At 72.0% G+C, this 55,195-nt stretch carries 56 protein-coding genes and 1 riboswitch (1 of these 57 only partly in view); of the genes, 46 read left to right on the forward strand and 10 right to left on the reverse strand.

Going from position 1 to position 55,195, the window contains the following annotated elements:
- Positions 1-516: the 3' portion of a TetR/AcrR family transcriptional regulator gene (locus tag ABH941_RS26030; RefSeq protein WP_370131926.1), read on the forward strand. It extends 159 nt beyond the left edge of the window; the window shows 516 of its 675 coding nt (coding positions 160-675); its start codon lies off the left edge, out of view; it ends in the stop codon at positions 514-516.
- 57 nt (positions 517-573) lie between these two features.
- Positions 574-1,287 carry a class I SAM-dependent methyltransferase gene (locus ABH941_RS26035; protein WP_370131927.1) on the forward strand — a complete coding sequence of 238 codons (714 nt, stop codon included), beginning with the start codon at positions 574-576 and terminating at the stop codon, positions 1,285-1,287.
- 47 nt (positions 1,288-1,334) lie between these two features.
- Here ABH941_RS26035 and ABH941_RS26040 read toward each other — a convergent pair whose 3' ends face one another.
- A complete protein-coding gene (locus ABH941_RS26040; RefSeq protein WP_370131928.1) occupies positions 1,335-2,153 on the reverse strand; it encodes a DUF1684 domain-containing protein in 819 nt (272 codons plus the stop codon).
- A 238-nt stretch (positions 2,154-2,391) separates the two neighbouring features.
- Here ABH941_RS26040 and ABH941_RS26045 point away from each other — a divergent pair, with 238 nt between their 5' ends.
- From ABH941_RS26045 to ABH941_RS26080, 8 genes are all read left to right on the forward strand, one after another.
- The gene (locus tag ABH941_RS26045; protein ID WP_370131929.1) at positions 2,392-2,919 is read left to right on the forward strand and encodes a CrcB family protein; all 528 of its coding nucleotides are present in this window, start codon (positions 2,392-2,394) and stop codon (positions 2,917-2,919) included.
- The gene (locus ABH941_RS26050; RefSeq protein ID WP_370131930.1) at positions 2,916-3,329 is read left to right on the forward strand and encodes a DUF190 domain-containing protein; all 414 of its coding nucleotides are present in this window, start codon (positions 2,916-2,918) and stop codon (positions 3,327-3,329) included. The genes ABH941_RS26045 and ABH941_RS26050 overlap by 4 nt, the downstream gene beginning before the upstream one ends.
- Positions 3,329-3,697, forward strand: a complete 369-nt coding sequence (gene crcB / locus ABH941_RS26055) for a fluoride efflux transporter CrcB (RefSeq protein WP_370131931.1) — start codon at positions 3,329-3,331, stop codon at positions 3,695-3,697. The genes ABH941_RS26050 and crcB overlap by 1 nt, the downstream gene beginning before the upstream one ends.
- Before the next feature lie 76 nt (positions 3,698-3,773).
- Positions 3,774-3,887: riboswitch (SAM riboswitch) on the forward strand.
- 25 nt (positions 3,888-3,912) lie between these two features.
- On the forward strand, positions 3,913-4,647 hold the full coding sequence (locus ABH941_RS26060; RefSeq protein WP_370131932.1) for a GNAT family N-acetyltransferase: 735 nt from the start codon (positions 3,913-3,915) through the stop codon (positions 4,645-4,647).
- A 166-nt stretch (positions 4,648-4,813) separates the two neighbouring features.
- A complete protein-coding gene (locus tag ABH941_RS26065) occupies positions 4,814-6,631 on the forward strand; it encodes an AMP-binding protein (RefSeq protein WP_370131933.1) in 1,818 nt (605 codons plus the stop codon).
- Positions 6,628-7,989 (forward strand): condensation domain-containing protein, encoded by a 1,362-nt coding sequence (locus ABH941_RS26070; protein WP_370131934.1) that lies wholly within the window; start codon positions 6,628-6,630, stop codon positions 7,987-7,989. The genes ABH941_RS26065 and ABH941_RS26070 overlap by 4 nt, the downstream gene beginning before the upstream one ends.
- Before the next feature lie 6 nt (positions 7,990-7,995).
- Positions 7,996-9,357, forward strand: coding sequence for a condensation domain-containing protein (locus ABH941_RS26075; protein WP_370131935.1), 1,362 nt, complete (start codon positions 7,996-7,998; stop codon positions 9,355-9,357).
- A gap of 6 nt (positions 9,358-9,363) precedes the next feature.
- A complete protein-coding gene (locus tag ABH941_RS26080) occupies positions 9,364-10,611 on the forward strand; it encodes an MFS transporter (RefSeq protein ID WP_370131936.1) in 1,248 nt (415 codons plus the stop codon).
- 12 nt (positions 10,612-10,623) lie between these two features.
- Here the strand turns inward: ABH941_RS26080 and ABH941_RS26085 are convergent, their stop codons facing one another.
- Complete coding sequence (locus ABH941_RS26085; RefSeq protein WP_370131937.1) at positions 10,624-12,570, reverse strand: CocE/NonD family hydrolase; 1,947 nt, start codon at positions 12,568-12,570, stop codon at positions 10,624-10,626.
- 186 nt (positions 12,571-12,756) lie between these two features.
- Between ABH941_RS26085 and ABH941_RS26090 the strand changes: the two genes are divergently transcribed.
- The 6 genes from ABH941_RS26090 to ABH941_RS26115 all read left to right on the forward strand — a co-directional run bounded on the left by ABH941_RS26090 (position 12,757) and on the right by ABH941_RS26115 (position 21,287).
- Positions 12,757-14,331: an ABC transporter substrate-binding protein gene (locus ABH941_RS26090; protein ID WP_370131938.1), complete on the forward strand. Its 1,575-nt coding sequence runs from the start codon at positions 12,757-12,759 to the stop codon at positions 14,329-14,331.
- A gap of 50 nt (positions 14,332-14,381) precedes the next feature.
- A complete protein-coding gene (locus ABH941_RS26095; RefSeq protein WP_370131939.1) occupies positions 14,382-15,332 on the forward strand; it encodes an ABC transporter permease in 951 nt (316 codons plus the stop codon).
- Positions 15,329-17,281 carry a dipeptide/oligopeptide/nickel ABC transporter permease/ATP-binding protein gene (locus tag ABH941_RS26100; protein ID WP_370131940.1) on the forward strand — a complete coding sequence of 651 codons (1,953 nt, stop codon included), beginning with the start codon at positions 15,329-15,331 and terminating at the stop codon, positions 17,279-17,281. The genes ABH941_RS26095 and ABH941_RS26100 overlap by 4 nt, the downstream gene beginning before the upstream one ends.
- Positions 17,278-18,279: an oligopeptide/dipeptide ABC transporter ATP-binding protein gene (locus ABH941_RS26105; protein WP_370131941.1), complete on the forward strand. Its 1,002-nt coding sequence runs from the start codon at positions 17,278-17,280 to the stop codon at positions 18,277-18,279. Before ABH941_RS26100 ends, ABH941_RS26105 begins: the two co-directional genes overlap by 4 nt.
- A 63-nt stretch (positions 18,280-18,342) precedes the next feature.
- Positions 18,343-19,332 carry a LacI family DNA-binding transcriptional regulator gene (locus tag ABH941_RS26110; protein ID WP_370131942.1) on the forward strand — a complete coding sequence of 330 codons (990 nt, stop codon included), beginning with the start codon at positions 18,343-18,345 and terminating at the stop codon, positions 19,330-19,332.
- Between the two features lie 17 nt (positions 19,333-19,349).
- The gene (locus ABH941_RS26115) at positions 19,350-21,287 is read left to right on the forward strand and encodes a CocE/NonD family hydrolase (protein WP_370131943.1); all 1,938 of its coding nucleotides are present in this window, start codon (positions 19,350-19,352) and stop codon (positions 21,285-21,287) included.
- On the opposite strand, the gene ABH941_RS26120 is transcribed toward ABH941_RS26115, so the two are convergent.
- Positions 21,281-22,282: a LacI family DNA-binding transcriptional regulator gene (locus tag ABH941_RS26120; protein WP_370131944.1), complete on the reverse strand. Its 1,002-nt coding sequence runs from the start codon at positions 22,280-22,282 to the stop codon at positions 21,281-21,283. The genes ABH941_RS26115 and ABH941_RS26120 overlap by 7 nt on opposite strands.
- 139 nt (positions 22,283-22,421) lie before the next feature.
- On the opposite strand from ABH941_RS26120, the gene ABH941_RS26125 reads away from it, so the two are divergent.
- The 9 genes from ABH941_RS26125 (at position 22,422) to ABH941_RS26165 (ending at position 30,841) form a co-directional block, all read left to right on the forward strand.
- Positions 22,422-23,219 carry an ATP-binding cassette domain-containing protein gene (locus ABH941_RS26125; protein WP_370131945.1) on the forward strand — a complete coding sequence of 266 codons (798 nt, stop codon included), beginning with the start codon at positions 22,422-22,424 and terminating at the stop codon, positions 23,217-23,219.
- Positions 23,216-24,214, forward strand: coding sequence for an ABC transporter permease (locus ABH941_RS26130; RefSeq protein WP_370131946.1), 999 nt, complete (start codon positions 23,216-23,218; stop codon positions 24,212-24,214). The genes ABH941_RS26125 and ABH941_RS26130 overlap by 4 nt, the downstream gene beginning before the upstream one ends.
- Before the next feature lie 58 nt (positions 24,215-24,272).
- Positions 24,273-25,262 (forward strand): ABC transporter substrate-binding protein, encoded by a 990-nt coding sequence (locus ABH941_RS26135; protein ID WP_370131947.1) that lies wholly within the window; start codon positions 24,273-24,275, stop codon positions 25,260-25,262.
- Positions 25,263-25,317: 55 nt separating this feature from the next.
- A complete protein-coding gene (locus ABH941_RS26140; RefSeq protein ID WP_370131948.1) occupies positions 25,318-26,331 on the forward strand; it encodes a LacI family DNA-binding transcriptional regulator in 1,014 nt (337 codons plus the stop codon).
- A gap of 94 nt (positions 26,332-26,425) precedes the next feature.
- The gene (locus ABH941_RS26145) at positions 26,426-27,748 is read left to right on the forward strand and encodes a hypothetical protein (RefSeq protein WP_370131949.1); all 1,323 of its coding nucleotides are present in this window, start codon (positions 26,426-26,428) and stop codon (positions 27,746-27,748) included.
- Positions 27,749-27,807: 59 nt separating this feature from the next.
- Positions 27,808-28,398, forward strand: a complete 591-nt coding sequence (locus ABH941_RS26150; RefSeq protein WP_370131950.1) for a DinB family protein — start codon at positions 27,808-27,810, stop codon at positions 28,396-28,398.
- Positions 28,399-28,500: 102 nt separating this feature from the next.
- Entirely contained in the window at positions 28,501-28,827 is a 327-nt protein-coding gene (locus ABH941_RS26155; protein ID WP_370131951.1) for an STAS domain-containing protein, read from the forward strand.
- Positions 28,828-28,950: 123 nt separating this feature from the next.
- Positions 28,951-29,811 carry an SAM-dependent methyltransferase gene (locus tag ABH941_RS26160; RefSeq protein ID WP_370131952.1) on the forward strand — a complete coding sequence of 287 codons (861 nt, stop codon included), beginning with the start codon at positions 28,951-28,953 and terminating at the stop codon, positions 29,809-29,811.
- 433 nt (positions 29,812-30,244) lie between these two features.
- On the forward strand, positions 30,245-30,841 hold the full coding sequence (locus tag ABH941_RS26165; protein WP_370131953.1) for a hypothetical protein: 597 nt from the start codon (positions 30,245-30,247) through the stop codon (positions 30,839-30,841).
- 10 nt (positions 30,842-30,851) lie between these two features.
- On the opposite strand, the gene ABH941_RS26170 is transcribed toward ABH941_RS26165, so the two are convergent.
- Entirely contained in the window at positions 30,852-31,274 is a 423-nt protein-coding gene (locus ABH941_RS26170) for a DUF3052 domain-containing protein (RefSeq protein ID WP_370131954.1), read from the reverse strand.
- A gap of 83 nt (positions 31,275-31,357) precedes the next feature.
- On the opposite strand from ABH941_RS26170, the gene ABH941_RS26175 reads away from it, so the two are divergent.
- From ABH941_RS26175 to ABH941_RS26185, 3 genes are all read left to right on the forward strand, one after another.
- The gene (locus ABH941_RS26175) at positions 31,358-32,443 is read left to right on the forward strand and encodes an enoyl-CoA hydratase/isomerase family protein (RefSeq protein ID WP_370131955.1); all 1,086 of its coding nucleotides are present in this window, start codon (positions 31,358-31,360) and stop codon (positions 32,441-32,443) included.
- 121 nt (positions 32,444-32,564) lie between these two features.
- The gene (locus ABH941_RS26180) at positions 32,565-33,149 is read left to right on the forward strand and encodes a DoxX family protein (RefSeq protein ID WP_370131956.1); all 585 of its coding nucleotides are present in this window, start codon (positions 32,565-32,567) and stop codon (positions 33,147-33,149) included.
- The gene (locus ABH941_RS26185; protein ID WP_370131957.1) at positions 33,146-33,910 is read left to right on the forward strand and encodes a tyrosine-protein phosphatase; all 765 of its coding nucleotides are present in this window, start codon (positions 33,146-33,148) and stop codon (positions 33,908-33,910) included. The genes ABH941_RS26180 and ABH941_RS26185 overlap by 4 nt, the downstream gene beginning before the upstream one ends.
- An 18-nt stretch (positions 33,911-33,928) precedes the next feature.
- On the opposite strand, the gene ABH941_RS26190 is transcribed toward ABH941_RS26185, so the two are convergent.
- Positions 33,929-34,774 carry an SAM-dependent methyltransferase gene (locus ABH941_RS26190; RefSeq protein ID WP_370131958.1) on the reverse strand — a complete coding sequence of 282 codons (846 nt, stop codon included), beginning with the start codon at positions 34,772-34,774 and terminating at the stop codon, positions 33,929-33,931.
- Between the two features lie 439 nt (positions 34,775-35,213).
- Here ABH941_RS26190 and ABH941_RS26195 point away from each other — a divergent pair, with 439 nt between their 5' ends.
- From ABH941_RS26195 to ABH941_RS26205, 3 genes are all read left to right on the forward strand, one after another.
- The gene (locus tag ABH941_RS26195; protein WP_370131959.1) at positions 35,214-36,662 is read left to right on the forward strand and encodes an arabinofuranosidase catalytic domain-containing protein; all 1,449 of its coding nucleotides are present in this window, start codon (positions 35,214-35,216) and stop codon (positions 36,660-36,662) included.
- A gap of 145 nt (positions 36,663-36,807) precedes the next feature.
- The gene (locus tag ABH941_RS26200; RefSeq protein ID WP_370131960.1) at positions 36,808-37,050 is read left to right on the forward strand and encodes a hypothetical protein; all 243 of its coding nucleotides are present in this window, start codon (positions 36,808-36,810) and stop codon (positions 37,048-37,050) included.
- Positions 37,051-37,055: 5 nt separating this feature from the next.
- A complete protein-coding gene (locus ABH941_RS26205; RefSeq protein WP_370131961.1) occupies positions 37,056-37,892 on the forward strand; it encodes a DedA family protein in 837 nt (278 codons plus the stop codon).
- A 28-nt stretch (positions 37,893-37,920) separates the two neighbouring features.
- Here ABH941_RS26205 and ABH941_RS26210 read toward each other — a convergent pair whose 3' ends face one another.
- On the reverse strand, positions 37,921-38,928 hold the full coding sequence (locus ABH941_RS26210; protein ID WP_134008623.1) for a LacI family DNA-binding transcriptional regulator: 1,008 nt from the start codon (positions 38,926-38,928) through the stop codon (positions 37,921-37,923).
- Positions 38,929-39,072: 144 nt separating this feature from the next.
- On the opposite strand from ABH941_RS26210, the gene ABH941_RS26215 reads away from it, so the two are divergent.
- Genes ABH941_RS26215 through ABH941_RS26255 form a run of 9 tightly spaced genes read left to right on the forward strand, consistent with a single transcriptional unit; the run spans position 39,073 to position 48,036 of the window.
- Positions 39,073-40,350: an amino acid ABC transporter substrate-binding protein gene (locus tag ABH941_RS26215; RefSeq protein ID WP_370131962.1), complete on the forward strand. Its 1,278-nt coding sequence runs from the start codon at positions 39,073-39,075 to the stop codon at positions 40,348-40,350.
- 7 nt (positions 40,351-40,357) lie between these two features.
- Positions 40,358-41,236, forward strand: a complete 879-nt coding sequence (locus ABH941_RS26220; RefSeq protein WP_370131963.1) for a branched-chain amino acid ABC transporter permease — start codon at positions 40,358-40,360, stop codon at positions 41,234-41,236.
- Entirely contained in the window at positions 41,233-42,285 is a 1,053-nt protein-coding gene (locus ABH941_RS26225; RefSeq protein ID WP_370131964.1) for a branched-chain amino acid ABC transporter permease, read from the forward strand. The genes ABH941_RS26220 and ABH941_RS26225 overlap by 4 nt, the downstream gene beginning before the upstream one ends.
- Complete coding sequence (locus ABH941_RS26230) at positions 42,282-43,016, forward strand: ABC transporter ATP-binding protein (RefSeq protein WP_370131965.1); 735 nt, start codon at positions 42,282-42,284, stop codon at positions 43,014-43,016. The genes ABH941_RS26225 and ABH941_RS26230 overlap by 4 nt, the downstream gene beginning before the upstream one ends.
- Before the next feature lie 4 nt (positions 43,017-43,020).
- Positions 43,021-43,785 (forward strand): ABC transporter ATP-binding protein, encoded by a 765-nt coding sequence (locus tag ABH941_RS26235; protein WP_370131966.1) that lies wholly within the window; start codon positions 43,021-43,023, stop codon positions 43,783-43,785.
- Positions 43,782-44,762, forward strand: coding sequence for an NAD(P)-dependent oxidoreductase (locus ABH941_RS26240; protein WP_370131967.1), 981 nt, complete (start codon positions 43,782-43,784; stop codon positions 44,760-44,762). The genes ABH941_RS26235 and ABH941_RS26240 overlap by 4 nt, the downstream gene beginning before the upstream one ends.
- Before the next feature lie 32 nt (positions 44,763-44,794).
- Complete coding sequence (locus ABH941_RS26245) at positions 44,795-46,042, forward strand: M24 family metallopeptidase (protein ID WP_370131968.1); 1,248 nt, start codon at positions 44,795-44,797, stop codon at positions 46,040-46,042.
- A gap of 24 nt (positions 46,043-46,066) precedes the next feature.
- Complete coding sequence (locus tag ABH941_RS26250; protein ID WP_370131970.1) at positions 46,067-47,074, forward strand: thiamine pyrophosphate-dependent dehydrogenase E1 component subunit alpha; 1,008 nt, start codon at positions 46,067-46,069, stop codon at positions 47,072-47,074.
- Positions 47,062-48,036, forward strand: coding sequence for an alpha-ketoacid dehydrogenase subunit beta (locus tag ABH941_RS26255; RefSeq protein WP_370131972.1), 975 nt, complete (start codon positions 47,062-47,064; stop codon positions 48,034-48,036). The genes ABH941_RS26250 and ABH941_RS26255 overlap by 13 nt, the downstream gene beginning before the upstream one ends.
- Before the next feature lie 40 nt (positions 48,037-48,076).
- Here the strand turns inward: ABH941_RS26255 and ABH941_RS26260 are convergent, their stop codons facing one another.
- The 3 genes from ABH941_RS26260 to ABH941_RS26270 all read right to left on the reverse strand — a co-directional run bounded on the left by ABH941_RS26260 (position 48,077) and on the right by ABH941_RS26270 (position 50,098).
- On the reverse strand, positions 48,077-48,406 hold the full coding sequence (locus tag ABH941_RS26260) for a hypothetical protein (protein WP_370131973.1): 330 nt from the start codon (positions 48,404-48,406) through the stop codon (positions 48,077-48,079).
- A gap of 62 nt (positions 48,407-48,468) precedes the next feature.
- On the reverse strand, positions 48,469-49,050 hold the full coding sequence (locus tag ABH941_RS26265) for a GNAT family N-acetyltransferase (protein WP_370131974.1): 582 nt from the start codon (positions 49,048-49,050) through the stop codon (positions 48,469-48,471).
- A gap of 130 nt (positions 49,051-49,180) precedes the next feature.
- Positions 49,181-50,098, reverse strand: coding sequence for a LysR family transcriptional regulator (locus tag ABH941_RS26270; RefSeq protein WP_370131975.1), 918 nt, complete (start codon positions 50,096-50,098; stop codon positions 49,181-49,183).
- Positions 50,099-50,191: 93 nt separating this feature from the next.
- On the opposite strand from ABH941_RS26270, the gene ABH941_RS26275 reads away from it, so the two are divergent.
- The 6 genes from ABH941_RS26275 to ABH941_RS26300 all read left to right on the forward strand — a co-directional run bounded on the left by ABH941_RS26275 (position 50,192) and on the right by ABH941_RS26300 (position 54,749).
- A complete protein-coding gene (locus tag ABH941_RS26275; protein WP_370131976.1) occupies positions 50,192-50,947 on the forward strand; it encodes an amino acid ABC transporter ATP-binding protein in 756 nt (251 codons plus the stop codon).
- Positions 50,948-50,984: 37 nt separating this feature from the next.
- Positions 50,985-51,947, forward strand: a complete 963-nt coding sequence (locus ABH941_RS26280; protein WP_370131977.1) for a glutamate ABC transporter substrate-binding protein — start codon at positions 50,985-50,987, stop codon at positions 51,945-51,947.
- Positions 51,948-51,965: 18 nt separating this feature from the next.
- Complete coding sequence (locus ABH941_RS26285) at positions 51,966-52,595, forward strand: amino acid ABC transporter permease (RefSeq protein WP_370131978.1); 630 nt, start codon at positions 51,966-51,968, stop codon at positions 52,593-52,595.
- Positions 52,592-53,401, forward strand: coding sequence for an amino acid ABC transporter permease (locus tag ABH941_RS26290; RefSeq protein WP_370131979.1), 810 nt, complete (start codon positions 52,592-52,594; stop codon positions 53,399-53,401). Before ABH941_RS26285 ends, ABH941_RS26290 begins: the two co-directional genes overlap by 4 nt.
- Before the next feature lie 75 nt (positions 53,402-53,476).
- On the forward strand, positions 53,477-54,232 hold the full coding sequence (locus tag ABH941_RS26295; RefSeq protein WP_370131980.1) for a class II glutamine amidotransferase: 756 nt from the start codon (positions 53,477-53,479) through the stop codon (positions 54,230-54,232).
- Between the two features lie 94 nt (positions 54,233-54,326).
- Positions 54,327-54,749 carry a hypothetical protein gene (locus ABH941_RS26300; RefSeq protein WP_370131981.1) on the forward strand — a complete coding sequence of 141 codons (423 nt, stop codon included), beginning with the start codon at positions 54,327-54,329 and terminating at the stop codon, positions 54,747-54,749.
- A 59-nt stretch (positions 54,750-54,808) separates the two neighbouring features.
- Here ABH941_RS26300 and ABH941_RS26305 read toward each other — a convergent pair whose 3' ends face one another.
- Positions 54,809-55,189 (reverse strand): VOC family protein, encoded by a 381-nt coding sequence (locus ABH941_RS26305; protein WP_370132063.1) that lies wholly within the window; start codon positions 55,187-55,189, stop codon positions 54,809-54,811.
- Positions 55,190-55,195: the final 6 nt, after the last annotated feature.

Here is a 55,195-nt window from a genome sequence, read left to right on the forward strand (position 1 = left end):
GCGGTCGTCGACGTCTCGCAGCGCACCTTCTTCCGCTACTTCGCCAACAAGGAGCAGGTGGCGCTCGCCCTGATGGCGGACGGCGCGGACGATTTCATCGACTACCTGCGGGCCCGGCCGAGCGACGAGAACCCGCTCCAGGCGATGCGCGCCGCGACCCGGGAGACCTGGGAGCGCGCCATCCCCGAGCAGGAGGGCGCCTACGCCAATGCCGCGCTGGAGATCTTCCAGCTGGTCGAGTGCACCCCGTCGCTGATGGCCGCCTACCTGCACCGGCTCGCCGAGCAGCAGCAGCTGATCGCCGAGGTGCTCGCCGAGCGCGAAGGGGTCGACCCGGCTGTCGACCTGCGGCCCAGGCTGCTGGCCGCGGTGTTCAGCGCGGTCGGAAGGACCGCCCAGCACCAGTGGGCCGCCGGTGCCGACGCCACCGTCGGCACGGGGCCGGAGGACTTCCTCCAGGTGCTGGAACGCCATCTCGACCAGCTCGGCCCCGCCCTCATCGCCGGCTGGCACTGACCCTTCTGGACCCTCCTGGACCCTCCGGCCGGCCGGGCCGCGCGCTACGCTGCCGGGGTGTTCTCTCCCCAGGGCCCGACGCTCCGCGAGCTCACCGTGCAGGCGCTCTCCTCCATCGAGCACGGGTACGACCTGCTGGCGCCGAGGTTCGACCGGACGCCCTTCCGTACCCCCGAGCGGGTGCTCGACGCGGTGGCCGAGGCCCTGGAGCCGCTCGGGCCGTTCGGCAGCGGGGTCGACCTCTGCTGCGGCACCGGCGCGGGCTCGGGAGTGCTGCGGGAGCTGTGCGAGAAGCGGGTGGTCGGGGTGGACTTCAGCGCCGGCATGCTGCAGGTCGCGCGGGCGGCCGAGCCGAGCGTGGACTGGGTCCGGGCGGATGTCCGCCGGCTGCCCTTCACGCCGGAGTTCGACCTAGCGGTGAGCTTCGGCGCCTTCGGCCACTTCCTGCCCCGGGAGCGCCCGGTGCTCTTCGCGCAGGTGCACGGGGCGCTCCGGCCCGGCGGGCTGTTCGCCTTCCCGATCGCCGCTCCCGCGCCGGTAGGCTCGCCGCTGTACTGGGCGATGTGGGGCTTCGACGCGGCGATGCGGGTCCGCAACGCGCTGCTGCGCCCGACCTTCGTGATGTACTACCGGACCTTCCAACTCGCGGTCGTACGAGCCGAGCTGGAGCAGGCCGGCTTCGCCGTCTCGACGGTGCCGCTGACCGCGCTCGGTGAGCTGCCCGGCGGCGGGCCGCGCTGCCGGATGGTGCTGGCCCGCCGTCCGGCCTGAGCCGGGGGCTGCTGAGCCCGGGGCTGCTGAGTCAGGGGGCTGCGCGCTCAGCCGCCCAGGCGCTCGAAGGGGATCTTCTCGCCGGCCTCGATCGGCACCGGCAGCCGGTTCTCGGTCGGCGGCAGCGGGCAGGTCGCCAGATCGGTGTAGGCGCAGGGCAGGTTGGTCGCGCGGTTGAAGTCGATCAGTACCGCGCCCTCGGCGTCCGGCGCCGGCACCGAGAGCGAGCGGTTGGCCGCGTAGGTGGTCACGCCCGAGGTGGCGTCGGTGAACAGGATGTGGAGGCTGCCGGGCTCCCGTCCGTTGAACGCGGTCAGCCGGTGCGTCGTCCATTCGAGCTCGAACTCGACCTGTCCCGGGGCGTCGTACACATGCTGGAGGCCCTCGACCGCTGCGCCCACGGTCACCGGACGCGGCTGCTCGAACGGCAGGTAGCGGCCGGTCAGCACCCAGCGCGGGTCCGGCTGGTACGCGGGAGTGATGGTGTAGCCGACCCTGAGCGCGTTCTCGGGGTGGCGGGGGCGCAGGATGTCGTGCCCGCCGCGCCTGGCGACCTCGATCACCGCGTCACCGGTCCCGAGGTAGAGGCTGTCCCGCTCGGCGATCACCCCGAAGCTGTGCCGCCCGACGACCGGAACGCCGTCGACGGTGAGCTCCTCGCCCTCGGCCAGGTCCACGACCACCCCGTCGGCGGTGGTCGACCATGCGCCCGGAGCGTCCTCGAAGCGGGTGGGCCGCTCGTCCAGCCAGTGCAGGCTGGTGATGGCGAGGAACCCGTGCGGGTCGGCCAGCACCCGCTCATGCGCCCGGTGCCACTGCTCCCACTGCTCGACGAAGCTTTCCCGGTCGATCTCCTGAATCGTCATACCTCGATCCTGAGCGCGGTTTGTGAACGGCGTGCTGCCGCGGTATGTCGCGTCGGCCGGGGGTGGTGCGGGCGGATTCGGTCGGGGGACCGCTATCCTCGTAGCCACGGCGGAGGGGCTCGCCGTAGAACCGCAGCATTCCGCTGCCAACGGTCCCTACCTGGCGGTCGACCTTTCGGCGACCCTGGATTCAGGTAGGAGAAGCATGCCCCGCTCACCTCGCCTTCGTGGAGGGCTGATGCCCGGATCGGAACCCGAGCCGGGGCGGACCCGGCACTGGGACGTGCTGGCCGTCGTCGCGCTCGGCGGCGGGCTGGGCAGCGTCGCCCGCTATGGGCTGGCCCGCGGCTGGGCCACTCCGGCCGGCGGCTTCCCCTGGGCGACGTTCACCACCAATGTGCTGGGCAGCCTGCTGCTGGGCGCGCTCATGGTCTACGTCGTCGAGGTCTGGCCGCCCTCGCGCTACCGCCGCCCTTTCCTCGGGGTCGGCATCCTCGGCGGCTTCACCACCTTCTCCACCTATATGAACGAGACCCGCGGACTGATCGCCACCGGGCACCTCTCGCTCGCCGACGCCTATGCGCTGACCAGCCTGATCGCCGGACTCGCCGCCGTCTGGACCGGGATCGCCCTGGTCCGGCGGCTGACCGGGCTCCCGGTGCGGCGGGGCCCCAGCCGCCGCAGCGGGGGCGGCCGGCCCGCGGCTGCCCCGCCCCCGGCGAACCTGCCTTCCGAAGAGCCGTCCGCCGAAGGAGCCTCGCGATGACCCCGCTGCTGCACCGCCACCACGAGGACGACCGGGCAGCCGAGCCGCGCGAGGAACTGTCCGGGCCGGCCCTGCGGTTGACCGTGCACCTCGCCGACGGCGAGCAGTTCCACCATCGCCCCGTCTACACCGAGATCGTGCACCGGGCGCACCGCGCCGGGCTGGCCGGAGCAAGCGTCTTCCGGGGGATGGAGGGCTTCGGCCGGAACTCCCGGGCCGTGCACACCTCACGGCTGCTGGACCTGGCCGACAACCTGCCGCTGCTGGTGGTCATCATCGACACCCCCGAACGCATCCGCGCCTTTGTGCCAGAGCTGCGTGAGATCAGCCCTCGCAGTCTGGTCACCGTCGAAGAGATCGAACTCGTCGCTCCCGCCGCACCGGCCGTCCCGAGCGAGGAGAAGTCCTGATGCCCGTGCTGATGGTCTTCCTCGGCGGGATGCTCGGCGCGCCGCTGCGGTTCCTGGCCGACCGGGCCGTGCAGCGGCGCCATGACAGCGTGTTCCCCTGGGGCACCTTCGCCATCAACGTCACCGGTTCGTTCGTCCTCGGCGCCCTGGGCGCCGCGACCGTGCACCACCACCTCGCGCCCGATCTCAGCCTGCTGCTGGGCACCGGGGTGTGCGGCGGTTTCACCACCTTCTCCACCTTCTCCTACGAGACGGTGCGGCTGATGGAGGACGGCTCGGTGGCCGAGGCCGGGCTCAACGCCGTCGGCAGTCTCGGCCTGGGGCTGGCCGCGGCCGCGCTCGGCTACGGGCTGCTGACCTGGCTGTGAGCCCCCCGGTCGGGGCCAATGCCTACCGGAGGGATGGGGATTGCCCGGAGGTCGCCAAGAGGTTAACGTGATCTGTGGTCATGAGTGTCAGCGTCGAGCCCTGGCTTGCTGGCCGGCAACCCTCGTCCGCGGTGGGGTGCTCCAGGTGATGACCCGACAGGACGGCTGCGCCGTCCTGTAAGCGCGAGATCCGATCAGAAAGGCCCCGCCCCGCCATGCCCGCAGAGTCCCTTCGGGAGAGCGCCCCGTCGACGGCCGCCCCCCGTCACCCGCTGGACAACCCCGCCCGTGCCGCGCTGCTCGGCCCGCACGCGCACTTCGCCGAACGCCGGGGGGCGGTGCTCCGCTACCCCTCGGACGTCACGCCGTTCGTGGCCCTGCCGGACGAGCCCGACGAGCAGACCTGGCGTGATGTGGCCGCGCTGCTGGGGCCGGGCACGGTGGTCCCGGTGGCCGGGATCGAGAGCTCGCCGCCGCCGCACTGGGAGACGGTGATGGACCTCCGCGGGGTGCAGCTGGTCGACGACGGCATCGCCGCCGCCCCGGACGGCGAGGCGGTCCGGCTGGGCCCGGAGGACGTGCCGGAGATGCTGGCCCTGGTGGAGCACGCCAAGCCCGGACCGTTCCTGCCCCGGACCGTCGAACTCGGCACCTACCTCGGCATCCGCCGCGAGGGCCGGCTGGTGGCGATGGCCGGCGAGCGGCTGCACCCGCCGGGCTTCACCGAGATCAGCGCGGTCTGCACGGCCGACAGCCACCGCGGCCAGGGGCTGGCGACGAGGCTGGTGCTCGCCGTCGCGGACGGCATCCGGGCCCGCGGCGAGACCCCGTTCCTGCACGCGGCGGCCACCAACACCAACGCCATCAGGCTCTATCTGTCACTGGGGTTCCGGCTGCGCCGTGAGGTGAGCTTTGTGGCGGTGCGGGTTCCCGCTGAGGGGCGCGCGTAGTCCGGAGGACGTCCGTCTTCAGGGGGAGCCGAAGATTCCGTCATATGCCGGAAGACAATGCCAGGGGCACGGGCTTAGCGTGTGAGTACTGATACGCGACGGCGCGTGGCGGGCGAATTCCCGGATCCAGCAGGGGGCTTGTCGGCTCCGCTGGAGGGATAGTGCTGTGACTGCGAACTCCAAGACGCCCAACCCCGAGACGCCCAACCCCATCACCTTGTCCAGTTGTCCGCTCGACTGGACCGTCCCCGCGCAGCTGCGGCAGCGGGCCGCCGAGCGGCCGGACGCGACGGCGCACCAGGTCGTCGACGGAGCCACGCTGACGCTGGCGGCCTGGGAGGAGTCCTCCAACGCGGTGGCCCGGGGCCTGGTGGACCGCGGTGTGCTCCCCGGCGACCGGGTGCTGCTCCCGTGCTCCACCGCGGACTGGATCGACTACGCGGTGGCCTGGGTCGCCGTGCTCAAGACGGGAGCGGTCGCGGTGCCGGTCTCGCAGGCGGCCGGGGCCGAGCAGACGGCCATGGTGCTCCGGGCGTCCGGTGCCGTCGGCGCCGTGGGCGCGGTCCCCGCGGGGCTTCGCTGCGGCTGGTCCGCGGGCGTCGCCGAGCTGGCCGAGGGACGGTCGACGGCGACCTTCGGGATCGCGACCACCCGGGACGGGATCGCGCTCACCCCGGCGTCCGACGCCGAGATCATCTACACCTCCGGAACCACCGGGGTTCCCAAGGGAGTTGTCGCCACCCACGCCAACATCCTGTACCCGCTGATGCATTCGCTGTCGCGGGACGCCAGCACCGCCCTGCACTCCCTCCCGCCGGGGACCACGGTGGGCCAGGGGCTGCTGGTCCAGCCGCTCGGGCCGAGCCCGCACAGCGTCCTGACGCTGCCGCGGTTCAGCCCCCAGGCTCTGCTGCGGGCCGTCGAGCAGTACCGGCCCACCCATGTGGTGATGGTGCCGGCCATGGCGATCGCGCTGGTCAACGCCGCGGCCCGGGGCTCCTACGAGCTGGGTTCGGTGCGTCAGGTCCGCACCACCAGTGCGCCCATCCACCCGGCCACCCTGGCGCAGCTCGCGGAGCTGTTCGGCACCGCGCGGATCCGCAATGTCTACTCGACCACGGAGTCCTGGCCGCGCCGGATGGGCACCGACTACGACCCGGCCCGGCCCAAGTCGCTGGGGCGCCCCTCGGCGGGATCACAGGTGCGGATCGTCGGCGCCGACGGCCGGGTCGTTCCGCCCGGGGTGGCCGGGGACGTCCAGCTGCGCAGTGACGCGCCGCAGCGCCGCTACGACGGCGAGGGCGACGCGGGAAGCGGCGCCTCCACCGTCTTTCTGGCCGACGGGTGGACCCGTACCGGGGACATCGGCGTGCTCGACGCGGACGGCTACTTCTTCCTCGTGGACCGCAACCCGGACCTGATCAACACCGGCGGCCTGAACGTCTCCAGCCTGGACGTCGAAGCCACCATCATGGACTACCCCGGGGTCATCGAGGCAGCCGTGGTCGGGGTGGAGCACCCCGTGCTGACCGAGTGCGTGATGGCCGTGGTCCGGGCCGCGCCCGGACTGGCCACGGAGGCGCTCGGCGCCTATGTGCGCGAACGGCAGGGGATGGCGGCGCCGCACCGGATCGTGGTGATGGACGACCTGCCCCGGAACATGCTCGGCAAGATCGACAAGCGACAGCTGCGGACCCTGCTGACGGAGGAGTCCGGCGAGCAGGCCCATGTGCCGCCGGCCACCCGGACCGAGGAGGCCGTCGCCGACATCTGGGCGGCCGCCCTCGACGTCGACCGGGTCTCCGCCACCGATGACTTCCTGCGGGCCGGCGGCTCCTCGCTGACGGCGATGGAGGTGATCGCCCAGGTGTCCGAGCGGCTGGGCAAGGAGCTGCGGCTCCGCGACCTGCTGGACACCACCAGCCTGCGGGCGTTCGCCGCGCGGGTCGACCGCGCCCCGGCTGCCGCCAGGGAACTGCTGTGACCGCCCGGCTCGACACGGTGGCCCTGGCTTCCACCAGGACCTGCCCGGTCTCCTTTCCGCAGGAGTCGCTCTGGTCGCCCTCGGGCCTCTCGGCCATCAATGTGCCGGCGGTGCTCCGGTTCCGCGGACGGCTCGACGTGGGGCACCTGTACCAGGTGCTGGGAGTCCTGGTCGGCCGCCATGAGGCGCTGCGGACCGTGCTGGGAAGGACTTCTGACGGTGCGATGGAGCAGCGGATCGCGGTCGGCGGCTCGATCCCGGTGGAGACCGAACAGCACCGGGGCACGCTGGAGTACGTGTTCCCGCGCCTGCTGCTGGCCGGATCCGAGCGCCCGTTCCAGCTGGACGGCGGGCCGCTCGCGCGGGCCGAGCTGCACGGATTTGGTCCGCAGGACCATCTGCTGATCGTGTGGATGCACCATGCCGTCTCCGACCTGGCGGCGAGCCGGGTCGTCGTCGAGGAGATCAAGCAGCTCTGGGCCGGCGTACAACCGGCCCCGGTCCGGGCCCAGATGGGCGACTTCGCCGTCCGCGAGCGCGCGGTGCGGGCGAGTGCGGCGCAGCAGCTCTACTGGGCCGACGCCCTGGGTTCGGCCGACGACCGGCTGGGCCTGCCGGCTGTGACCGGTGGCGAGCACCTGGCCGTCCGCCCCTCGCTCCCGCTGCTGCCGAGGGAGGTGCTGGAGTCGCTGGAGCGGTTGGCGGCCCGGCACCGGACCACCCTCACTGCGGTGCTGGCGGCAGCCGTGGTCGCCGCACATACGGGTGGACGCGCGGACAGCGGCCGGGTCGTGCTGGGGCTGACGATGGGCAACCGGGAACTGCCCCGGTTCCGCTCGACGGTGGGCTGTCTGACGGACCAACTGCCGCTGGTGGTGGACGCCGGGGGCAACCCGACCTTCAGCCAACTGCTGGGGCGGGTGCGCGAGGCGCTGCTGGACGCCTACGACCACCGGCTGCCGCTGGGTGTGCTGCTGCCGCTGCTCGGACGGCAGCAGCCGCCCGTCTTCGCCGTCAACCTGAACTTCCTGCCCCCGCCGAATCCGCCGAATCCGCCGAGCCCGCAGGGTGCGTCCGCGCCCGGTCACGGCCCGGCCGACGCGGCGCCGCCCACCGAGGTGGAGTTCCCGTACGGGATCGTGAAGACCAGGCCGGACCCCTGGTGGCTGGGCGACGCGGTGCTGGCCTACCGGCCCCGGATCGACGGCCGCGGTCTCGGCGGCGAGATCGAGGGCGACGCCGGCCTGCACTCCGTCGACGCGGTGGCGCGTCACGGACAGCGCTTCAGCGCGCTGCTCGCCAAGGCCGCGTGGAATCCCGGGGCCACCGTCAGATCGCTCGTCGTGCCCACGAGGTGAGCGGAGATGCAACCGATCCACTACCCGTCCACCTACTACCAGCGGGACTGGTTCTCGGCCTGCCGGGACGCCCGCTCCTGGTTCAGCACCCCGGTCGCCTGGAACCTGGCGGGGGAGCTGGACACCGCCGCGCTGACCCGGACGGTGGAGGACCTCACCCGCAGGCACGACGCCCTGCGGACGTCGTTCCGCAGTCGGGGCACGGACGTCGACCAGGTGGTGTGGCCGCAGGTGCGGGTCGACCTGCGCACCGTCGACCTGTCCGGAGCTCCGGCTCCGGAGGCGGCCGTGGACGACCGGATCGTCGTGGAGGCGGGGCGTCCCCGGCTGCTGGACACCCCGCCGCTGTGGCATGGACTGCTCTTCCGGCTCGGCCCGCGCCGACATGTGCTGGCGCTGTTCATCCACCATCTTGTCTTCGACGGCTGGTCGCACGGGGTGCTGCGGGACGAACTGGTGCGCTGCTACCGGGCGCAGGCCACCGGCAGGCCGGCCAGGCTGCCGGTGCTGAGGGTCCAGCCCGGCCGCTTCGCACAGTGGGAGCGCGCTTTCCGCGATCCCGAGGCGGAGGCCTGGTGGCACGAGCGGTTGGCCGCGCTGCCGCCGCTGGCCCAGCTGCCGCCGGTCGGCGGGCGTTTCGTCTCGCAGGCGATCCCGGACGTCCCCTGGGAGGCGATGGTGACCCTGGTCCGGCTGGCCCAGGCCGAGGGCGTCGGCGTGGGCGCGGTGCTGCTGGCCGTGCTGCTCGCGGCGCGCCGACCGGTCACCGGTGACGACGTGGTCATCGGGATGACCCGGGCCGGTCGCGACCGTCCGGAGCTGCAGCGGGTGGTCGGACCGCTGCTGGACCATGTGCCGGTGCGGGTCGACCTGTCCGGACGCCCCGCCTTCCGCGAGCTGCTGCACCGGGTTCACCGCGCCCATCGCGAGGCGATGGCCCATCAGCTGCCGCTGGGCCTGATCCGCCGGGTCGTGCCGGACGACCTTGGACCGCGTGGTGGCCGCCTGTACGACACCCGCTACAACTACCTGCCCTACGGCGCGGCCAGGAGCGGGGTGGTGGTCGCCCCGGGCGGTGAACTGACCGTCACCGACCGGCCGGTCGAGCCCACCCGGCTGGCACCGCGCCACACCGAGGACCATCCCGAGGTGCTGCCGCTGACCTATGTGCTGCGGCACCAGCGGGACGGTGTGCTGCGCGGGGAGATCTGCGTCCATGACGGTCTGTATTCGGCCGCTCGCACGGCCGAGCTCGCCGAGTCGTTCACGGCCGCGGTGGTACGGGTGGCCCGTGAGGAGGCCGTCCAGCCGATTCCGGCGCCGACGGCCGCGCCGTCCGTCGCCCGGCGCCGTGACACGGCGAGGTGAGCCGCCGTGGCGCAGACGACCGCGGCGGCCGTCGCGCGTACCCCCGGTGGTCCGGACTCCCGGAACGGGGCACTGCTGGCCGTGGTGTGCGTGGCCAACTTCCTGGTGCTGGCCGACGCGACCATCGTGAACGTGGCGCTGCCGACGATCCGCAGTGCGCTGCGGCTCTCGGCGCTCGGGCTGCCCTGGGTGGTCAACAGCTACACCTTCGCGTTCGGCGGGTTCCTGCTGCTCGGCGGGTACGCCGCGGACCGGCTGGGGCCCAGAAGGGTGTTCACCGCGGGGATGGCGTTGTTCGCGCTGGGCTCGGTGGTGTGCGGGCTGGCCGGGTCGAGCACCGTGCTGGTGGCCGGGAGGATGGTGCAGGGGGTGGGCGGCGCGTTCGGCTGCCCGGCCGCGCTGTCGGTGGTCACCCTGGCGTTCCCCACGGCCGTCGGTCACGCCCGGGCCCTGGCGGGATGGAGCGCGGCCGGCGCCGGCGCGATCGCCCTGGGGCCGATGATCGGGGGCCTGCTCACCGGCGTCTTCGGCTGGTCGGCGGTGTTCCTGGTTCCGGTGCCGCTCTGTGTGGGGGCGGCGGTGGCCGGGTGGCGGCTGCTGCCCGACGGGGTGTCGGCGGGCCGCCTTGCGGGCCGGACCCCGAGCCGCCTTCCGATCCGCAGCCTGGCCGGAGCCGACACCGTGCTGGCGCTGACCTCGGCGGCGCTGGTCGCGGTCGGCTACACCAGCACGCTGTGGGTCCAGACCATCCTGCACTGCGGTCCGGTCCAGGCCGGACTGGCCTTCCTCCCGCTCAGCGGCGGGATCCTGCTGGGGGCCACCATGGCACCGGGGCTGATCCGCCGTTTCGGGCTGAGGGCCGTGGCGTTCGGCGGGCTGGTGATCGCGGTGGCCGGTCTGGCCCCGCTGTCGCGCCTGCCGGCGGGGGCGGGACTTCCTCAACTGCTGCCCTGGCTGGGGCTGCTGGCCCTCGGCTTCGGTGTGCAGTCCGTCCCGGTGAGCGTCGTGGCCACCGCCGTCCCCGGTCGTGAGGCGGTGGCCTCGGCGGTGTACCAGACCGCCGGGCAGCTCGGCGGCGGCATCGGTCTCGCGCTGCTGTCCGGGCTCGCGGCCGAGCGCACGGCTCTGTCACACGCTGCTGGGAATGCCGCACTGGCTGCCGGATATGACGCCGCGTTCGGTGGCGGCGCGCTGGCGCTGGCCGCGGCGGCGCTGGTCGTCGCGCTGCTCCTGCGTGCGCCGGAAAGACCCTAGTTCGGCTGTCCGTCACTGTCCCAGCGGCGCCTCCCAGGTCTGCGCGAAGACGGTGACCCCGTCGATGGTGACCTCGCCGCCGGCCCACAGCGCGGTCAGCGAGCAGCGTACGGTTGCGGTGGTGGTCACCGACTCCCCGGTGCTCATGGTGACCGTGGCCTTGTGGCTGCCCAGGGTGACGGCGGCGTGCGGCTCGCTCCGCCGGACGCTCGCCAGCAGGCTGCTGGTGGAGCGGAATCGGTGCCCCTGGTCGGTGGTGGAGTCGGCGGAAGCGGCGCTGACGGCGACCTCGACGCCGTCGTGGATGAGGTCGCGGGTGATCGTCCAGCTGAGGTCGGCGGGCGGCCCGGACTCGGCGGTGCCGGTCTCCGGGGCGGGAGGCATGGGCAGGTCCACCGACGATCCGGCGCTCGACTCCAGTGTGGGAACAATCAGTTCGACCCGGGTGACCCGCAGGTCCACCGGCGCCGGCAGCGGGTTCAGCCGGGGGAAGTCGGAGTCGCCCAGGGCCACCCTGAGCCGGTGCCCGGCCGGTACCTGGTGGACGGTGGGGCGCAGCGCGACGCGGTACCGCTCGGTGGGCGCCGGGGGGCAGAGGACGCCGACGGTGATCAGCGTGGACCGCCCCTCGGGGTCGACCTCGGTCAGCCGAACGACGAGCCGCTGCACGGGCGGGTCCGGTGCGTCGGCCGGCGTCACCACGACCTCGGGCCGGCCCGCCACGATCAGCTCCTCCGGCAGCGGTTCGCTCTCCACCACCACCGACCGCATGTCGTCGTCGTGCTGATCCTGCGTCAGGCAGGCCTCGCCGAGGCCGAGTCCAGGTACGCCGCGGAGTGACCCCACCGTCGGGTCGGGACGGTACTCGGCGATCGTCCGGCCCGGTTCCGGCCGGTCTGCGGTCGCCGCCATCAGGACGGCGTCCCCCCGGGTCGCCAGCGACAGTGTCCCGTCCGCGGGCGGCCAGCAGGCGTGCGCCCGCCACCGCGGCCGCGCCCCCTGCTGGTAGAGCGTCACCGGGGGCTCGTCCATCACTCCGGTGTCGTGTCCGCGCAGCCAGTGGTCCCACCAGCGCAGGGCCAGCGGGAGGAAGTCGACCGGTTCGAGGGTCGCGTGCTGCGGCATGACATGGCCCCAGGGCCCCATCAGCAGCTTCTTCGGTCCGTTGATCCGCTCGTAGGCGTGGATCAGGGGGTCGGGGAAGGCGTCGCGCCAGCCCCCCACGCACAGGGCCGGAACCGTGATGGCGGCGCCGTCGATCGCGCGCTCGCGCCAGACCGGATCACCGGGGCCGTGCCGGGCGAAGTCCAGCAGCACCGGCTCGGTCCGGTGCAGCCGGCGCTGCCAGCGCTGCTGCTCGGCCTCCGACTTGTGGTTGATCAGCGGCGGCAGCAGCTGCTGGACCAGCATCGAGGTGCCGCGGTTGGCCAGCGCATGCAGATCCCCGCGCGCGCCGTCGGGGTGGACGGTGTCCAGCTCCGGATCGAGCCCGTGCATCAGCGGGATGATCGCCCGCAGCTGGGGCGGACCGAGGCTGGCGGCGCGCAGCGTGGTGATCGCCCCGTAGGAATGGCCCCACATGCCGACCGACCCGTCGCACCAGGGCTGCCCGGCCGCCCAGTTGATCGCCGCGACCGCGTCGTCGCCGTCGCCCGGATCGAACTCGGGACGCCGTACCCCGTCCGAGGAGCCGGTCCCGGCGAGGTCGACGAGCAGACTGGCGTAGCCGCGTTCGGCGAACCAGCGGCCCGGGCCCGCGTGGGCGACCCCGGCGACGAAGTCCTTGCGGTAGGGGAGCACGGTCAGCAGCAGCGGCACCGGGCGGTCGGTCACCGGCCGGTAGAGGTCGGCGGCCAGGGTCTGCTGGGGAACAGCGGTCGGAATCCGTACGTCGTGCACCACGTCGACCGCGAACGCGGCCGGGTGCTCGGATGCGCCGGTGGGCCGAAGAGGGGTCATGGGTCCTCCCCTGAGCAGTCTACGACGGAGAAGTGCTTCGCAAAAACCTCTTGACGAAGGCGCGATGGCGGCAGTTGATTGAATCAGCGTTGCACCACCGCACTTTGACGGTACGTCACCAATGGACGACCGACCGGCAGTCACCGCATCTGCCGGCGTGGTACTGAGGAGGCAATGGTGCGTTCCTTGACGACGACCCGTGGACAGGCCTTCATCGCTGCGGCCGCTGCCCTGGTGCTCGGTCTGGCCGCGTGCTCCAGCGGCGCCAAGTCGCCGACGCAGTCCGGCACCGGCAGCGCCGGCGGTACCGGCGGCCGGGTCGGCGGCACCCTGACGGTGGTGACCGACGTCTCCCCGCAGACTCTGGACCCGGCCAAGGCCGTGCAGAACGACGCCTGGTTCACCGAACTGGCCTACGAGCCGCTGATCGTCCGTCATGCGGACGGGACCCTGGTCCCCGGCCTCGCCGCGTCCTGGTCCTACACCGGGACCGGCAACACCACGTTCGTGCTGCACCTGCGGTCCGGGGTGAAATTCTCCGACGGCAGCGACCTGACGGCGCAGACCGTCGCCGACGACCTGAACTACGTGGTGGCCGCCAAGGGACAGATGGCTCCCTTCCTCGCCGGTGACACCTTCACCGCGACCGATCCGCTCACCGTCACCATCAAGGCAGGCGCCCCCGACCCGAACTTCCCGCAACTGCTGACCCAGGACTACGTGGTCGGCGGGATGATCAGCAAGGCCGGGCTGGCGGCCCCGGCCGGCCTGGGCACCGCCACCGCCGGCGCCGGCCCCTACCTGCTCGACGCCGGCCAGAGCGTCACCGGTGACCACTACACCTACGTGCCCAACCCGCACTACTACGACGCGAAGTCCGTCTCCTGGCACAAGGTCGTGATCCGGGTGGTCGCCGACGTCCAGTCGGTGCTCAGCACCGTGCAGACCGGCCAGGCCGACGTCGCCCAGGGTGACCCGCAGACCCAGGCCGCGGCCAAGCAGGCCGGTCTCACCGTCGCCTCCTCGCCGCTGCTGTGGTCCGGCGTGGTGCTGGCCGACCGGGACGGCAAGCTGGCCAAGCCGCTGGCCGACGTCCGGGTCCGGCAGGCGCTGAACTACGGCACCGACCGCACGTCGATCGTCAACGCGCTGTTCAAGGGGCTCGGGCAGCCGACCGACCAGATGACCGTCCCGGACGGGTACGGCTATGACGCCCAGCTGAACTCGACCTACCCCTACGACGTGAACAAGGCCAAGGCCCTGCTCACCGCGGCCGGTTACGGGAGCGGATTCCAGCTGAAGGTCGTCACCCCGGACTACCAGCAGCTGAACATCCTGGCGCAGGCGCTGAAGCAGCAGTGGCAGAAGATCGGCGTGGACCTGCAGATCACCGACGACGCGGACGCCAACAAGTACGCCGCGGCCGCGTTCGGCGGGGCCTTCCCGGCCTTCATGACCTCGTTCGGTGCCATTCCGGTCTGGATGGAGGGGCCCTCGCTGTTCATGCCCACGGCCGCGTTCAACCCGCTGCACACCGCCGACGCCGGCCTGACCAGGCTGTACAACCAGGAGGCGGTCTCCTCCGGAGCCGCACAGACCGCGCTGGACCAGCAGATCGAGGGCTACCTGGTGCACCAGGCCTGGTTCGTGCCGGTCGTCACCACCGGGCTGCCGTACTACGCGCGCAGCACCGTCAGCGGCATCAGCACCTCGGCCACCGAGCCGCTGCTCGACCTCTACGAGGTGCAGCCGGCCGGTTGAGGCCGTTCCTCTTCCCAGCTGTGTCCCGTTCAAGGATGTGAGGTGGACCGATGGTCCGTGAGGCGATCAGATGGCTGCTCTCCTCGTTGGTGCTGCTCTTCGTGGTCACCGTCCTCACCTTCGTGCTGGTCGCGATGGCGCCCGGGGACGCCGCCAAGGCGGTGCTGAACGCCCGCAGCGGCGGCTACACACCGCAGCAGTACCAGGAGATGCGCCGCCTGATGGGCCTGGACCAGTCGCTGCCGGTCCAGTACTGGCACTGGCTGGACCACCTGCTGCACGGCAGCATGGGCACCGACCTGTTCAACGGGCAGCCGGTGACCCAGGCGCTCAGCAGCCGGATCGGGCCCAGCCTGTCCGTCATCGTCGCCACCCTGGTGGTGTCCGGGCTGGTGGGAGTGGCCCTGGGGATCGTCAGCGCGCAGCGCGGCGGCGTGCTGGGCCGACTGGTCGACGTGGTCTCGCTGGGAGGGCTGGCGATCCCGAACTTCTGGCTGGCCCTGGTGCTGGTGGAACTGTTCGCGGTCAGGCTCTCCGCCTTCCCGGCGACCGGCTACACCGCCTTCGGCACGGACCCCTCGCAGTGGCTGCGCGGTCTGGTACTGCCGGTGCTGACGCTGTCGGCCGGAGCGGTGGCCTTCATCGCCAAGCAGACCAGGGACGCGATGGCGGAGGTGCTCTCCCAGGAGTTCGTCACCATGCTGCGCGCCCGCGGTCTGTCGACCCGCTCCGTGGTGCTGAAGCACGCGCTGCGCAACGCGGCGATCCCGGTGGTGACCCTGCTGGGGCTGCTGCTGGTCAGCCTGCTCGGCGGGACCGTGGTGGTCGAGGACGTGTTCGCGATCCCGGGCCTGGGGCAGCAGGCGATGACCGCGAGCGGGAGCCATGACCTGCCGATGATCGAGGGGGTCGCGTTCGTCTTCACCGTGGTCGTGGTGGTCACCAATCTGCTCGTGGACGTCTCCTACCGTCTGCTCAACCCCAAGGTGCGTGCCTCATGACGGCGATGGTCACCTCGGCGGAGACGGTCCAGGAGACCGGTCCGGCGACGGCCGGCCCCCGGCGGCCCTGGCGTGGCCTGCTGCGGCAGCCGCTGGGCCTGCTGTCCGCGGCGTACCTGCTGTCGCTGGTCGTGGTCGCGGCCGGGGGGACGCTGCTGACGCCGCTGGATCCCGAGGCCGACGACCTGGCCCGCACCCTCTCCGGGCCGAGCGCGGCGCACTGGCTGGGCACCGACCGGCTGGGACGCGACGTGTTCAGCCGGCTGATGGTCGGCAGCCGGCCGACTCTGCTGGGAGTGGCGGAGGCGGTCCTGGTCTTCGTGGCGCTCGGGGTCACCTTCGGCATGGTCGCGGGGTTCGTCGGCGGCCGGACCGACCGGCTGATCGCCCGCCTCGGCGACCTGGTGCTCGCGGTGCCGGGCATCATCGCCCTGCTGATGGTGTTGGCGGTGTTCCCGGACAACAACGCTGCCGCCATGATCGCCTTCGGGGTGATCAGCAGTCCCTCGCTGCTGCGGGTGGTGCGCGCGGTGACCCTGGCGGTCCGCAACGAGCTGTATGTGAAGGCGGCCCGTCTCTCCGGTCTGAGCGGTCCGGCCATCCTGCGGCGGCACATCCTGCCCAGGCTGGCCGGGCCGGTCATCGTCCAGGTGTCGCTGTTCGCCGCGAGCGCGGTGCTGGCCGAGACCGCGCTGTCGTTCCTGGGGCTGGCCACCCCCGAGACCCAGGGCCCGAGTTGGGGCAACATGGTCGGCGAGGCCGCGAGCGTCATCAGCGTGGACCCCTGGCTGCTGGTGCCCACCGGGGGCGTGCTGGTGGTCACCGTGCTGGCGCTGGGGCTGCTCGGCGACGCCGTCCACGACCTGACGGTGGGGCGGGCGCGGGGGACCACGGTCCGGCCCGGGCGCCGCCGCCGGACCGCCGGGCGCGACCCGCTGCCCGACGCGCTCACTCCGGCGGCCGAGGGGGCCGCTGCCCCGCTGCTCTCGGTCCGGGGGCTGACCATCGCCTTCCCGTCCCCGGAGGGGGAGGTCGCGGTCGTCCGCGGGGTCGGCTTCGACGTCGCGCCGGGCGAGTGCGTGGGGATCGTCGGGGAGTCGGGCTGCGGAAAGACCGTCACCGCCCGCAGTCTGGTGGGGCTGCTGCCGGGCGGCGGACGGGTCACCGCCGGGTCGGTGGTCTTCGACGGGTGCGACCTCGCGGATCTGGCCGGACGCGAGGTCGCACGCCTGCGCGGATCCCGGATCGGGCTGATCTCCCAGGAGCCGATGAGCGGCCTGGACCCCTCCTTCCGGGTGGGGTCCCAGCTGGTCGAGGTGGTCCGTCGGCACCATCGGCTGACCCGTCGCCAGGCCGGGGTCAGAGCACGGGAGCTGTTCGAGATGGTGGATCTGCCCGATCCCGGCTCGGTCGCCCGCAGCTACCCCCACGAACTGTCCGGCGGCATGGCGCAGCGGGTGGCGATCGCGCTGGCGCTGGCCGGTGAGCCCGACCTGCTGATCGCGGACGAACCCACCACGGCCCTGGACGTGACCGTGCAGGCCGAGATCCTGAACCTGCTGCGCGCGCTGCGGGCACGGACCGGGATGGCCGTCGTCCTGGTCACCCACGACTGGGGGGTGCTGGCCGACCTGTGCGAGCGGGCGGTGGTGATGTACGCGGGCGAGGTGGTCGAGCAGGCGTCGGTCAGCGGGCTCTACCACGCCCCGCGTCACCCCTACACGCTGGCCCTGCTGGCCGCCAATCCGCATCTGGCGGCGGTGGGGCGGGCGTTGCCCGCGATCCCCGGTACGGTGCCGTCGCCCTCGGCGTGGCCCACCGGCTGCCATTTCCAGCCGCGTTGCCCCTACGCCACCGCGGAGTGCGGCGCCGCTGCGATCCCGCTGACGACGGTGGCGGCGGGGCACGACGCGCGCTGCATCCACGTCGACCGGCTGGTGGCACGATGACCGACACCCGTGCCGTGCCCTTGCTGGAGACAGACGGTCTGGCGGTCCGTTACCGACGTGGACGGCACCGGCCGGCGCTGACCGCCGTGCACGGCTTGGGCCTCACCGTGGGCCGGGGCGAGACCGTCGCGCTCGTCGGGGAGAGCGGATCCGGCAAGTCGTCGGTGGGCAACGCCGTCCTCGGGCTGACCCCGGTGGACTCCGGCAGCATCCGCTTCGACGGCGAGGACATCACCCGCGCCGACCCGCGTCGCAGACGTGCTCTGACGGCTGAGATCCAGGCCGTCTTCCAGGACCCGTACGGCTCGTTGAACCCGGTGCGCACCATCGGTCAGAGCCTGGTCGAACCGCTGCTGGTGCACCGTCGTCCTGGTGCGGGCACCCCGCGTGAGCAGGTTGCCGACGCGTTGGAGCGGGTGGGCCTGCCCGCGAGCGCCGCCGGCCGCTACCCCGCCCACTTCTCCGGTGGCCAGCGGCAGCGCATCGCCATCGCCCGCGCCCTCATCATCCGTCCCCGGCTGATCGTCTGCGACGAGCCCACCAGCGCGCTGGACCTGTCCATCCAGGCCCAGGTGATCAACCTGCTCAACCAGGTGCAGCGCGATCTGGGGGTGAGCTATCTGTTCATCACCCACGACCTGGCGCTCATCCGCCATGTCGCCCACCGCGTCGTGGTGCTCTACGGCGGGCACATCATGGAGACCGGGTCCACCGAGCAGGTCTGCGACCGCCCGCGCCATCCCTACTCCCAGGCCCTGCTCGCCGCAGCCCCGGTGCCGGACCCCGAGGAGCAGGCCCGCAGAAGGAACGGCCGGCGGGCCCCCACTGCCGACGCCCGGAGCGGCGGGCCGGGCGCAGGCTGCCCCTTCGCGCTGAGATGTCCCCATGCGGAGGAGCCCTGCCGCCGGATCCTCCCGCCGCTGGAGAGCGTTGACGGTGGGCAGTTGGCCTGCTTGCGTTACCCCGAGATCGCGGAGCCCAGCGCCCTCCAACCCTAGGAGACACCCCATGCCGCCGATGCCAGGCCGCTGCCGTGAGGACGGGCCGCCGCGGTGAGTACGGTGACCATCTATGACGTCGCCACCCGGGCCGGGGTGAGCATCTCCACCGTCTCGCAGACGCTCAACCGGCCGGAGCGGGTCAAGGCCGCGACCCGCGAGCGGGTGCTGGACGCCATCGACGAGCTGGGCTTTGTCCCCAAGGCGACAGCGGTCAGCCATGCCCGCCGCGGCGTCGGCCGTATCGGCGTCTTCGCGCCGTTCACCTCCTACGACTCCTACCGGCGGCGGCTGATGGGGGTGCTGTCGGAATCCGACGGCACCGCGACGGACATCGTGATCTACGACCATGTCTCCGCGGCGGCCACCATGTCCCCGCTGCTGCGGACCCTCCCGGTGACCGGACGGCTGGACGGCCTGCTCATCATGGGGCTGCCGCTGGACGACGCACTGGCACAGCACCTGATCACCCGTCGGCTGCCGACGGTGCTGGTGGACAGCAGGCGCCCCGAGTTCAGCACCGTCGACGTGGACGACGAGGAGGGCGGCGCCATCATCGCCCGCCACCTCCTGTCGCGCGGCCACACCTCGTTCGCCTTCGTCCAGGAGCCGCAGCAGTCGTTCGCGTTCGTCTCCCAGGGCCAGCGGCGCAACACCGGCTTCCTCCGGGTCCTGGCCGAGGCCGGCCTCGGCCAGGACCGGGTGCACACCGTGCTGGTGCGCAACGACATCGCCGGCGGACACGAGGCGCTGAACCTGATCCTCGCTCAGAGCCCGCGACCGACCGCGGTGTTCGCCCACCATGACCTGTTGGCGGCGGGCCTGCTGCTGCAGTGCCGCCGCCGCGGCGTCGACGTGCCGGGGGAGTTGGCGATCGTCGGCTTCGACGACAACAGCATCGCCGAGGCGGCCGGACTGACCACCGTCCGCCAGCCGCTGGAGGAGTCCGGCGCCATCGGCGCGAGGCTACTCGCCCAGCTGATCGCCGGAACGTCCACCGCCGTCCAACGCATCACCCTCGGACTCGAGTTGGTGGTCCGGGACACCACCTGACGACAGGAGGCACCACGATGTCCGCCGAGCGCGTCCACGACGTGAGGATCGTGCGCGACGCACGCATCCCGGTCCCGTCCGAGGGCTCCCGCCACGGAGCCACCCTGTCCGCCGACCTGTACCTTCCGGTCACCGACCACCCGGTGCCGGCGCTGGTGTCGGTGACCCCCTACCGCAAGGACGCACTCGCCGGCATCGGCGCGGCCGGGTCGCTGCGCTGGTTCGCCGCCCACGGCTACGCCTGCCTGCTGGTCGACTTCCGCGGCACCGGCTCCTCGGACGGTCCGGCCCGGCCCCCGTTCGACCCCGCCGAGGCCGACGACGGCGTCGCCGCCGTCGAATGGGCCGCTCGACAGCCCTGGTGCACCGGCGCGGTCGGCATGTGGGGCCTGTCCTACGGCGCGGTGATCACGCTGCGCACCGCCGCCCGTCGTCCGGAACACCTGGGGGCGATCATCCCGCTGCTGGGCATGCCGGACCCGGAGCGGGACTTCATTCATCCGTCCGGCGCCGCCGGCTGCCTCGCCCCGCTCGGCGTGTGGGGTCTGGGCACCCTGCGCGACCAGCTCCTTCCCCCGCTGCACGCCCACCGGAGCAGCGCCGAGCAGCGGCGCTGGCGCGAGCGGGTGGAGCAGGCCGAACCGTATCTGCTCGATCTCTACCGGCACCGCCCGGGACACCGGGTGTGGCGCTCGCGCGTGGTCGACGCCGGCGCTGTCACCGTGCCCGCCTTCTGCGTCGCGGGGTGGCGGGACCTGTTCTGCGACGGATCGCTTCGCGCCTACGAGCAGCTCCAGGGACCGAGAAAACTGCTGGTCGGCCCCTGGATGCACACCATGCCGCAGGAGTCGCCGTTCGACCCGGTCGACTTCCACGCCCTGGCGCTGCGCTGGTGGGACCACTGGCTGGCCGGGATCGACAACGGGGTCGACCGGGAGCCCCCCGTCACCGTCCGGGTGCAGGGGCACCGGCCGCGGTGGCGCAGCTTCGACTCCTGGCCGCCGCCGGGGGAGCCGTTCTCCGTGGCCGCCTCGGCGGGACCGCTCGCAGCCCGGCTCGACCCGGCCGTCGGCTCGCTGAGCGGACTGTGGGCTATCCCCACCAGCGGCTTCGGCCTGCCGGGCGACCAGCACGAGGACGACATGGCCGGTCTGACGGTCACCGGTCCGCCGCTGGAGCGGTCGCTGCTGATCGTCGGCCGACCGGCGGCCGCCCTCGCGGCGGCGCAGGTCTGCGGATTCGGACGGCTGGTCGTCAAGCTGACCGACGTCGATCCGCGCGGGCGCTCGACCCTGATCACCGGTGGCGTGCTCGCCGACCCGTCCACGGCCCACCGGGTCGTGCTCGACCCCACCGCCTACCACCTCGCCGCCGGGCACCGGCTGCGCGTCGTGGTCTCCGACGGCGCCTTTCCGCGGCTCTGGCCCTGCGGATCCGAGTCGGCGCCGGAGGACCGGGTGCTCCGGCTCACCCGCCTGGACCTGGAACTCCCGGCGGTCGCCGGCGCCGAGGGCCGGCCGGCGATACTGCCGGTACCGGGCGGCGGGGACGGGGCAGAGCTCTGGATCGGGGACGACCCCCGATGGAGCGTCAGCCGCGACCCGATCCACCGTGCGACGACGGTCACCATGGGCGGCAGCCTGTCCGCCCGGACCCCGCAGCGGGAGCACCTCCTCGAGCTGGAAACGGAGCTCATGGCGACGGTCGAGGCCGCCGTGCCGGGCGCGGCCCGGATCCACGGCAGCTCGACCACGACCGTCCGCCTGGGCACCGGGGAGCGCATCGTCGTCCAGGTGGAACTGCGGCTCACCGAGGGCGCGGCTGTGGCCGCCGGCACGGTGCACATCGACGGCGTCGAGGTGCTGAACCGCCACTGGCACAGCGCAGACGAGGCCTCCCGCCGCGACCGGCCTGCTCCGGTGGGGGACTCCCCGGCGCGGGCGGCGGCTCAGTAGGGGCCGGCGATCTCGCCGGACCCGCGGGCCACCAGCCGGGTCGGCAGGACCACCGTGCGCGGGGGTGAGCTGTCGCCGTGGATCCGGGCGAAGAGCAGGTGCGCGGCGGTGCTGCCCATGGCCACCGGGTCCTGGGCGATCACCGTGACCGGCGGGTCCAGCTGGTCGGCGAGCACGAAGTCGTCAAAGCAGACCAGCGCGGTGGTGGCGGGCAGGGCGGCCCTGACGCCGAGTCCGACGATGCCGTTGCTGGCCAACACCGCCGTCGGCGGGTCCGGGCGGGCCAGCATCCCGGTCACCGCGGCGGCCGCGTCGGGGCCGAGCCGCAGGCCGTGCCGGACGATCGACGGATCGGCCGGGATCCCCGCGCCCGCCAGCGCGGTGAGGTAGCCGGCGTAGCGCTCCTCGATGGTCCAGATGTCCAGCCGGTCGCCCAGATAGGCGATCCGCCGGTGGCCGTGCGCGATCAGATGGGCGATCGCCTGGTTCGCCGAGCCGCGGTTGTCCACGACCACGGTGTCGGTCTTCAGCCCGGAGGCGGAGCGGTCCGCGCAGACCACCCGGGTGCCGGTGGCGACCGCGTTGCGCAGGAAGCGGTGGCTTCCGGCCACCGGGATCAGGATCAGTCCGTCGATCCGGCGCGAGGTGAACGCCGAGAGCACCTCGCGCTCGCGGACCGGGTCGTCCCGCGAGGAGCCGATCAGCACCACGCTGCCCTGCCGCCGGGCCACGTCCTCGACCGCGGAGGCCAGCGAGGCCATGAACGGGTCGGCGACATTGTCGAGCAGGATGCCGACGGTCTGGGTGAGCTGGCCCTTGCGCCGCAACTGCCGGGCCACGTCGTCGCGCTGGTAGCCCAGCGAGCGGATGGCGCGGTGCACCCGGGCGGCGGTCTCGGGCATCACCCCGCGCTCCCCGTTGACCACCCGGGAGACCGTCATGGTGCTGACACCGGCCTGCCGGGCGACGTCCTTCATCGTGGGCCGAACCGTCATGACCCGGCCCCCTCCGGCGAGATCGAACGGTAACGATACAACGCCTGCAAGGCTATTGACGTCGCATCAGACCGAGGTTGAGGATCGGAGCGCTGTTAACGATACCAAGCTGACAACGATGTCGACAGGAGTGGCAACGATGCCCGACCCCCTGCTCGCGGCACGCGGCGTGGTGAAGCGGTTCGGACATGTCCAGGCCCTGCAGGGCGCGGACTTCACCGCCTACGCGGGCGAGGTCGTCGCGCTCATCGGCGACAACGGGGCCGGGAAGTCGACGCTGGTGAACATCCTCTCCGGAGTGGTCCAGCCGGACGGCGGGGAGATCAGCGTCGAGGGGAGGCCGGTGAGCTTCACCGGCCCGATGGACGCCCAGCGGCACGGCGTCGAGACCGTCTACCAGGACCTCTCGCTGGCCCCGCACCTCGACGCCGCCGCCAACCTCTACCTGGGGCGGGAGATCCTGCGCGGCGGGTTCCTCCGCCCCTTCAAGGCGCTGGACCGGCCCGCGATGCGTCGCGCGGCCGTCCAGGCGTTCTCCGAACTCGGGGTGACCCTGCTGGACGTCGGCGCGCCGGTGGGCGAACTCTCGGGCGGGCAGCGGCAGTCGGTGGCCGTCGCCCGCGCGGTGGCCTTCGCCCGCAAGGTCATCTTCATGGACGAACCCACCGCCGCGCTGGGCGTGGTGCAGCGCGGCCGGGTGCTGGACACCGTCCGCCGGGTCCGTGACCGCGGCGTGGGCGTGGTGCTGATCAGCCACAACATGCCGGAGGTGCTGTCCGTCGCGGACCGGGTCGAGGTACTGCGGCTGGGCCGCAGGGTGGCCTCGTTCCGGGCGGCGGACAGCTCGATCGAGGAGCTGGTCGGCGCGATGACCGGATCGCTGGACCAGCCGGATGCGGGGAACAGCGGTAACGGCAGCGGGGGTGCGGAGAAGTGATTCAGCGTCAACTCCCCGAGTGGGCCCGCCGGGCGCTGCGCCGCAACGAGGCCTGGACCTTCGCCATCCTGGTGGTCCTGGTCGCCTACTTCTCCATCTCCGCCCCGGGGAAGTTCTTCACCGTCTACGACATCACCCAGATCGCCGTCAACGCCGCCATCTACCTGGTGCTCGGCGTCGGCATGACTTATGTGATCATCACGGCCGGCATCGACCTCTCCATCGGCTCGGTGCTGGTGCTGGCCGCGGTGGCGGCCGGCGAGTACACCATCCACCACGGTGCGGCGGGAGCCGGCTGGGGCACCGTCGCCGTCAGCATCGTGATCGCGCTCGCGGTGGGCGCCGCCTGGGGTGCGCTGCAGGGGGCCCTGGTGGCGACGGGCAGGATCCCGGCGCTGATCGTCACCCTCGGCGGCCTCGGCGCCGCCCTCGGCCTGGCCGAGATCGCCACCGGCGGCCAGGACCCGTCCGGCGCCGCCGCGGCGCACCTGCAGAACAGCCTCGGTTACGGGAAGGTGCTCGGCATCCCCTGGCTGGTGGTCCTCGCCGCCGTGGTCACCGTCGTCTTCGGGCTGCTGCTCGGCGGAACCCGGTTCGGCGTGCACACCTTCGCCATCGGCTCCAACCCGGCCGCCGCCCGCCGGGCCGGCATCCCGGTCGGCCGGCACCTGGTGAAGGTGTACGCGTTGATGGGGCTGCTGGCCGGGCTCGGCGCGGTGATGTGGCTCGCCTCCTACGGGACCACCTCCATCGCCGGGCACTCGACCGACAACCTCAAGGTCATCACCGCGGTGGTGCTGGGCGGCACCAGCCTCTTCGGCGGGCGCGGCTCGGTGCTGGGCACCGTCATCGGCGTGTTCATCCCCGCGGTGCTCAGCACCGGCCTGATCGTCGTCGGCGTCCAGCAGTACTGGCAGGACGTGGCGGTCGGCGCGGTGCTGGTCGGCGCGGTCTACCTGGACCAGATGCGCAAACAGACCCGCGAACGGATCTGAGCGGACCTGAGCAGACCTCAGCAGTCAACACCCCCTCGGCAGAAGGAGATCGGACGCGATGGGAACGACGGCACGAGACAACACAAGAGCCCTGCTGGCGCTGGGCGCCGCGGCCGCACTGGCCCTGACCCTGTCGAGCTGCAGCTCCGGCTCCGGCAGCTCGGGCGGCGGCTCCAAGAGCATCACCCTGATCACCGGGGTGAAGAGCGACCCGTTCTACATCACCATGACCTGCGCCGCCCAGGCCGAGGCCAAGGCCAAGGGCGTCGGCTTCACCGCCGACGGCTCCGCGCAGTGGGACGTCTCGGTGCAGCGCCCGCTGATCGACTCGGTGGCGGCGGCCAAGCCCGCCGGGCTGCTGGTGTCACCGGTCGACACCACGGCGCTGACCCCCTCGCTCAAGCAGATCCAGAACGCCGGGACGAAGGTCGCCCTGGTGGACACCTCGGTGACCGACCCCAGCATCGGCATCACCCGGATCTCCTCGGACAACGTCAAGGGCGGCCAGGTCGCGGCGGACGCGCTGGCCAAGCAGATGGGGGAGAAGGGCTCGGTGATCGTGATCAGCGTCAAGCCGGGCGTCTCCACCACCGACGACCGGATCAAGGGCTTCACCCAGGAGATGGCCAAGTACCCGGGCATCTCGGTGATCCCGACCCTCTACGACAACGACCTCCCGGCCACCGCCGCCTCGCAGATCCAGTCCACTCTCGCCGCCCACCCGGACCTCGGCGGGGTGTTCGCCGGCAACACCAACACCGCCCAGGGCATTGCCACCGGGCTCAAGCAGGCCGGCAAGCAGGGCACGGTGAAGGTGGTCGCCTTCGACGCCGAACCGGACGAGGTCACCGCGCTGAAGGCCAACACCATCCAGGTGCTCGTCGCCCAGGACCCGGCGGCCATCGGCACCCAGGCCGTCGACCAGCTCGTCGACTCCTTCAACGGCAAGCCGGTGACCGCCTCCATCGGCACCACCATGGTGGCGATCACCCAGCAGAACATGAACGACCCGGCCGTCAGCAAGTACTTCTACAAGGCTGCCTGCTGACCGGCGGAGACATAGTGCACCCGCTGTCCTGGGTGGTCGTCGTATGCTCCCTGCCATGACCACCCGGTACGGCACCCGTCCCACCATGAAGGACGTCGCGGCCAGGGCACGGGTCGGGCTGAAGACCGTCTCCCGGGTGGTCAACGACGAGCCCGGCGTCACCCCGGAGACCGCAGCCCGGGTCCGCAGCGCCATCACCGAGCTGGGCTTCCGCCGTAACGACAGCGCCCGGATGCTCCGCAAGGGCCGCACCGCCAGTGTGGGACTGCTGCTGGAGGACATCGGCGACCCCTTCTACTCCGTGCTCAGCCGGGCTGTGGAGGCGGTCGCCCGATCGCACGGGTCGCTGCTGTTCACCGGCTCCAGCTCGGAACACCCGCAACGCGAGCGGGAGTTGGCCCTGGCCTTCTGCGCCCGCCGGGTGGACGGCCTGGTGATCGTGCCGGCCGGGGACGACCACCGCTATCTGCTGCCGGAGCTGGAAGCCGGGACGGCAGCCGTCTTCGTGGACCGGCCGGCCGAGCGGATCGAGGCCGACGCCGTGCTCAGCGACAACGCCGGCGGCGCCCGGGAGGGCACCTGGCACCTGATCCGGCAGGGCCACCGCCGGATCGGCTTCCTCGGCGACCAGCCGCAGATCCACACGGCGGCCGAACGGCTGCGCGGCTACCGGGGGGCCATGGCCGCGGCCGGGCTGCCGCTGGACCCCGACCAGGTGGCGATGGGACCCACCGACCCGGCGACCGTCGCCGCCGCGCTGGACCGGCTGACCACGGGGCCACGGCCGGTCACCGCCCTGCTCACCGGCAACAACCGGATCACCCTCGAAGTACTGCGGCGGCTACCGCTCCTGACGTACCGTCCGGCCCTGGTCGGCTTCGACGACCTGGAACTGGCCGAACTGCTGGTCCCCGGTCTCACCGTGGTCGCCCAGGACCCTGCCGCTCTCGGTCAGACCGCCGCCGACCTGCTCTTCCGCCGCCTCGACGGCGACACAGGACCGCCCAGGACCGTCCGCCTCGCGACCCGGCTGATCCCGCGCGGCTCGGGGGAGACGGCCGCGCCCTGAAGAGCGTCCCTGAAGACGGTCCCTGAAGGGTGGTTCACCGGGGCGGCCAGTAACCTCCGGGCCGGCAGTGGGGTTGCACAATTCCGTGCAACGAATGCAATCCGCGTTGGCCGGTCGCGCACGGCTCCCGCTGTGGTTCTGCCTCCTCGCGGCGGCCTTCACCCTCATCCAGCTCTCCCAGGTCACCGCGAGGGCATCGCCCGACACCACGCAGTACGTGTCGTACAGCCTGATGCTGTCGGGTGACAGCCGTGAGCAGGCGGCGGCCGACACGATGAGGTTCTTCTGCGCGAGCCGCGAGGCCCAGGCGGCGGAGGCGGCACGGCTGGACGTCAGGGAGTTCGACGTGCCGCAGCACAACGGCCGGGTGTACGCGCAGTGCCTGGCGCAGCAGGAGGCCACCGTACGGGCCGTCGAGCGTCGTGGCGGTGTCAGCGGCTACATGTCGCTGTTCTCCACCCCCCGCATGTCGGCGATCTACGTCGGACGTCCGGGCTACGCCCTCTTTCTCATGCCCTACCTCGCCGCCTTCGGGATCGCCTGGGGGCTCTGGGCGGCCGCGGTGACGGTGACCGTGGCCGCCGCCGCCCTGGTGGTGGCGCTGCTGCGGACCATGGGCGCGACGGTTCCGGTCGCACTCGCGGGGGAGGTCCTGTACTTCCTGACGCCGATCGGCGGGCAGGCCATGCGTCCGCTCTCCGAGGGCCTGATGCTCGTCGGGGTGGCCGCGGTCGCGCTGGGCTGTGTGCGGGTGCTGCACGACGATGCGCGGTCGCTGCGCTGGGTGTGGTGCGCGCTCGCAGGGTTCGCGCTCACCGCCGTCACCAAGTACTCGCAGGCGTTGTTGCTGGCCGGCTGCCTGATGGCGGTGGCTCTGGCGCTCCTGCTCCGGCAACGGCTGCGTCGGGAACCGGCCCCGCGAGGAGTCCCGGTGCTGGTCCTGCTGGGGGCGGCGGTCGTTGTCGGGGTGCAGTTCGCGGTGCTGGCACTCCATCTGCCGTCGGGGCGGGAGAGCATGCAGGATCTGCTGACCTCGCACTTCACTGCTCCCGACGTCTCCTCGCCCTGGCACGGTCTGCTGCTGCTGGACCGCAACTTCTGGATCGACTGGATGCGGCGGCAGTTCACCGACCCGCTCACCACGATGCTGCTGCTCGCCGGGGTCTGGGGCGTGTGGCGCGGAGGGCGGGCCGTAGCGACGGTCCTGTTCACGGTGGCCGCTGCCGGGCTGCTCAACCAGGCGGGCCATCCTCTGGTCGGGGAAGGGCTGCGGTTGATGGTGCTCACCTGGTTCCTCCCCGTGGTCGGCCTGCCGCTGCTGTGGACGGACCGGAGGAAGCAGGAGTCCGGGCCCGACCACCTGATGTCCCGCCGGCGAGGGGCCCCGCGCCCGAGGGAGGTGCCTCAGCCCGGTTGACTCGCGGTCGGCGGGTCGAACGCCGCCCGTTGTCAGTGCCGGGTGGAAGACTTTCCGGCATGGACGAAGACAAGGCCAAGGCCGACCTGATCCGCAATCTCCAGACCGCCCGCGACGCCCTGCTGTGGAAGCTCGACGGGCTCTCCGAGTACGACGCCCGGCGCCCGATGACGCCGACCGGCACCAACCTCCTGGGGCTGGTCAAACATGTCGCCTGGCTGGAGCTGGGCTACTTCGGCGACACGTTCGACCGTCCTTTCGAGCTGCCGCCGCCCTGGTCCGCGGACGACGCGGAACCCAATGCCGACATGTGGGCCACCGCCGACGAGACGCGCGCGGAGATCGTCGGCCTCTACCACCAGGCGTGGAAGCATGCGGAGGCGACGTTCGCCGCGCTGCCGCTCGACGGTGTCGGCCAGGTGCCGTGGTGGCCCGCCGAGCGGAGCGAGGTGACGCTGCACCGGGCCCTGGTTCACATGATCGCCGAGACCGACCGGCACGTCGGTCATGCCGACATCGTCCGGGAACTCATCGACGGCTCGGCCGGCCTCCGGGAGGACAACGACAACCTGGCGCCGCACGGCGCCTCCTGGGAGGAGTACCGGAGCCGGCTGGAGCAGGAGGCCAGGAAAGCAGGGGGCTTGTCGTAACGGGATGGACACGGTTGGCGCGGATCGTGAAGAACTTGTGTTCGCATCGAAGCTCCGGCAACTACCTTGGGGCCCTTCATTGTTGGGACAACGGGGGTCTCGATGACAGTAAGCCCGGCGCTGAAGGTGCTGGTTCTGGACGACTGCCCCACAGCGGAGATCCTGCTCTGGGGTGACCTGGACGCGACCGCGGACGGTGTGCTGGCGGAGGTGGTGGCCGGGATCCTGATCGACCCGCAGGTTCTGCGGATCGAGGTGGACGTCGCCGGGTTGGCGTATGTCGACGCCTGCGGTGTGGCGGCCCTGTTCCGGGCCAAGCTGCGGGCGGCCAACTTCGGGGTCTGCCTGCGTCTGGTGCGGGTGCGTCCGCCGCTGCACCGGCTTCTGGACTGTGCGGAGGTGTGGCGCTCGCTCGCCGACCCCGAGTAGGGATGATACGGATCGCGCCATTTTCCCGGGTCGACTGTGCGTGGGGGCGGGGGGACCTCTGGGCCACAGGCGCGCCTGGTAAAGTCGTTGATCATTCATCAGAACGACGCTCCGGGAGCGAACATGGCGGATTCGACGGAGTGGATGAAAGCCGGTCTGGACGGGCCGCCGCCCAGGATCGACCTGCGCACGGACGTGGCGCACACGGCCCGGATGTACGACTACTTCATCGGCGGCAAGGACAACTTCCCCGCCGACCGCGAGGCGGGCGACAAGGTCATCCAGAACGCGCCGTTCGTGACTCACGCGGCCCGTGCCAACCGTCGCTTCCTGCACCGCGCCGTCCGCCAGCTGGCCGCCGAGCACGGGATCCGCCAGTTCCTGGACATCGGCACCGGGATACCGACCTCCCCCAACACGCATGAGATCGCCCAGGCGGTGGATCCGGCCGCGCGGGTGGTCTACGTCGACAACGACCCGATGGTGCTGGCCCATGCGCGCGCCCTGCTCACCAGCGCCAAGCCGGGCCGCACCGCCTACATCGACGCCGACCTGCGCGACCCCGCCGCCATCCTGTCCTCGCCGCAGCTCCTCCAAACCCTGGACCTGGACCAGCCGGTGGCGCTGATGCTGATCGCGATCATGCACTTCATCCCCGACGACCAGAACCCGTACGGCCTGGTCGACGAATTGCTGCAGGCCCTCCCTGCCGGGAGCTTCCTGGCGCTCTCGCAGGTCACCCATGACTACGCCCCCGACGAATGGGGCGCGGTCGAGGCGACCTACGCCGCAGCCGGAATCCGCACGAAGATCCGCAACCACGCCGAGGTCGCCAAGTTCTTCGACGGCCTGGAGGTACCCGCGCCCGGCGTCGACCTCATCTCCCGCTGGTGGCCGGAACCTGCCGACAGCCCGTTCGCCGCACTGACCGACGCGGAGATCTCCTCCTACGGCGCGGTCGGCCGCAAGCCCGGACCGGCCTGACGGCGTGGTCGGTCCGAAGCCCGAACGGGGCAGGTCCGCGCCGGGGACCACCGGCGCGGACCTGTGCCGCCGCCATCTCCCCTGAGGCGGCGGACGGAGCGCAACCCTCAGGGGGAGAGATCCGGCCTCACCCCGGGGTGCGCAGTCTGGTCAGCGATACGCGATTTGATGATTGCCGAGGCAGTGCCTACGAGGCGTCATGCTGCCATCTCCTACGTGACTCGACGCCGAAGTGCTGAGGGCGCGCGGCCGAGGTCCGGGGCAGCATCGTCAGCATAGGGGAGGCGCCGATCCCTGAACAGGGTTCCAGCCTTTTCTGCAAGGGCTGGGTGGGATGATCCGTCCATGCGACTGATCCTGCCGCTGCTGGAGGTCCGGCCGCGTTGGCGTCAAGCAAACGGCATGCCCTCGGCGTCACGCTATTGTCGGTGCGGTGATCAGTGAAAACTACCAGGCGCTGTACACGGCGATCGCCGGCTCCGCGGCCGGGCTCACCGGTCTGCTGTTCGTCGCCATGTCCGTTGCGCCGCGCAACGTCACGCCCGAGCATCCGGTGGTCATCCAGCAGGTGCGCGCCGCCGCTTCCCTCACGGCGTTCATCAATGCGCTCGCGGTCTCACTGTTCGGCCTGGTGCCCGGGAACCATGTCGGGTATCCGGCCATCGTGGTCGCCTGCGGCGGCATCTTCTTCACCGCTGCGGGTGTTCGGTCGATGATGTCCGAATCCCGGTCGCTGTGGCGGATACGGCGTCAGTTCGGGTTGGTCTTCCTGCTGCTGCTCACCTTCGGGTTCGAGCTCGTCAGCGGCATCGAACTGGTCCGGAATCCCGGGAGCGTCGCGGCCGCCGAGACCCTGGGCAACCTCCTGGTAGGACTGCTGATCATCGGTATCGCCCGGGCGTGGGAGCTCATCGGCGACCGGGACACCGGCATCATCGCCTCGATCGCGGTGCTCACGGGCCGTGAACGCAGCCCAGCCGTCCCGCCCGTCCCGCCCGTCCCGAAGGGCTCGCCCGAAGCCCCGGAGTGATCCGGGCGGATCAGGTCACGCGCGGCCGCAGCTCGCGGCGGACCACCAGGCGGAGGCCGGTCCAGGTCGCGTCGATGGCGCACACCTTGTTGTCGACCAGGCCGGTCGGCAGCGCGAGCTCCCGCACCACGTCCTCGGTGACCTCGGTGGGCACCTTCGAGCTGCGCTTGGGCCAGGCGATCCAGAGGCCGGCGGCCGGTGTCATCAGCGGACGTGCCGAGCTGACGGCGTCGGCCACCTCGGCACGGAGCAGGGTGAAGGCGACGACGACGTCGAAGGGTTCGGTCCCGTGGAGGCCGGTGGACAGGCTCACACCGCCGGGCAGCGGGTCGAGGAGCGCGTCGAAGCCGACGGGGGCGGCGAGCAGGGCGACCCTGGTCTCCGGCTTGATGCCGAGCTTGCGGGTCAACGGAGTCGCGGGGTTTTCGGGCACCCGCCAACGATCGTCCAGCGGTATCCGTCGTGCAAGTCCGGCGCGCTCGCCAGGGACGGTCGCGGGATGCTATGCCAGGGGCTATGCCGATGCCCGTTGCGATCTCCGTCGAGGACCTGGCCGCCGGAGCGGCCCACGCCCCGCTGCTGGCCGGGGGCGGCGCCGTGGTGGACCCGTTCGTGCTCGTCGACCTCGACGGCGGCAACGGAGCAGCGCTCGCTCGGGCCGTCGAGCGGGCGCAGGACTGTGATCGGCTGCTGGTCGGCATCACCGCGGGGCCGCCGTCGTCCACGCCGGGTCCGCTGGTCGAGGCGCTGGACCTGACCCTGGCCACCCGTGACGACGGTGACGCGCGGGTGGTCGCCGTCGACGATCCCCGGGCCGAGGCGGGTGCGCTGTACACCAACGTCCTCGCTCATCCGCAGGCCGCCCTGGTGCTGGGCCGACTGCTCAGGGTCGGCCCGCGGCTGACCGTGGGCGAGGCCCTGGACGCCGAGTCGCTGGCCTACTCCACCCTGCTGGGCGGCCAGGAGTTCGCCCGCTGGCTGGCGGCGCGGGGGGACAGGCCGGCCCCGCCCCCGGCGCCCGCCGAGGCCGTACTGGTGCGGCGGGACGCGGACACCCTGCGGCTCACCCTGAACCGGCCCGAGCGGCGCAACGCCCACGGCCGCGAACTGCGCGACGCGCTGGTCGACGCGCTCGCGATCGCGGAGGCGGACCCCACGGTGGCCGCGGTCGTCCTGGACGGCAACGGTCCCTGCTTCTGCTCCGGCGGCGACCTCGCCGAGTTCGGGACGGCCCCGGACCTGGCCACGGCGCACCTGGTGCGGACCCGGGCCGGCGCGGCCGCCCCGCTGCACCGGCTCCGCGACCGGATCACCGTGCGGCTGCACGGCAGCTGTGTCGGCGCCGGCATCGAACTGCCGGCCTTCGCCGCCCGGATCGTCGCGGACCCGGGGACCTGGTTCCTCCTGCCCGAGCTGGGCATGGGCCTGATCCCGGGGGCCGGCGGCACGGTGAGCATCCCCCGCCGGATCGGCCGCTGGCGCACCCTCCACCTGGTGCTGTCCGGCACCCCGATCGGGGCGGAGCGGGCGCTGGACTGGGGGCTGGTCGACGGCGTGGAGCGGGTCGAGCCGGCCGAGCGCGTCGATCAGCGGCTCGGCTGAGGCGTGGATCACCAGGACGGACTGTGGCGGACGGGGCCGAGAAGCGGAAACCTGGTGGGCAGCACCCCGATGCCCCGCCAGTCCACTGACGTACTGTCACCGCACCTCGGAGGAATCACAGATGACCGGACCCCAGCACCATGCCAGGGACACCGCCGCGCTCGCGCTGCGGGCCACGCTCGGACCGATGCTCTTCGTCCACGGCTGGAACAAGGTCTCCGGGCCCGGCGGCCTGAAGGGCACCACGGGGTGGTTCGAGGCGCTCGGGCTCAGGCCCGCCGCGGTGCACGCCCGGATGGCGGCCGGGACCGAGATGGCGGCCGGGGCCGCGCTCACGGTGGGCCTGGCCAATCCGCTGCCCGCCGCGGCGGCCGTCGGGCTGATGGCGGTGGCGGCCCGGACCGACCACCGGGGCAAGGGCTTCTTCGTCTTCAAGGGCGGTTGGGAGTACACCGGAGTGGTCGCCGGGGCCGCGGTGGCGCTGGCCGCCCTGGGCCACGGCCGCTACTCGGTCGACGGTCTGCTGAAGCGGCGCAGCGAGGGGCTGGTGCCGGCCCTGCTGGCCGCCGGACTCGGCGGTGCCGCTGCTGCCGGGCTGCTGGCGCTGTGCTACCGGCCGGAGGCCGAGGACTCCAAGACCGCGAAGCCAGAGCCGGAAGACCTACAGCCGGAAGACCTCAAGCCCGCCGAGGCGGATGCGGAGTGACGGGCACCGCCCGCAACGCCGACGCGACCCGTTGGGTCGAGCTGGCCGAGGTCGACAACGTCAGGGATCTCGGCGGCCTGCCGGTGCAGGGCGGCGGCTCCACCCGCCGCGGCGTGCTGTTCCGGGCGAGCACCCTGCAGGAAGCGACGCCCGCCGACGTCGAGGTGCTGCTCGACCGGCTCGGGCTGCGTACCGTCGTCGATCTGCGCGGTCCGCGCGAGTCGGAGCGTGAGGGCCACGGGCTGCTGGAGGCGACCGCAGTACGCCGGGTCAACCTGCCGGTCCGGCAGGCCAAGGGGGTGCCCGCCGACGCGGTGCCGGACGTCAGCGGCAGCCGGCTGACCGACTTCTACCTGGCCATGCTCGCCGGCAGCGGCCCCTCCCTGCTGGCCGCCGCCCGGATCGTCGCCGACCCGGAGCAGCACGCCGTGCTGTTCCACTGCGCCGTGGGCAAGGACCGCACCGGGCTGCTCGCGGCGGTGCTGCTGGACGCGGTCGGGGTGCCCGCCGCGGCGATCGCCGACGACTACGCGCTCAGCGGCTCCCGGACCGCCCGCATCGGCGAGCGGCTGGCGCGACTGCCCTCGTACCGCCGGCTCCCGTCCGTGGAGCACGGACTGATGTCCGCCGACCCCGAGGTGATGCACCGGTTCCTGGAGATCCTGCGGGACGGGTCAGGGGGCGGTGCGGGCTGGCTGCTCCGCCAGGGGCTGGCCGAGGCGGAGCTGCGCGCCCTGCGGACGGCGCTGGTCGAGGGGTAGGCCGCCCGGGCCCCGGGGTCAGCCCCGCTTGACGGCCACTCCGCCGTACATGGCGATGTCCTGGTCGCGGATCTGCGGGGCGTCCTGTTCCGGCCGCCAGTGGTGGACCAGGGTGACCCCGGGGTCGAGCAGGTCGTAGCCGTCGAAGAAGGCCAGCGACTCCGCCCGGTCCCGGATCTGCAGCGGGATGCCGCGGGCGTTGTACTCGCGGCCGACGCCGCCGACGCCCACCGGGTCGGTGTCGCCGGTGAAGACGGTCAGCGCCAGGAAGCTGCCCGGGGCCAGCTCGTCCATGATCCGCCGCACGATGCCCTGCGGGTCGTCCTCGTCCAGGATGAAGTGCACGATCGCGATCAGGGACAGGGCCACCGGCTGCTTCAGGTCCAGCACCTCGCGCAGCCGCGGGGCTCCGATGATCGAGTCGACGTCGCGCAGGTCGGCGTCGATGTAGCAGGTGCTGCCCTCGGTGGTGCTCGACATCAGGGCCCGCGCGTGGGTCAGCACGATCGGGTCGTTGTCGACGTAGGCGATCCGCGACTCGGGGGCTATGCCCTGGGCTATCTCGTGCACATTGGGCGAGGTGGGGATGCCGGTGCCGATGTCCAGGAACTGGCGGACGCCGTGCTCCTCGGCCAGATGCCTGATCACCCGCTGCATGAAGGTGCGGGTGGTGCGCATCGAGATCGGCAGGGCCGGCCAGGCCTGCACCGATGCCTCGGCAGCGACCCGGTCGGCCTCGAAGTTGGTCTTCCCGCCGATGAGGTAGTCGTAGACCCGGGCCGAGTGCGGGACGTCCATGCGCAGGTCGACGCCGGGCGAGCTGTCGTCCTGCGGCTTCTGCTCCACCGGGTCCATGCCTGACATCAATTCGCCTCTTCCGTCTGCCTGCTGGGAACCGTTACCAACTCCGGTGGTAGCAAGTCGTGCTGTGCATGGTAACGGTGGAACCTGATCGATGGTGGTCGGTTTCACGGTCCGGAGGTGAGGGCTTTCTTACGAGTCGTCATGTACAGATAGTTTTCAAACCGTTGACCTGTCCGAGATCAAGGCGTAAACAATGGGGGAGTCACCCAGCTGCCCGACATGCCCATGTCGGCAATCGGCGCAACACCCCACGGAGGCCTGGTTGTTGGGCGCTTTCTGAGTATTGCGATTGTTAGCGCTAACAAGATTCCGCCGCCGCCGGACCGGCTGGGCGTGTTCGTGATGCCTCCGATCAGCGGGTTTTGCATGCCGTGACAGTTCCTGACGTCGTGTTAGCGCTAACACGACGGTCCTTCACGCTCTGGATGAGAGGTTCGCAGTGATTCTCCGGCACCTGAGAAAGGCACTCCTGGCCGCGGGCACGACCGTCGCGCTCGTCGTCGCCCTCCTGATCGGCACGGCCGGGACGTCGCAGGCCGCCACGTCCCTCCCCTGTGACATCTACGCCGCCGCGGGTACGCCCTGCGTCGCCGCGCACAGCACCGTGCGCGCGCTCTTCGCCGCCTACAGCGGCTCGCTCTACCAGGTCAAGCGGGCCTCCGACGCCACCACCACCGACATCGGCACGCTCGCGGCCGGCGGCTACGCCAACGCCGCCGCCCAGGACACCTTCTGCGCCGGCACCACCTGCGTCATCACCGAGATCTACGACCAGACCTCCGAGCACAACAACCTCACCATCCAGGGTCCCGGCGGCAACGGCGGCCAGGACGTCGGCGCCGTCGCCAACGCGCTGCCGGTGACGGCCGGCGGACACTCGGTCTACGGCGTCTATGTGTCTCCCGGGGTCGGCTACCGCAACAACAGCACCACCGGCGTCCCCACCGGCAGCACCGCCCAGGGCGCCTACATGGTCGCCTCCGGCACCCACGTCAACAGCGGCTGCTGCTTCGACTACGGCAACGCCGAGACCTCCGGCACCGACACCGGCAACGGCCACATGGACGCGATCAACTTCGGCACCGAGTGCTGGTTCTCGCCCTGCACGGGCTCCGGCCCCTGGGTGCAGGCGGACCTGGAGAACGGCCTGTTCGCCGGCGGCAACGGCTCCAACGCCAGCAACCTGGGCAACTCCAGCGCCTTCGTCACCGCGCTGCTGAAGAACAACGGCACCAGCACCTACGCCATCAAGGGCGGCAACTCCCAGTCCGGCTCGCTCACCACCTGGTACAACGGCTCGCTGCCCACCACCGGCGGGTACATCCCCATGCACCAGGAGGGCGCGATCATCCTGGGCACCGGCGGCGACAACAGCAACTCCTCGGCCGGCTCCTTCTTCGAGGGCGTGATGACCTCCGGCTACCCGACCGACGCCGCCGACAACGCCGTCCAGGCCAACATCGTCTCGGTCGGCTACACCACCCCGGCGTCCGCCGGCGGCGCGGTGCACGCGGTCGGCGCGAGCAAGTGCCTGGACGTGCCGGGCTCCAGCACCACCGCCGGAGTCCAGCTGCAGATCTACACCTGCAGCGGCGGAACCAACCAGGCCTGGACGCACACCTCCGCCGGCCAGCTGACCGTCTACAGCGGCAGCTCGCCCCTCTGCCTGGACGCCGCCGGCGCGAAGACCACGGCCGGCACCAAGGTGGAGACCTGGACCTGCAACGGCGGGACCAACCAGCTGTGGACGCTGAACTCCAACGGCACCATCACCGGCGTCCAGTCGGGCCTGTGCCTCGACGTGACCGGGGCGAGCACCAGCAACGGCGCCCTGGTGGAGCTGTGGACCTGCAACGGCGGCAGCAACCAGCGGTGGACGCTCGGGTAGCCACTGTGGCCGAATAATCGTCCACCTGATCCAAGATTTCGGGAATAGGTGGAGGAAGTCCTCCGGTTGACCCAGATGACAAGGCTGTCGTCCGGTTGTGCCATCGCGCAGCCGGACGCGCCGGGCCGGCACTGGAGGCGAATCGATGAGCATCATGACGCACGGCACCCACCGTCCGCGTGCGCTGCCGTCCGGCGCCTGGATCCGTGTGGTGGCGGGGGCCGTCGCCCTGCTGGGGGACGCGGCCGCGACCGTCCTGATCACCAACCACCGCCTGCCGGTCGCCGTCGCCAGCGTCTCGCTCGCGGTGCTGGCCTGGTACGCCCTGCAGCGGCTCACCGAGCGACGCTCCCAGCCCCGGAGGCCCGGCGCCTCGACCGAGGGGTGAGCGGGATGAACCCCACCGCGATCGTCGACGCCGCGGGCTTCTGGTCGTACGGCGTCGTCTTCCTGCTGACAGCCGCGGAGACCAGCGCGTTCTTCGGCATCTTCATGCCCGGGGAGTCGTTGGTGCTGGTCTCCGGCGCGCTGGCCGCCAAGGGCGCTCTCGACCCGTTGGCGCTGGCCGCCGTGGTGGTGACTGCCGCCGTCATCGGTGACAGCATCGGGTACCTGCTGGGCCGCTGGTTCGAGCGGCGCCCCGGCGCCGACGGGATGCGTCGGCGGACCGTGCGGGCCCGTGACTTCCTGCAGCGGCGTGGTGGCCCGGCCGTCTTCGCCGGACGCTTCATCGGCTTCGTCCGCTCCTTCGTGCCCTTCGCCGCCGGCGGCGCCGGGATGCCGTACCGCCGCTTCCTCGGCTACAGCGCGTCGGCCGCCGTGATCTGGGGTGTGGGCTCCGTCGCCGGCGGCTACTACCTGGGGCCCTCGGTCGAGCAGCTGGTGCGCACGGTGGGCGTCGTCGGCGCGGCCGTCTTCGCCGGCGTGATGCTGACCGCCCTCCTCGTCGTCCCGGCCGTGCGTCGGCGCACCGGCCTCCGCAGCTCCGCGGTCGGCGCCGGTGCGGACCTCATGTTCTCCGGGGACGGCCTCGGCTCCGCCCTGCCCGCCCCCAGGCCGGCCGCACAGCACCCGACCGCCGCTCCCGTACCGTCCCGGTGCGCGCAGGCCCGGCGGTCGCATCTGCGCCGGGCGACCCAGGTGCGGCTGCCGCTGCACCGCCGGGTCAGGCAGGTTCCTGCACCGACTCCCCAGCGAGCGGTGCGGAGCAAGGCGGGTTCGGACCGCTGAACCCGGGCGGCAGGCCCGGCGGCGTTCGTCAGTCCGGCGGCGCCGTGGAGCCGCGGATGACCAGCCGGGCGGGCAGCACCACCGTCCGGGCCACGGCCTGCGGCTGAGTCAGCAGTTCCACCAGCAGCTGGGCGGCCTGCATGCCCATCTCGTGGTGCGGGACCCGCACGGTGGTGAGCGGCGGCCGGAAGCGGTCGGCGAAGGGCATGTCGTTGAAGCCCACCACGGACACGTCCCGGGGGCAGGAGCGGCCCTGGGCGGCGAGCTCGGCCAGTGCCCCCAGGGCGATCAGATCGTTTCCGGCCACGATGGCCGTCGTCTCCGGGTACGCGTCCAGCAACTGCCGGGCCGCCGCGCGGCCGGCCGGCTCGGTGTATCCGGTGCACTCCACCACGGCTCCCCGGGACGGGCCCGCCTCCTGCTGGAAGGCCCGCAGCCGGACCGCGCCGGTGGAGACGGACTGCGGCCCGGCCAGATGGGCGAGGCGGGTGTGGCCGAGCCGGCGCAGGTGGGCCACGGCCTGGGCCATGCCGTCGGCGTCGTCGCTGACCACCGCGGGGGTGCCGGGGAGGTCCACGGTGCGGTTGACCGTCACCAGGGCGGTGCCGAGTTCCGCGGCCTCGGCCAGCAGCGGGTGCTCCCGGCGGGCGGTGGCGACGATGAAGCCGTCCACCCGGCGGCTGGCCAGCTCGGCGAACTGGGCCCGCTCGCGGGCCTCGTCGTTGTCGGTGTTCACCAGCAGCGCCGTGTAGCCGTGAGTGTCCAGCCGGTCCTGGATGCCGCGCACGATCGGCGGGAACAGCGGGTTCATCAGATCCGGGACCAGCACCCCGACCGCGGTGGACCGGCTGGTGCGCAGTCCGCGCGCCAGCGTGTTGGGCACATAGCCGAGGCGGCGGGCGGCGACCGCGATCCTGCGCGCGGTCTCGAACTTGACCTGGTTCCTGGTCTCCGGATTCAGGGCGCGGGAGGCCGTCGCCTTGTGCACGCCGGCAGCGCGTGCCACGTCATCGAGGGTGGGGCGTCGGCCGGCCATGGCGTCACCGTAGGCGTGGCCGGGAACCGCCGCAATCCTTTGCACTACGGATGCCCCAACGATATTGACACTCCATCAGGCGAGCGGGAGACTCCACCGCAATCGTTCGCAGTGTTCTGGCCGCGTTAGGAAGGACGGCGGACCATGAGCAATCCCAGCACAGGCACAAGCGGAGGCGTCGGCAGAGGCAGACGCGGCGTCCGGACCACCGCCGCGGCGGTGGCGGCGGCGGGGCTGGCACTGGCGGGTTGCAGCAGCAGTTCGGCGGCCAAGCCCGCCGCATCCTCCAGCGTCCAAGGACCGCTGACCATCGGCATATCGTTGTCGCTCACCGGTGACTTCTCCGACTCCGGCAAGGCCGCGCAGCGCGGCTACAAGCTCTGGGCCCAGACGGTGAACGCGGCCGGCGGGGTGCTGGGCCGCCATGTGGTCCTGGACATCGTCGACGACACCTCCAGCCCCACCCAGGTGGTGACGAACTATCAGAACCTGATCACCAAGAACCATGTGGACCTGGTCTTCGGTCCCTTCTCCAGCCTGCTGACCGTCCCCGCCTCGCAGGTCGCCAAGCGCTACGGGTACGCGTTCCTGGAACCTGCGGGCGGCGGCCCGGCGGTGTTCAGCCAGGCGCTGCACAACCTGTTCTTCGTGCAGCCGGCGCCGGTCGTCCAGCAGGGCGACGTCTTCGCCGACTACATCCTGTCGCTGCCGGCGTCCGAGCGTCCGACCACCGCCGCCTACCCGGCCCTGGACGACCCCTTCGCCTCGCCGATCGCCGCCGAGGTGCGCACCCGGCTGGAGGCGGCCGGGATCCGCACGGTCTACCAGCAGATCTACCCCGCCGAGGCGACCGACCTGACCTCGGTGGTCAGCGCCATGTCAGCGAAGAAGCCGGACCTGGTGGTCGCCGGAACCCAGTCGGCCGACGCCTACGCCCTGGTCAAGGCCATGGTGCAGCTCAAGTGGGCGCCCAAGATGCTCTACCTGTCCAACGGCGCCAACGACCCGCTGAACTTCCCCACCAACGTCGGCGCCGGCCACGTCAACGGGATCTTCTCCTCGGGCGACTGGTTCCCCACCGCCACCACCAGCGGGAACGCCGCCTTCGTGGCCGCGTACACCGCGACCTTCGGCGGCACGGGCACCAGCATCGACAGCACCTCCGCCGAGGCGTACTCCTGCGGCCAACTGGTCCAGGAGGTCGCCGCCAAGACCGGCAAGGTCGACAACGCCACGCTCATCAGCACGCTCCACTCGGGCAGTTGGCCCACCCTGGAGGGCGATCTCAGCTGGAACTCCGCCGGCGCGGCGAACTCCTCGTACGTGCTGGTCCAGTGGATCGGCGGAAAGCTGCTCCCGGTCTTCCCGGCCAACCGGGCGCAGTCCACGCCGGTGCTGGGCAAACTGCCCTGGGGCGGGTGATCGCGGCGTGCACGAGACCATCCAGGCGGTCATCCTCGGGCTGCTCACCGGCGGCGTCTACGCGCTGATGGCGAGCGGCCAGACGCTGATCTTCGGGGTGCTGAAGGTGGTGAACCTGGCGCAGGGGGCGCTGGTGATCCTGGCGGCCTATCTCAGCTCCAGCCTCTTCGCCTCCTTCGGCATCGACCCGTTCCTCACCGTGCCGATCGTGGCGCCGGTGATGTTCCTGCTGGGCGTGGCCGTGCAGTGGTGCCTGCTGCGGCCGCTGCACCGCTCGGACGCCTCGCAGCTGTCGCTGCTGGTGACCTTCGCGGTGGCGCTGGGGATCGAGGGCCTGCTCGCCCTGGTCTACAAGTCCGACTACCGCACCATGCAGCCGAGTTATGCGAACGACTCCTGGACCGTGGCCGGGTACCAGATCGGCGAGGTGCGGCTGGCCGCCTGCCTGCTCTCGCTGGCCACCCTGGGCGCGCTCGCCCTGCTGCTGAACCGCACCCGCTTCGGCCGCGCCGTCCGCGCCACCGTGCAGAACCCGACCGCGGCCCGGCTGCTGGGCGTCGAGAGCACCCGGGTGGCCGCGCTCGGCTTCGGCCTGGGGGCGGTCACCGCGGCCGCCGCCGGCGCGGTCTACGGGATGGTGTACTCGTTCAACCCCAACAGCCACTACGACCTGATCTCCCGACTGCTGTCCATCGTCATCCTGGGCGGACTCGGCAGCCTGGGCGGCACCGTCGTCGCGGCGCTCGCCATGGGCGTGCTCTCGGCGCTGGTCGGTGCGCTGGTCTCACCGGTGTGGTCGGACTTCAGCTTCTTCGTGGTCCTGCTCGCGGTCCTGCTGGTGCGTCCGCGCGGGCTGTTCGGGGCGCGGCTGCGGGGGGCGCTGTGAGTGAGGCTGTGAGGGGCGCACTGAACGGCGTACTGAAAGGCGCGCTGAGGAGCGCCCCGAGAGGCAGTGCCAGGACGGCCGTCGCGATCGCCGCCTTCCTCGCCGTGCTCGCCGTGTTCCCCTTCCTGGTGACCGCGCCCTGGGTGCTGACCATCGCGCTGTTCACGCTGATGTACGCGGTGCTGGCCAGCGCCTGGAACCTGGTCGGCGGCTATGCCGGCTACCCCTCGCTGGGCCATGCCGCCTTCTTCGGGCTGGGCGCCTACACCGAGGCGATCTGGTTCGAGCACCACGGCATCGGCTCCGGGCTCACCCCCTTCGCGGTGCTGCCGCTGGTCGGCCTGGTGGTCGCCGCGGCCGGCCTGCCGGTCGCCTGGATCGCCATGCGGACCCGCTCCGACGTCTTCGCCATCGTCACCATCACCCTGCTGTTCGTCGCCCAGACCCTCGCCTACAACCTGCGCGGGATCACCCACGGCGCGCAGGGGATGGCCATGCCGGTCCCGAACTTCGCCCCGGCCACCTTCGAACGGCCCTTCTACTACGCGATGCTGGCCCTGCTGGTGTTCGCGCTGGTGCTCTCCCACGCCGTGCTGCGCAGCCGGCTGGGGCTGGCGCTGCTGGCGATCCGCGCGGACGAGGACAAGGCGCGCGGGGTGGGCGTGCCGGTGGGCACCGCCAAGCTCGGCGCCTTCGCGCTGTCGGTGGGGATCACCGGCATGGCCGGGGGAGTGTGGGCGTACTACCTCTCCTTCATCTACCCGCAGTTCGCGGTGGACCCGCTGGTGACCATCGCCATGGTGCTGATGGTCTTCCTCGGCGGGCGCGGCACGCTCTGGGGGCCGGTCCTGGGTGCGTTCATCGTCGCCCCGGCGCAGCAGTACCTCGCCTACCAGTACGGGGCCAACCAGCTCTACCTGATCGGGTACGCCGCGCTGTTCGTCGTGATCATCCTGGTGCTGCCGCGCGGCATCCTGCCGACCCTGGGGGAGCGGTGGCGGAAACGGCAGCTCCGCCTGCCCGCCGACGTCGCCGGGGAGCAGCCATGACCGCGCCGCTGCTGGAGGTCCGCGGGCTGGACAAGCGCTTCGGCGGGGTCGCCGCCGTCGACGGCTGCTCCCTCACTGTGGAACGGGGCACGGTCACCGGACTGATCGGCCCCAACGGATCGGGCAAGACCACGCTCTTCAACCTGGTCACCGGCTACCTCCGGGCCGACGGCGGCGACGTCCTGCTGGACGGACGCCGGATCGCCCGGCCCGACCCGTCCCGGCTGTACCGGCGCGGACTGTGCCGCACCTTCCAGCAGCCCCGGGTCTTCCCGGACCTCACCGTGCTGGAGAACCTGCTGGTCGCCTCCGGCCACCCCTGGCCCGCCCTGGCCGGCCCCCGGGCCCGCGCGGACGACCGGGCCCGGGGCGAGGCGCTGCTGGCCGAGTTCTCCCTGGCCGGCCTGGCCGACGACCCCGCCGAGGAACTCTCCTACGGCCAGCGCAAACTGCTGGAGTTCGCCGCGCTGCTGATGAGCTCACCGCTGCTGGTCCTGCTCGACGAGCCCACCGCCGGGGTCAACCCGACCATGGTGCGCACCATGGAACGGCACATCCGGGCCCGGCACGCCGCCGGGACCACCTTCCTGGTGGTCGAGCACGACATGGGTCTGGTGATGCGGCTGTGCGACCCGGTGGTGGTGATGGACGGCGGGCGCGTCATCGCCCAGGGCCCGCCCGGTTCGGTGCAGACCGATCCGCAGGTCCTCGACGCCTACCTGGGGAGCTGACGCGGTGTCGGTGCTGCTCGAACTGCGGGGCGTGACCGCCGGCTACGGCGCCGGGGACGTGCTGCGCGGCGTCGACCTGACGCTGGACCAGGGCGAGGTGCTGTGCCTGATCGGACCCAACGGCGCGGGCAAGTCCACCGTGCTCAGGGTCGTCAGCGGGCTGCTGCGGACCGGCCGGGGCCAGGTGCTGCTGCACGGCGAACCGGTCGACCGGCTCTCACCGCGCGAGCGGCTGCTGCGCGGCATCGTGCAGGTGCCGCAGGAACGCAGCCTGTTCCCGGCGATGACCGTCTGGGACAACCTGCTGATGGGCGGCTACCTGCTGGACGGCACCCGCAGCGGACGGCGCGAGGTCCGCCGACGCGCCGACGCCCTCGCCGAGCGCTTCCCGCTGCTGGCCAGGCGGCGCCGGGCCAGCGCGGGATCGCTGTCCGGAGGCGAGCAGAAGCAGGTCGAACTGGCCCGCGCGCTGCTGCTGGAACCCGCCCTGATGCTGCTGGACGAGCCCTCCATCGGGCTCGAACCCCGGGCCCGCAGGGCGGTCTTCGACACCGTCGGCGCACTCGCTGCCGACGGCCGCACCATCCTCCTGGTGGAGCAGAACGCCCGCTCCGGGCTGGCCGCCGCCGACCGCGGCGCCGTCCTGGAGAGCGGCCGGGTCCGGCTGACCGGCAGCGGCGCCGAGCTGCTGGCCGACCCCCGGGTGGCCCGGCTCTACCTGGGGGCGGGCGGGGACCCGCCCGCACAGCAGAAGGAGGTGAGCCGTTGAACGAACCGTTGAACGAGCCATCGAACGAGCCGACGAACGCCACGAACACGCCACCCGACGCCGGTCTCCCCGGCACCGGCTGGATCGGCACCGGACGGATGGGCTTCGCCCTGGCCGGCCGGCTGCTCGATGCCGGGCACCCGCTCCTGGTGCACAACCGCACCCGGGCCAGGGCCGAGCCGCTGGCCGCGCGCGGAGCGGTGATCGCCGACCGGATCACCGATCTCGCCGGCTGCGAGACCGTCTTCACCATGGTCGCGTCCTCCCCGGACTTCGCCGAGGTCACCCTCGGCGAGCACGGCCTGCTCAACGGTGGGACCGCGCCCCGGGTGCTGGTCGACTGCTCCACCGTCGACGCCGAGGTCTCGGCACGGGTCCGGGCCGCCGCGGACCGGAAGGGGACCCTGCTGCTGGCCGCGCCGGTCAGCGGCAACCCCGGCGTCGTCGCCGCGGGCCGGGCCAGTTTCGCCGTCTCCGGGCCGGAGCAGGCATACCACGAGGTCCGGCCGCTGCTGGCCGCGCTGGGAACGGCGGTGACCTATGTGGGCGAGGGCGAGGCCGCGCGCCTGGTCAAGCTCTGCCACAACATCCTGCTCGGCGTCCTGGCCCAGTCCCTGGTCGAGGTCACCGTCCTGGCCGAGAAGCACGGTGTGCCGCGGGCGGCCTTCCTGGAGTTCCTCAACTCCTCCGTACTGGCCTCGGCCTTCACCCGTTACAAGGCCCCGGCCCTGGTCCACCTGGACTTCACCCCCACCTTCACCACCACGCTGCTGCGCAAGGACCTCGACCTCGGCCTCGCCGCCGCCCGCGGCGCCGAGGTCCCGATGCCGATCGCCGCCGCCGTGCACCAGCTGGTGCAGGTCGCCGTCGGCGCCGGCCACGGCGAGCAGGACTTCGCCGCGCTGCTGCTGGAACAGGCCAGAGCGGCGGCGCTCACGCTCGTGCCCGAGTCCACCGAGGTCGACTCAGGTCTGTGAAGACCGAGAGGGAACACCGAGAGGAGCCAGCCATGCTGACGAATGGTCAGCTCACCCCCGCGCCGGGCCGCACCGCGGTGGACTTCGAGCAGCGGGTCGACTTCGCCCGGCTGCGCGACTACCGGCTCGCCCGCGCCCGCGCCGCGCTGGACGCCTCCGAGCTGGGCGCGCTGCTGGTCTTCGACACCAACAACATCCGCTACCTCAGCTCCACCGTCATCGGCGAGTGGGCCCGCGACAAGTTCACCCGCTACTGCCTGCTCACCCGCACCGGCGAGCCGCACGTCTGGGACTTCGGCTCCGCCGCCCGTCACCACGAGCTGTACGCGCCCTGGCTCGCCCCCGGCCACAGCCGGGCCGGGATGCTCGGGCTGCGCGGCGCCATCGGCGCCGAGGCCGGGCTGTTCAACTCCGCCGTCCACGAGATCAAGGACCTGCTCGCGGCCGAGGGCGTGGCCGGGATGCCGCTCGGGGTGGACGTCGCCGAACTGCCCATGGTCTTCGAACTCGCCGCACAGGGCGTGCTGCTGGCCGACGCCCAGCAGGTGATGCTGGACGCCCGGCAGCTCAAGTCCGAGGACGAGATCCTGCTGCTCTCCAGCGCCGCCGCCATGGTCGACGGCGTCTACCAGGACATCGCCGAGGCGCTGCGCCCCGGCATCCGCGAGAACGAGATCGTCGCCCTCGCCAACAAGCGGCTCTACGAGATGGGCTCCGACGACGTGGAGGCCATCAACGCGGTCTCCGGGGAGCGCTGCAACCCGCATCCGCACAACTTCTCGGACCGCCTGATCCGCCCCGGCGACCAGGCCTTCTTCGACGTCATCCAGTCCTTCAACGGCTACCGCACCTGCTACTACCGCACCTTCGCGGTCGGCAGCGCCACCCCGGCCCAGCGCGACGCCTACACCAGGGCGCGGGAGTGGATCGACGCCGCGATCGAGCTGGTCAAGCCGGGCGTCGGCACCGACCGGATCGCCCGGGTGTGGCCGGCCGCCACCGAGTTCGGCTTCGCCGACGAGATGGCCGCCTTCGGCCTGCAGTTCGGCCACGGGCTGGGACTCGGCCTGCACGAGCGGCCGATCATCAGCAGGCTCAACTCGCTGACCCACCCCGTGGAGATCACCGAGGGGATGGTCTTCGCGCTGGAGACCTACTGCCCCGCCACCGACGGCTACTCGGCGGCCCGGATCGAGGAGGAGATCCTGGTCACCGCCGACGGACCGCGGGTGCTGACGCGCTTCCCGGCCCAGGAACTGTTCGTCGCCAACCCGTACTGACGCTGTGTCAGGAAGGCGCAACCCATGACCCAGGAACAGCACCTCCACCAGGATCTCCCTCAGGACGTCCAGCTGGACCTCTACCGCAGGCAGGCCGAGGTCCGGGTCTTCGAGAAGCGCGCCTACGACCTCTTCCTGCAGAACCTGGTCAAGGGCACCAGTCATCTCTCCCTCGGGCAGGAGGCCATCGCGGCCGGCTTCGGCACCGCCATGCGCGGCGACGACTACACCTTCGCCACCTACCGGGGCCACGCCCACACCCTGGTCCGGGGCGTGCCGATGGCCGCGGTGATGGGCGAACTCCTGGGCCGGGAAAGCGGACTGATGGCGGGCAAGGGCGGCTCCATGCACCTCACCAGCGTCGAGCACGGGGTGATGGGCTCCTACGCCATCGTCGGCGCGCACCTGCCGATCGCGGTCGGCGCGGCCTGGAGCGCCCAGTACCGGGGGAGCGGACAGGCGGCGGTGTGCTTCTTCGGCGACGGCGCGACCAACATCGGCGCCTTCCACGAGGCGCTCAACCTGGCGGCGGTGTGGCGGCTGCCGGTGGTCTTCGTCTGCGAGAACAACCTCTACATGGAGTACACGGCGATCGCCTCGGTCACCGCCGTCCCCCGCCCGGCCGCCGACCGCGCCGCGGCCTACGGACTGGAGCCGCTGGTGGTGGACGGCAACGATGTCGAGGCCGTGTACGGGGTCGCCCGCACCGCACTGGAACGGGCCCGCACGGGGTCGGGCCCCAGCCTGGTCGAGGCGCTGACGTACCGTCACGGCGGCCACTCCCGGGCCGATCCGGGCAAGTACCGTCCGGCGGCGGAGGTCGAGGAGTGGCTGTCCCGCGACCCGGTCACCGGCTACCGCGAGCGGCTGCTCGGGCGCGGCATCCCGGCGAAGATCCTCGACGACATCGACAGGGAGGTGCGGGCCGCCGTAGACGCCGCCACCGAGGCGGCCAAGTCCGCGTCGGCGCCCGCGCCGGAACGACTACTCAGCCAGGTCTGGACCGACGGAGGCTCCTCATGGCGCAACTGACCTACCGCGACGCCGTACGCCGGGGCATCGCCCAGGAGATGCGCCGGGACGAGCGCGTGGTGCTGATCGGCGAGGACGTCGCCGCGGCCGGCGGGGTGTTCAAGACCACCCCCGGGTTGCTGGAGGAGTTCGGCCCGCGCCGGGTGCTCGACGCGCCGATCAGCGAACAGGCCATCCTCGGCGCGGCCATGGGCGCGGCGATGACCGGACTGCGGCCCATCGCGGAGATCATGTTCAGCGACTTCCTCGCAGTCTGCTGGGACATGGTGGCCAACGAGATCGCCAAGACCCGTTATATGACGGACGGTCAGGTCTCGCTGCCGCTGGTGATCCGCACCGCCAACGGCGGCGGGCTGCGCTTCGGCGGGCAGCACTCGCAGAGCGTGGAGAACTGGGCGATGGCGGTGCCGGGGCTGAAGGTCCTGGTCCCGGCCACACCGGCGGACCTGATCGGGCTGCTGGCCGCCGCCGTGCGCGATCCGGACCCGGTGCTGATCTTCGAACCCAAGGCGCTGTACCCGGTCCGCGGCGAGGTCCCGGACGGCGACCTGCTGGACACCCTCGGCACCGCACGGGTGCTGCGGGCCGGCGGCGACGCCACCCTGGTCGCGGTGGGGGCGATGGTCCCGCGCGCGGCCGCGGCGGCCGAACGGCTCGCGGCGGAGGGCATCGAATGCACCGTGGTCGACCTGCGCTCGCTGGTCCCGCTGGACGTCCGCACCCTGCTGGACGCCGTGGCCGTGACCGGCCGGCTGTTCACCGTGGAGGAGAACCCGCGGCTGTGCGGCTGGGGCGCGGAGATCGCCTCGATCGTCGCCGAGGAGGCGTTCGGCGCGCTCACCGGGCCGATCGTCCGGATCACCACACCGCACGTCCCGCTGCCCGCCGCAGACGCCCTGGAGGACCTGGCCCGGCCCTCCGTCGACCGGATCACGGACACGGTGCGCAAGGCGCTGGGGTAGCGCGCCGGGTCGGCTGCCGGTCGGGGTCGGCCGGGTCGGTTCAGCGGCCCCAGCGGCGCTGCTCCTCCATGCGTCGGCGGACCACGGCGAGGTCGATCAGGGCGATCACCACGAAGCCCGCGCAGATCGCCGCGTACACCGCGAAGAACTCTCGCCCGGGGCTGCTGCCCGGCTCGGCGGCAGCCGCCAGCAGGCAGAAGACGACCGTCCCGGCCAGGAACAGCGCGCCGAAGGCCCGGGCCAGCATCCGCCGGGCGGGGAGGTCGCTGCGCGCGGTCAGCGGCTCCGTACCGTCGTTGGCGAAGCGCCGCAGCTCTCCCCGGGTCAGGCGTCGGCTGTGGTCGAAAAGGTGGCCGCCGATGTGTCGCATGGGAACCTCCCAGGACTCTCGCCAGGACCCCTACCCGGCCCCGCCGAACGGAACACCGGCGGTCAGCCGGACAGCGCTCCCGGCCAGGGACCAGGTGCGACCGCGACCTGCTGTTCGGCCGTCTCGGTGCGGTACACCCGCAGTCCCCGGGCCTCGTAGTTGCGCAGCGCGGCCGGGCCGTCCAGGGAGCAGGTGTGCACGGTCACCCGCTGCGTGCCCGGCAGCGACGGATGGCGCTCGTCCAGGTCCCAGGCGCGCCGCAGGCCCTCGCCGAGCAGGTGGCCGCCGATGCGCCGGCCGATGAAGGCCGGCAGCAGCCCGAAGTAGGCGATCTCCACGACGCCCCCGTCGTGCGGCTCCAGCTCGACGTACCCGGCGGGGGTGCCGCCGACCCACGCCACCCAGAGCTCCACACCGGGCTTGGCCAGGTACTGCTCCCACTGCGCGTAGGTCCACGGCAGCCGGTCCGTCCAGGACCAGGCGCCGCCCACCGCCGTGTAGAGGAAGCGGGCGAACTCCGGTCCGGCCGACTCCGCCCGCACGACCCTCACATCCAGATCCCCAGGGGCCGGGACGGCACGGACCTCCTCGGCGGAGCCCTGCTCCAGGTGCCAGGTGGTGACGCTATCGGTGCTCTCCACCATCGGCATGCTCCTTCGACGTTCCCACGACTACCGGAACTGATCGTAGAACCCGCGTCGTGGCTGCTCACACGGGGGCAGGGCAGCCCCGTCGCCGAACAGATGGGTCCCGTCGGAGCGTAGCCGCCCACGCTCAGGCGGTGGCCAGCGCCTTCCCCGCTGATCCCAGTGCGCCCAGCAGTGCCGCGACCGGCGTCACCCGGGTCTGGTCGGGCCAGAGCAGAGCGAAGATCCTCCGGGTCGGCCAGCCTCGCAGCGGTCGCGCCACCACCCGCGGATCGGTGTGGGCGTTGACGCCGAGGTCGTTCATGATGGCGAGCCCGATCCGGTTGGCGACCAGGGAGTGGATGGTGAGCTGGTCGTCCGAGGTGGCGGCGATGCGCGGGCTGAACCCGGCTTCCTGACAGGCCGCCAGAAAGCGGGTGCGGCCGGTCTCCAGGACCCAGCGCTCGCCGGCGAGATCGGCCAGGGCGACGGCGGACGAGGTGGCCGCGGGGTGGTCGGCGGGGAGCAGCACGCACCGCCGGTCGGTGAGCAGCGGGACGCGGTGCAGCCTCGGGTCCGCAGGCTCCACGCCGTCCTCGCCGGCGAACGTCTCGTCGAGGTCGCACATCACGGCGAGGTCGACCTCGCCGCTGAGTACCAGCCGCTGCGAGACCGCGCACTCGGTCTGTGTCAGCACCACCTCCAGCTCGGGGTGGGTGCGCCGCAGGGCGCCCAGTGCGGCGGGTACGAGCCCGACGCACCCGCTCTGGAACGCGGACAGCCGTACCTGGCCGCCCCCCGCCGTGACCAGGGACGACAGCTCGTCCTCCGCGGTGCGCAGCGCGGCCAGTACCGTCTCGGCGTGCCGGGCGAGCGCCTGTCCGGCCGCAGTGAGCCGTACGCCGCGTCCCTGCCTGGTGGTCAGCGGGGCGCCCACGGACCGCTCCAGGGCACGCATCTGGTAGCTCACCGCGGGCTGGGTGTAGCCGAGGGCCTCGGCTGCGGCGGTGTAGGTCCCGGTGCGGGCCACCTCGGCGAGGACCTGCAGTTGTCGGGGATCGTACATGCGCCCAGCATAGGGAGACACATAAAGAGAATCCATGAATTGTCGAGAAAACCCTCATTGGACCTATGGGTCGATCCTGGCCATGCTCGTCGCATGCCCGCTGAGTCCGCGAACGACGTCCTGCTCCGGCTGGCCGACGTCAACAAGTCCTTCGGGGCGCACCAGGTGCTGTACGACATCGACCTGGAACTGCGCTCCGGCGAGGTCGTGGTGCTGCTCGGGGCCTCCGGCTCGGGCAAGTCGACACTGATCCGCTGCGTCAACCGGTTGGAGACCCCGGACTCCGGGGAGATCAGCCTGGACGGCGTGCCGGTCCCGGTGGAGGGCCGTGAGCTGGCCCGGATGCGCTCGCAGGTGGGCATGGTCTTCCAGTCGTTCAACCTCTTCGGCCACCGGACCGCGCTGCAGAACATCACCATGGCCCCGGTCCGGGTGAAGGGCGTACCGAAGGTCCAGGCCGAGGAACGGGGACGGGCGCTGCTCGACCGGGTCGGCCTGGCCGGCAAGGCGGACGCGTATCCCTCGCAGCTCTCCGGGGGCCAGCAGCAGCGGGTGGCGATCGCCCGCGCGCTGGCGATGGAGCCCCGGCTGCTGCTTTTCGACGAGCCGACCTCGGCGCTCGACCCGGAGATGATCAAAGAGGTCCTCGACGTGATGGCGGAGCTCGCCGCGGAGGGGATGACGATGCTCGTCGTCACGCACGAGATGGGCTTCGCCCGCCGCGCCGCCGACCGGGTCGTCTTCCTGGACGCCGGCCGGATCGTGGAGACCGCGCCGCCGGAGGAGTTCTTCGCCAACCCGCGCACCGAACGGGCCCGCGACTTCCTGTCCAAGATCCTCAGCCACTGAACTCCGTGAACCACCGAACCCTATGGAGGGTCCGTAGATGAGAACGACCGCATCCCGGCGCGTCCTGACCGCTGTCGCCCTGGCGGCCTCTTCCGCCGCTGTCCTGACGGCCTGCGGCTCCGGTTCCTCGTCGTCACTGCCCCCTGCCGCCGGGGCGAGCAGCACCGGGAGCGGTAGCGGCGCCTCCTTCCAGCAGGTGATCGACGACGCCCCGGTCGCCGCCGCGTCCGACATCCCGGCCGGCAGCCCGATGGCGGCGATCAAGGCACGCGGCGATCTCGTCGAGGGCGGCACCGACACGTCCGCGCTCTTCTCCCTCACCGACCCGGTGAGCGGCAGGACCACCGGCTTCGACGCCGGCCTCGCCGCGATGCTGGCCAAGTACATCACCGGCCAGCCCAAGGTGAAGCTCGTCCAGGTGCAGGTCGCCACTCGCGAGGCCCTGCTCCAGAACGGCACGGTGGACGCCGTGTTCGCGACCTACACCATCACCCCCAAGCGGGCCACCAAGGTCGCCTTCGCCGGACCGTACTACACCTCGGGCGACGCCATCCTGGTGAAGAAGTCGGACAGCTCCATCACCAAGGTCGCCGACCTCAACGGCAGGACCGTCTGCACCGAGTCCAGCTCCACCGCCGCGGCGGACATCAAGAAGTACGCGCCCTCCGCCAAGCTGGTCCTCTTCGACCAGAACTCCCAGTGCGTGAGCGCGGTCGAGCAGGGCCGCGCGGACGCGTACGTGCTCGACCAGGCGCTGCTGCTCGGCGACGCCTACCGCGAACCCACGAAGGTCAAGGTCGTCGGCCAGCCCTTCACCACCGAGCCGTACGGCATCGGCCTGCCGCTCAACTCGCCCGCGATGAAGACCTTCGTGGACGCCTGGCTGAAGAAGATCGAGGCGGACGGCGAGTGGGCCAAGCTGTGGCAGGCCACCATCGGCACCACGCTCGGCGGCTCGGCCCCGACCCCGCCCGTCGTCGGCTCCGCGGCCGGCAGCTGAGGCTGAAGGAGACCTGACGTGGCGTGGAGTTCCCTGGGGCACGGCCTGCTGTTGACGCTCGGGCTGATCGGCCTGGCGTTCGCGGGCGCGCTGGCGCTGGGCGTGCTGCTGGCGGTCTGCCGGATCTGTCCGGTGCCGCCGCTGCGCGCCGCCGCCACCGCCTATGTCACGGTCTTCCGCAACGTGCCGCTGCTGGTGCTGCTGGTGCTGTTCACCTTCGGGCTGCCCAACGTGGGCCTGCTCGTGCCGCTGTTCGCCAACGCCGCGCTGGCCATGGCGCTGTACTGGGCGGCGTTCGTCTGCGAGGTGGTCCGCAGCGGGGTACGGACCGTCCCGCGCGGACAGGTCGAGGCGGCGCGGGCCCTGGGGATGACGTTTCGTCAGATCCTCGGCCAGGTGGTGCTTCCGCAAGCGCTGCGGGCCATGGTGCAACCGCTGGCGAACGTCTTCATCGGGACGGCGCTGTCCACCTCGCTGGCCGCGGCGGCGGGGGTTCCCGAGATCACCACCTGGTACGAGAACCAGGCGAACCTCGCGGACGCCCCGATCACCGCCTTCGCCGTCATCTCGGCGATCTACGTGGCCATTACCCTGACGTCCGGACTCCTCGCCGGGCGCATCGAGCGGAAGGTGGCGATCCGGCGATGAGTTCCACCAGCAAGAGCGCAGGCGACGACCTGCTCTTCGACGCGCCCGGGCCGCGCGGCAGGCGCCGGATCCGCAGCGCCACCGGCCTCTCGTTGCTGGCCCTGGCCGCTCTCGCGGACTTCGTCTGGCACCAGTTCGACGTCAACGGCCAACTCGCCGCCGACCAATGGCAGATGTACAGCACGTGGCCGATCATCAACTACCTGCTGGTCGGCGCCGAGAACACCCTGCTGGTCACGGCCGTCTCCGCGGCTCTCGCCTTCCCGCTGGGCGGGCTGCTGGCCCTCCTGCGGCTCAGCCGCCACGCCCTGCCGCGTGCGCTCGCCCGCGGGTACGTGGAGTTCTTCCGGGCGCTTCCGCTGCTCCTGCTGCTGTACCTGTTCCTCTTCGGCCTGCCCCGGCTGGGACTGACCCTGCCGCCGTTCTGGCAGTTGGTGGTGCCGATCGCGCTGACCAGCGCCGCCGTCGTCGCGGAGCTGGTCCGGGCCGGCGTGGGCGCGCTGGACCGGGGCCAGGGCGAGGCGGCGGAGAGCCTGGGCATGACCCACTGGCAGTCCATGCGCTGGGTGGTGCTGCCGCAGGCGGTGCGGCGGCTGGTCCCGGCCCTGGTCAGCCAGCTGGTACGGCTGCTCAAGGACTCCGCGCTCGGCTACGTGGTCAGCTACCTGGAACTGCTGCACCGCTCGCAGGTGCTCGGCGAGTACTACCACACGGTGCTCTCCTCGTACCTGGTCGTGGCGGCCGTCTTCATCCTGGTCAACGCCTCGCTGTCGAAGACGGCGAGTTGGCTCGAACGCCGAGTGTGACGCAGCTTGTCACGGCGCCGTCGGACCCGACCGTTACCCCACCCACCCGTTGTACCCACGAAAGGCTCTTGTCGCATGTGCCGCCTGCTCGGCGTGGTCTCCCGTGGCCATCGGCCGCTGACCGACACGCTCTCCGGACTGCTCGACCCCTTCACCGCGCTCTCCTGCGAGCACGCCGACGGATGGGGTGTCGCCGCCTGGCGCGACGGCGAACTCTCGGTCGCCAAGGACACCGCACCCGCGCACACCAGCCCGGAGTACGCACAGGCACTGGAGACCGTCACCGACGCCGCGCTGCTCCACCTGCGCATGGCGTCCCCGGGCCTCGCAGTGGAAGCACGCAACACCCACCCCTTCACAGCCGGCACGCTCGCCTTCGCGCACAACGGCAACTTCTCCCCGGTGGACGCCCTGGACGGTCTCATCGACGCCGAGATCCTCGCGGGAGCCGCCGGCAGCACCGACTCCGAACGCTACTTCCTGCGGGTGCTCACCCGGCTGCGCGGCGGCGACCCGGACCCGGTGGACGCCGTCGCCCGCACCGCCGCCGACATCCGCGCCCGCGCCTCCTTCAGCAGCCTCAACTGCCTGCTGCTCACCCAGGACGCCCTGTACGCGTACGCGGAGCAGGACCCGGCGTCGGAGGTCAGCCGACGCCGCGGCCCGGAGTTCTTCCAGCTCTCCTACCGGATCCGCGGGGACGGCGTGGTGGTGGCGTCCAGCGGGATGGGCGCGGGGGACGGCTGGCAGCCGCTGCCGTACGGCCAGGTGCTGGAAATCCGCCGGGCCGACCTGCGGGTGTCCACGCACTCGGTCCTGACCGGGGTATGACTGCGCCGAGCAGCCATACCCTTCAGGGAATTGTCGATCGGTCCTGCTTGCCGCAGCCTCGTGTCTCCGAGGGATTTCGAAGGGGAGCAAGGGCATGACCAACGTTGACGTGCAGCACTTGGCCGACCGCTACATTGCCCTGTGGGTCGAGCCGGACACCGCGTTGCGGCGCGGGGCGGTCGAGAGCCTGTGGGCGCCGGACGGGGCTCATGTGCTGCACCCGCCGGTGGCGATCCGGGAGGCCGCTGACTCGCTGGGATTCGCTTCGGGCTCGCTGCGGGCCTGCGGACACGATGCCATCGAGACGCGGGTCGTCCGCAGCTACGAGAAGTTCGTCGCTTCCGGCGAGTACACCTTCCGGTCCAGGCAGGATGCCGTCGGTCTTGAGGACGTGGTGAAGTTCAGCTGGGAGATGGTGCCGGTCGCCGGAGGCGAGGCGGTCGGCGGGGGAGTCGAGTTCCTGGTCCTCGACCAGGACGGACGGATCTCCGCCGACTACATGTTCCCGGGGCTCTGAGGCTCACCTCCACCGGCGGCGGCTCCTTCGACAACTGGACGCCACCACCGGTGTGCGGCTCAGCCGGGGAGCTGCTGCAGGGTCCAGCCGTTGCCGTCCGGGTCGGTGAACGCGGCGTAGGAGACGGTCGGCTTGCCCGGCGCGCTCATGTCCTCCACTTCGGCGACCTCGACTCCCCGCCCGACCAGCTCGGCCCGGGCGGCGTGGATGTCGTCCACGACCAGGTGCAGGCCCTGGACCGAGCCGGGGGGAGTGCCGACGATGCCGACGCCGAAGGCGACCGAACAGGCCGACCCCGGCGGCGTCAGCTGGACCACGCGGAACGAATCGTTGGGGCTGAAGTCGAGGTCGACCTTGAAGCCGAGCCGGTCGGCGTAGAAGGCCTTGGCGCGGTCGACGTCGGCGACCGGGAGCGGAATCAGTTCGAGGCGGTAGTCCACGGCGGT

It is taken from the genome of Streptacidiphilus sp. EB103A (assembly GCF_041261405.1).
In the GTDB taxonomy this organism is placed as follows: domain Bacteria; phylum Actinomycetota; class Actinomycetes; order Streptomycetales; family Streptomycetaceae; genus Streptacidiphilus.

Excerpts from the sequence above, each read along its gene's own strand:
- ABH941_RS26040 (WP_370131928.1), bottom strand. The coding sequence starts at position 2,153 with ATGACGATTCAGGAGATCGACCGGGAAAGCTTCGTCGAGCAGTGGGAG.
- ABH941_RS26045 (WP_370131929.1), top strand. The coding sequence starts at position 2,392 with ATGCCCGGATCGGAACCCGAGCCGGGGCGGACCCGGCACTGGGACGTG.
- ABH941_RS26050 (WP_370131930.1), top strand. The coding sequence starts at position 2,916 with ATGACCCCGCTGCTGCACCGCCACCACGAGGACGACCGGGCAGCCGAG.
- crcB (WP_370131931.1), top strand. The coding sequence starts at position 3,329 with ATGCCCGTGCTGATGGTCTTCCTCGGCGGGATGCTCGGCGCGCCGCTG.
- ABH941_RS26060 (WP_370131932.1), top strand. The coding sequence starts at position 3,913 with ATGCCCGCAGAGTCCCTTCGGGAGAGCGCCCCGTCGACGGCCGCCCCC.
- ABH941_RS26075 (WP_370131935.1), top strand. The coding sequence starts at position 7,996 with ATGCAACCGATCCACTACCCGTCCACCTACTACCAGCGGGACTGGTTC.
- ABH941_RS26085 (WP_370131937.1), bottom strand. The coding sequence starts at position 12,570 with ATGACCCCTCTTCGGCCCACCGGCGCATCCGAGCACCCGGCCGCGTTC.
- ABH941_RS26095 (WP_370131939.1), top strand. The coding sequence starts at position 14,382 with ATGGTCCGTGAGGCGATCAGATGGCTGCTCTCCTCGTTGGTGCTGCTC.
- ABH941_RS26100 (WP_370131940.1), top strand. The coding sequence starts at position 15,329 with ATGACGGCGATGGTCACCTCGGCGGAGACGGTCCAGGAGACCGGTCCG.
- ABH941_RS26105 (WP_370131941.1), top strand. The coding sequence starts at position 17,278 with ATGACCGACACCCGTGCCGTGCCCTTGCTGGAGACAGACGGTCTGGCG.
- ABH941_RS26115 (WP_370131943.1), top strand. The coding sequence starts at position 19,350 with ATGTCCGCCGAGCGCGTCCACGACGTGAGGATCGTGCGCGACGCACGC.
- ABH941_RS26120 (WP_370131944.1), bottom strand. The coding sequence starts at position 22,282 with ATGACGGTTCGGCCCACGATGAAGGACGTCGCCCGGCAGGCCGGTGTC.
- ABH941_RS26125 (WP_370131945.1), top strand. The coding sequence starts at position 22,422 with ATGCCCGACCCCCTGCTCGCGGCACGCGGCGTGGTGAAGCGGTTCGGA.
- ABH941_RS26135 (WP_370131947.1), top strand. The coding sequence starts at position 24,273 with ATGGGAACGACGGCACGAGACAACACAAGAGCCCTGCTGGCGCTGGGC.
- ABH941_RS26140 (WP_370131948.1), top strand. The coding sequence starts at position 25,318 with ATGACCACCCGGTACGGCACCCGTCCCACCATGAAGGACGTCGCGGCC.
- ABH941_RS26145 (WP_370131949.1), top strand. The coding sequence starts at position 26,426 with ATGCAATCCGCGTTGGCCGGTCGCGCACGGCTCCCGCTGTGGTTCTGC.
- ABH941_RS26150 (WP_370131950.1), top strand. The coding sequence starts at position 27,808 with ATGGACGAAGACAAGGCCAAGGCCGACCTGATCCGCAATCTCCAGACC.
- ABH941_RS26155 (WP_370131951.1), top strand. The coding sequence starts at position 28,501 with ATGACAGTAAGCCCGGCGCTGAAGGTGCTGGTTCTGGACGACTGCCCC.
- ABH941_RS26160 (WP_370131952.1), top strand. The coding sequence starts at position 28,951 with ATGGCGGATTCGACGGAGTGGATGAAAGCCGGTCTGGACGGGCCGCCG.
- ABH941_RS26175 (WP_370131955.1), top strand. The coding sequence starts at position 31,358 with ATGCCGATGCCCGTTGCGATCTCCGTCGAGGACCTGGCCGCCGGAGCG.
- ABH941_RS26180 (WP_370131956.1), top strand. The coding sequence starts at position 32,565 with ATGACCGGACCCCAGCACCATGCCAGGGACACCGCCGCGCTCGCGCTG.
- ABH941_RS26190 (WP_370131958.1), bottom strand. The coding sequence starts at position 34,774 with ATGTCAGGCATGGACCCGGTGGAGCAGAAGCCGCAGGACGACAGCTCG.
- ABH941_RS26200 (WP_370131960.1), top strand. The coding sequence starts at position 36,808 with ATGAGCATCATGACGCACGGCACCCACCGTCCGCGTGCGCTGCCGTCC.
- ABH941_RS26205 (WP_370131961.1), top strand. The coding sequence starts at position 37,056 with ATGAACCCCACCGCGATCGTCGACGCCGCGGGCTTCTGGTCGTACGGC.
- ABH941_RS26210 (WP_134008623.1), bottom strand. The coding sequence starts at position 38,928 with ATGGCCGGCCGACGCCCCACCCTCGATGACGTGGCACGCGCTGCCGGC.
- ABH941_RS26215 (WP_370131962.1), top strand. The coding sequence starts at position 39,073 with ATGAGCAATCCCAGCACAGGCACAAGCGGAGGCGTCGGCAGAGGCAGA.
- ABH941_RS26230 (WP_370131965.1), top strand. The coding sequence starts at position 42,282 with ATGACCGCGCCGCTGCTGGAGGTCCGCGGGCTGGACAAGCGCTTCGGC.
- ABH941_RS26245 (WP_370131968.1), top strand. The coding sequence starts at position 44,795 with ATGCTGACGAATGGTCAGCTCACCCCCGCGCCGGGCCGCACCGCGGTG.
- ABH941_RS26250 (WP_370131970.1), top strand. The coding sequence starts at position 46,067 with ATGACCCAGGAACAGCACCTCCACCAGGATCTCCCTCAGGACGTCCAG.
- ABH941_RS26255 (WP_370131972.1), top strand. The coding sequence starts at position 47,062 with ATGGCGCAACTGACCTACCGCGACGCCGTACGCCGGGGCATCGCCCAG.
- ABH941_RS26260 (WP_370131973.1), bottom strand. The coding sequence starts at position 48,406 with ATGCGACACATCGGCGGCCACCTTTTCGACCACAGCCGACGCCTGACC.
- ABH941_RS26265 (WP_370131974.1), bottom strand. The coding sequence starts at position 49,050 with ATGGTGGAGAGCACCGATAGCGTCACCACCTGGCACCTGGAGCAGGGC.
- ABH941_RS26270 (WP_370131975.1), bottom strand. The coding sequence starts at position 50,098 with ATGTACGATCCCCGACAACTGCAGGTCCTCGCCGAGGTGGCCCGCACC.
- ABH941_RS26275 (WP_370131976.1), top strand. The coding sequence starts at position 50,192 with ATGCCCGCTGAGTCCGCGAACGACGTCCTGCTCCGGCTGGCCGACGTC.
- ABH941_RS26280 (WP_370131977.1), top strand. The coding sequence starts at position 50,985 with ATGAGAACGACCGCATCCCGGCGCGTCCTGACCGCTGTCGCCCTGGCG.
- ABH941_RS26290 (WP_370131979.1), top strand. The coding sequence starts at position 52,592 with ATGAGTTCCACCAGCAAGAGCGCAGGCGACGACCTGCTCTTCGACGCG.
- ABH941_RS26295 (WP_370131980.1), top strand. The coding sequence starts at position 53,477 with ATGTGCCGCCTGCTCGGCGTGGTCTCCCGTGGCCATCGGCCGCTGACC.
- ABH941_RS26300 (WP_370131981.1), top strand. The coding sequence starts at position 54,327 with ATGACCAACGTTGACGTGCAGCACTTGGCCGACCGCTACATTGCCCTG.